Genomic DNA, 57,671 nt, shown 5'->3' on the forward strand with positions numbered 1-57,671 from the left:
CTCGAATTATTACGTTTTATACGTACTCATTTTACTGCTGAACAGATAGAAATCAGGGTAGATGCGAACGGTGCTTTTGCTTTAAATGAAGCTTTAGATAAATTAAATCAATTATCTGGTTTTAAATTACATAGTATTGAACAGCCTATCCAGAAAAACAACACTGACAGTATGGCAGAGCTGTGTAAAACAACACCTTTTCCTATTGCTTTGGATGAAGAACTGATTGGTGTCTTTTCATTCGAAGAAAAAGAAGCTCTTTTACAAAAAATCAAGCCACAATATATCATTTTGAAGCCAAGTTTTGTCGGTGGTTTCAGAGGGACTCAGGAGTGGATTGCATTAGCAGAAAAATATAATATAGGCTGGTGGATTACCTCAGCACTGGAAAGCAACATTGGTTTAAATGCAATTGCACAATGGACATTTTTGCTAAATTCTAATATGCCTCAGGGATTAGGGACCGGAGCACTTTACACGAATAATATTGATTGCCCGCTGGAAGTTTTGAATGGACAATTGTGGTACAATAATGCTAAAGACTGGGACTCCGCATTTTTAGAAAAAGCCTGATAAAATCACTTTTTTGTCTTCTTAAAATCCTAACAAACGAATCTGGGTTTAGCGCTAAATTAAGTAACTTGCATAAAATTTAATTAGCAAAACTAATGATTGAGATTGAAAGAAAGTTTCTCGTAAAATCGGATGAATTCAAAGCACAGGCTTTTGCTCAGAACAAGATTGCTCAGGGCTATTTAAGTTCGCTTCCTGAACGAACAGTACGTATCAGAATCAAAGGCGAAAAAGGATTCATCACGATAAAAGGAATTGGTCATCACGGCGGAATGTCGCGTTTTGAATGGGAGAATGAAATTCCGCTTGGCGAAGCACAGGAATTGCTTAAATTATGTGAGAAGGGAAAGATTGAAAAAACACGTTTTGAAATTCAATCCGGCAAACATGTTTTTGAAGTGGATGAATTTTACGGAGAAAATGAAGGTTTGGTTATGGCAGAAATTGAACTGGAATCTGAAACAGAACCTTTTGAAAAACCGGATTGGCTGGGTGATGAGGTAACCAATGATGAGCGCTACTACAATGCTTATTTAAGCAAAAATCCTTTTAAAGACTGGGAAAAATAACAATTTTTATGACACATTCATACGATCTCATTATTGTGGGAGGCGGTCCAATCGGGCTTGCATGCGCAATTGAAGCTCAAAAGAAAAACCTGAATTATCTGATTATCGAAAAAGGGGCAATTGTAAACAGTATTTTCAATTATCCTTTGTATATGACTTTTTTTTCTACGGCTGAAAGGCTTGAAATTGGTAATATTCCTTTTAACTGTTTAGCCCCAAAACCGGGTCGTCAGGAGGCTTTGGAATATTATCGTAATATCCATAGATATTTTAATTTCAATATTAATTTATTCGAAAAGGTCATTGAAGTTCAGAAACAGGAAAATCAGCTTTTTAAAATCACAACTGATAAAAGCCTTTATGAGGCCAAAAATGTAATCATTGCAACAGGGTTTTATGATATTCCGATAGAAATGAACGTAAAAGGCGAGGAACTGCCAAAAGTTCGTCATTATTACAAAGAAGCACATGAATATGCTTTTAGGGATATTCTGGTTGTGGGAGCCAATAATTCCTCTGTAGATGCTGCTCTGGAATGCTGGAGAAAAGGAGCGAATGTAACGATGGTAATTCGTAAAACTGAAATCAATAATCGGGTAAAATACTGGGTAAAACCGGATATTGAAAACCGAATTGCGGAAGGAAGCATAAAAGCGTATTTTGAATCGAATATTACTGAAATTCGGGAAGATGAAGTAGAAATTGAAACTCCGGATGGCAAAGTAACTATTAAAAATGATTTTGTTTTGGCTTTAACAGGATACAAACCTGATTTGTCTTTCCTTGAAAAAATGGGTATCCAGTTATCCGACGATGAATTAAAAATACCAGCTTACAATGCTGAAACGATGGAAACAAATGTTTCAGGCTTGTTTTTAGCAGGTGTAGTTTGTGGCGGCATGCAGACTCACAAATGGTTTATTGAAAACTCGCGTATTCATGCCAGTATGATTGTGGATTATATTACTTCGAAATAGATTTTAATATCATTACGATAAGCGATTTTAGCCGTCACTTCGAGTGATTTTAAAGATTAATGCAATAGCTTTAATGTTTAAAATTGTATCGAGAAGCCTTAAGGACATAAGGTTCTCGATACTTCGTTATAATTTTCTATCGCAAATTATAACTCAACTCGAACTGACGAATTTATAGCTTAATAATATTGAGCTCGATGTTATGTTTAAAATCTTTAAGAACTACAAGAAAGCATAGAACATCCTACTTTTGACCTCGCCCAGTCTGGTCGTTTTGCAAACCATTTTTCGTATTCAGGCTGCTCATCATAAGGTTTTTTAAGTAATTCATATAATTCTGTAATTAGCGAATAATCTTCTTTATCAGCAGCATCAATCGCTAATTGCGCCATATAATTTCGCAATACATATTTAGGATTGACTGAATTTTGAAGTGTAATTCTTTCGTCATCTGAAGTGTTTTTCTGATTCAAACGTTCCAGATAATCGGTAAACCACAATAGCCAGTTGTCTTTAATGGTGTTTTTGATTTCTTCCGGTTTGTAAAAAGCATCTTCAATAGCTTGTAGCGCTTTTTCGGCTGAATCGTTTTTTCTGATTTTATTCAGATTGCGATAAAAAATAGTCATATCCGTTTCAGATAATTGCAAATTTGACTCCAGATAGGCAATAAATTCATCATCGTTATCCGCTTGTGAAATGATGCCTAATTTCCCTAAAATCATTTTTTTATAATCGGAATTAAAATCAATTATAAACGATTCTAATATTTTTTCCAAAGGCTCTGCTTCATTGATTAACGGATAAAGAGCATTTGCCAGTTGAAACAAATTCCACTGTGCAATCTGGGGCTGATTCCCGAAGCGGTATCTTCTGTTTTGACTGTCAGTAGTATTAGGCGTCCAGTTTGGATCGTAATTTTCCAGCCAGCCATAAGGTCCATAATCAATTGTAATTCCGTGAATCGACATATTATCGGTATTCATTACGCCATGAACAAAACCTACACGCTGCCAATGCAAAATCATTTCTCTGGTTGTATCGGCTACGGTTTTAAAAAACTGTAAATATTGTTCTTTTGGCTCACCTTTAATTTCAGGGAAATAATGTTTGATATTGAATTCAACGAATTGTTTCAGGTTTTTAAGTTCGTTTCGGGCAGCAAGCATTTCAAAACTTCCAAACCGGATAAAAGAAGGCGCAACACGGCATACAATAGCGCCTTTTTCGTATGCAGGATTTCCATTGTATAAAATATCACGTAATACTTTATCTCCGGATAACATCAGCGAAAGCGATCTTGTAGTAGGAACTCCTAAATAATACATTGCTTCGGCACATAAATATTCACGAATGGAAGAACGCAAAACGGCTAGTCCATCTGCTGTTCTGGAGTATGGTGTTTTCCCGGCGCCTTTTAATTGTAAAGTATAAAACTGATTGTCATGTTCTGTTTCGGTTAAATTGATCGCACGTCCATCACCTAATTGTCCTGCCCAGTTGCCAAATTGATGCCCCGCATAACACATCGCATACGGACGTGTCTGCGGCAGAATTTCTTTTCCGGAAAAAATATTTAAAAATTCTTCAGTTTGAATTTCATTTGCTGAGATTCCAACCTGTTCCGTTACTTCTTCCGAAGCGTGGATTAATTTAGGATTAGATGGTTTTGTTGGATTTACATAGGAAAAAAGTGCATTTGAAACCTGACGAATTTCATTGGTTTCGTTAGGATCTGCAGGCAATTCTGTGGTAAAACGATTGTGTATTTTTAAATTTTTCATTTAAGAATTTATTCAATTAATTTATCAGCATACATTTTTTTTAATTTGTACACTTTCGGGTCAATTACCATTCGGCAATAACCCGCTTCGGGATTATCATTATAATAGTTTTGATGATCTTTTTCGGCTTCGTAAAATACCTGAAAAGGTTTTAGCTGTGTTACAATTGGACTGGCAAAAACCGGTTTTAACTCTTCAAAAACCTTTTCAGCTGTTTCTTTTTGAATATTATCATGATATAAAATAATAGAACGGTATTGAGTACCACTGTCTGCACCTTGTCGGTTTAGGGTAGTAGGATCATGGCTGGTCATAAAAATGGTAATCAGGTCATGATAAGACAGTATATCAGGATTAAAGACAACTTGTATCACCTCAGCGTGACCAGTACGTCCTGTACATACTTCTCTGTAAGCAGGATTTTTTATCTGTCCGTCTGAATAGCCTGATTTTATGGTTTCGACGCCTTTTAGACGTTGAATAACAGCTTCGATGCACCAGAAACAGCCGCCACCGAAAGTTGCAATTGCTTGATTTTTCATATTTTAAGTTTTTGGCTTCTAAAATTGGGGTGAAATAATAGTTTTATCAAATTTAAAACTATTTATACAGATTCTAATCAGTACAAACGTTAATTGAATTATAAAATAAGATGTATCGTACAGCGGAGAAACTAGATAAACTTTATCTCTATAGCAGGAAATTTTTAAGATTTTATTTTCCAGTTAGTCTACTTGTTATATAGGTAATGTTGTTAAATTGATTGTAAACTTGTTATTTTTGTAATTATAATGCTGTGTAAGTTGAAATTTGAACTTTATTTTTGATAAATTAACAATTTTAAAAAAAAGAGATATATTTGTGTGCAAAATAAAAAAAGCACAAATGGATACTAAAGTTAAAAACACCTCATTAGAAGCATATTTTGAGCGTTTTCGGGAAAATATAGTTGGTATTAATCAGGAGTTTGATTCACCTTACGGAAAAAAACAAATTATTTATACTGATTGGACAGCCAGCGGAAGATTGTATCGACCAATTGAAGAAAAGCTTTTAAACCAATTTGGTCCTTTTGTTGCTAATACTCATACGGAAACAACTGTTTCTGGTACTGCCATGACTAAGGCATATCATCATGCGCGTCACATTATCAAGCGTCATACAAACGCCAGTTCCGATGATGTTTTAATTACGGATGGTACCGGAATGACAGGCGTAATTAATAAATTTCAACGTATTTTAGGATTGAAAGTTCCTGAAAATCTGAAAGCGTTTACCACTATTCCGGCGGAGAAAAAACCGATTGTTTTTATTTCGCACATGGAGCATCATTCGAATCAGACTTCATGGCTTGAAACGATTGCTGATGTTGAAATTATTCCGTGTTCTGAAACCGAAAAAGGGCTTTTTAGTCTGGAAAATTTAAAAGAATTATTAGAAAAATATAAAGACAGAACCATAAAAATAGCTTCGATTACGGCATGTTCAAACGTAACCGGATTGAAAACTCCTTTTCATGAAGCAGCAAAATTAATGCATCAGTACAATGGTGTTTGTTTTGTAGACTTTGCCTGTTCAGGACCTTATGTGCAAATTGATATGCATCCTGAAGATCCGCAGGCATATTTGGATGCGATTTTCTTTTCACCGCATAAATTTTTAGGAGGTCCCGGAACTTCAGGAGTGTTGATTTTTAATAAAAAGTTGTACCATAATATGATTCCGGATTGTCCGGGCGGAGGAACGGTGAGCTGGACAAATCCGTGGGGTGAGCATAAATATATTGATAATATTGAAGATAGGGAAGATGGTGGAACTCCTGGCTTTTTACAAGTAATAAAAACGGCTCTTGCTATCGAACTGAAAGAAGAAATGGGGATTGAGAACATTCTGAATCGAGAGCATGAAATTGTAGATTTTGTTTTTCAACAACTAAATCCGGCATCAAACATTAATATTCTGGCTGGGCATCATCAGGAACGTTTAGGAGTGATTTCGTTTTTTATAGATGATCTGCATTTTAATTTGGGCGTAAAGTTGCTGAATGACAGATTTGGCATTCAGACCAGAGGCGGGTGCAGCTGTGCCGGGACTTACGGACATTTTTTACTGCATGTTGATCAGGAGACTTCAAGTAAACTGGTTGATGAAATTACAATTGGTGATTTGATCAAAAAACCGGGCTGGATCAGGATGTCAATTCATCCAACGACTACGAATGAAGAAATTGCCTTTGTTTGTGAAAGTATTAAAGAACTTGCTGAAAATCACGAAAGCTGGAAACTGGATTATACTTATGATAAAAATACGAATGAGTTTGTGCATAAAAATGCTAATTCGTTTGAAGATGAATTGGTGGCTGGCTGGTTTAGGCCTTAAGTCTGAAAAATAAAAATTTATACAAACCCGACAAATCTGAAAATTGTTGGGTTTTTTGTTTTAAACGATATTCGTCTATATTTGATGTCATATGTTGATTAATTAAAAGCATAAAGATTTCAATGAAATTCGAACTAAATTTTGATAAGGATATTTACAACCAGCAGATGGATTTGCTATTTGATTTGGCATGGGAAAGAAAAATTAAATATTATAAAAATTCACAATATTTAGGTTTTTTACTGATTATTCTTGGCGCTGCTTTAATTTATAATCGACCAAATATATTTGGAATAGGTTATATTTTTATTTTTTGTGGTTTAACTAATCTAATTCCCTTTGTTTATTATTATTTCAAAATAAAATCAACATATAGAAAGTTTAATGCTGCAAAAAAATCAGAAATTGAAACAAATAAAGATGTAAAAGATTTTAGCTGGGAATTTACGGAAGAAGCCTTTATAATAACTGTTGGAAATCAATTGAAAATTTTGTTATGGGAAGAATTTACAATTTATTTAATAAAAGATGATAACGTAATATTGATTACGAAAGATTATCAACCCTATATATTAGGAGAAATTGAAGTTGGTCAGGAAAATTTTAAAATGATAATTTCGTTTGTACAGAATAAAATTAGGGTGAAATGATTTAATTAATTCGAATAAAATCTTTATTTGCATTTTAAAGAGTTAGCCTCATATGCTTTAAAGTCTTATGGTTTGTTTTCAAAGGGGATATGAATTCTTAAAAACTTCTAACCTAGCCCCGATAGAAGTGAAAATCCTTTTGTGCCGGGGTTCGGCGCAAAAGATTGTAACGTATAGAGGTACTTATGGTCTTGAAAAACCTAAAAATCGCTGCTTCTGACCCATTAACTGATAATCATTTCTGTTTTAGTTGGCTGTTACAAATAAATGTATTAATTTTGCAGTCCTTTTGGCAAAGAAGAGTTTCCATTAGGTATCAACCATTTATGTAAAACAACTTCTGTTTTTTCTACTGCTTTATGAAACTCGAGGAAAACAGAATACAAATTTTTTATCAGCATGTCTGAACAATTAAAATCACAAGAAGAGTTTTTAGCAAATTTTAACTGGCATAACTTCCAAGAAGGAATCGACGCAGTAGATGAGAAAAACTTATTAGAGTTTGAAGAACTAGTATCAAAAACTTTCATCGCTACAGATCAGGAAGAAGTAGTTGAAGGTGTTGTTGTTAGAATTACAGATAGAGACGTTATCGTTGATATCAATGCTAAATCTGAAGGTGTTATTTCTTTAAATGAATTCCGTTACAACCCAGCTTTAAAAGTAGGTGACAAAGTAGAAGTATTAATCGACATCCGTGAGGACAAAACAGGTCAGTTAGTATTATCTCACAGAAAAGCACGTACTATCAAATCTTGGGATAGAGTTATTGCAGCTAATGAAACTGGAGAAATCGTTAACGGTTTTGTTAAATGTAGAACTAAAGGAGGTATGATCGTTGACGTATTCGGTATCGAGGCGTTCTTACCAGGATCTCAAATTGATGTTAAGCCAATTAGAGACTACGATGTATATGTAAACAAAATGATGGAATTCAAAGTGGTAAAAATTAACCACGAATTCAAAAACGTTGTTGTATCTCACAAAGCGCTTATCGAGGCTGATATTGAAGTACAGAAAAAAGAAATCATCGGTCAATTACAAAAAGGACAAGTATTAGAAGGTGTTGTTAAAAACATTACTTCTTATGGTGTGTTCATTGACTTAGGTGGTGTTGACGGATTAATTCACATTACTGACCTTTCTTGGAGTAGAATCAACCACCCAAGTGAAGTTCTTGAATTAGACCAAAAATTAAACGTTGTAATCCTTGATTTCGATGATGAGAAAACAAGAATTCAATTAGGATTGAAACAATTAAACGCTCACCCATGGGATGCTTTAGATGCTAATTTAACTATTGGTGATAAGGTAAAAGGTAAAGTAGTTGTAATCGCTGATTACGGTGCATTTATCGAAGTTGCTGAAGGTGTTGAAGGTTTAATCCACGTTTCTGAAATGTCATGGTCAACTCACTTACGTTCTGCACAAGATTTCGTAAAAGTTGGAGATGTTGTTGAGGCTGTTATCTTAACTTTAGATAGAGATGACCGTAAAATGTCATTAGGTATCAAACAATTGACTCAAGATCCATGGACTGATATTACTTCTAAATACCCAGTAGGTTCTAAACATACAGGTATCGTTAGAAACTTTACAAACTTTGGTATTTTCGTAGAATTAGAAGAAGGAATTGATGGATTAATCTACATTTCTGACCTTTCTTGGACTAAGAAAATCAAACACCCATCAGAATTTGTAAATGTTGGTGAGAAACTTGATGTAGTTGTATTAGAATTAGATGTTGACGGACGTAAATTATCTTTAGGTCACAAACAAACTACTGCTAATCCTTGGGATCAATACGAAGATTCTTTCGCTGTAGGAACTATCCACAATGGTGAAATTTCTGAAATCGTTGACAAAGGAGCTACTGTAGAATTCGGAGATGATATCGTTGCTTTCATTCCTACTCGTCACCTTGAAAAAGAAGACGGAAAGAAATTGAAAAAAGGTGATACTGCTGATTTCAAAGTAATCGAATTCAACAAAGAATTCAAAAGAGTAGTTGCTTCTCACACTGCTATCTTCCGTGAAGAAGAAGAGAAAAACGTGAAAGCTGCAACTGAAAATACTTCATCTAACTCTACTACTAATGCACCAGCTGCAACTTTAGGAGATAATAATGATGTATTAGCTGCATTAAAAGCTAAAATGGAAAAAACTGAGAAAAAATAATTTTTAGATTTTTTATAAATAGAAAGTCCCACAGCGATGTGGGACTTTTTTTATGTCTTTTGGTTTCAGGTTTTCTTTGTTTTAGGTTATGTTCAAATATAGCCCTCGGTTTCAACCGTAGGAATCTGGATTGGGATACGTGTTGCATGTATTGCAAACCATTGACTATGTTTATTATGCAGTTGTAGAGGCGCACCGCAGTGCGTCTAATTTTATTGGAATTTGGAATTTAATTTTTGGAATTTTAAGGAGTTATTCCTGCTGTCCGCTATATCTTTTCCTGGCTAAAGAAGCCAGAAAAAGGATGCTTCCATCAGGGCTAGGGTACTTTTTTTCAAAAGAATGAGTAAGTATAATATTGTCAGAAATGATAAAATGTAAGGCAATTTATTTCGAAGCCAATAATTTAGTCTCTTCAGGACTAAAATCATTTGCAATTACATAAGTATCAATTTTAGTAATTGCCATTTCATCCAGAATATCAACCAAGTTTCCATAATTAGATTTTTTACTTGGTTTTATAATTACAATTATGCTTCTGTCAGGATCTCCTGTGTATTCTTGAATTTGCTTAATTTTGGTTACAAGTTCTTTTCGGATACCTTCTTTATCATATTTTAAACTTTTTGGACTTTCTAAGTGATTATTTAATAAACCTAGATACGATATTATTTTATTGTCGTCATCTAATAATATGGTATAGATTCGGCCAGCATTAATACATCCACTCGGTCCACAATCTATATCATTACTTGGAAGACCTAGTTCAATTCCTTTCGGTTTAACCAATTCTCTTGTTACCATAAAAAATATAATCAGTAGAAAAGAAATGCTCACCATAGCAGTCAGATCAACTCTGGTATTTAACTTTTTGCTTCTGACTTTTTTAGGCAGGTTTTCCATAACAAATCATTTTAATTCTAAATTAATAATAAAATTGATGAAGATTATAAAAATAATCAAAAATATTTTTACAATTTATGAGCGTAGTCTTATGTTTTGCAATCTTTTAGCGATATAACTTATTGGTCTATCGCATCAGGATAAAGGGGGGGTATTTAGTTTACAGTGTTATTTATGATTCGAAATATTATAAAAAGAGTTATTTATAATATAAAAGAGCTCAAACTAGGTTAAGTTTGAGCTCTTTAAATTTATTAAAACAGGATTATTTTTTAATAATCTTTTGTAAGTGTTCTTTACCGTCTTTAAAATGGATTTTAACAAAATAAAGACCAGATGCTAAATTACTTACATTGATAGTATTGTTGTTTACGTTTCCTGATTGAACTGTTGTTCCGCTGTTAGATAGAATTCGATAATCTAAAGCAACTTCATCAGATTTTATTTGTAGTAAATCACTAACCGGATTTGGGTATAATACTATAGATGTAGTACTAGGAGCTATTTCATCCTGGATTCCGAATTTTGCAGTACTTACTCCCCAGGTATATGAATATCCGTTGGTTTTGTTTAGTAAATCAGCTGTTTGATTTGCAGTTCCGGAAGCTCCGTTGTTAAAAATCAAATTTATTGATGTAGGCCCAACTATCGTATATTTATAAAAACCATTTGCGTCAGCTGTCATAGCCATACCTGGCCAAGTGGTATTGGCAATACTTCCGGCTGGAACAGCATTCCAATAATGTACTTTTGGTACTCCCGTCCATGTTGTAGGAGGTTTGAAATAAACAGTTAAAGTTGGTACGGCAACAAAATTATAAACTTCAGTTTTTATTGAAGATAGAGTTCCCGCAGTATTTTTAACAAATGCTTTTACTGTGGTGTTGGCTGTTATAGAAATTGTTTTTGTTCCAATAGCAGATGCTGAGGCCGTAGTTGGAGTTGTACCGTCTAAGGTATAATAAATTGTTGATGTATTTACATTGGCATTCAATATGGTGTTTACCGTTGTTCCTGTAGAAAATGTCCCTCCAACTTGTGAAATTGTCAAATCAGGAGCAACTACAGGACATCTGTTTACAGGTTCAGCACCCAACCAAGCCGAATCATAATATTTAATTCCGGCAGTAGTTGTTAAATCAGCGGTTTTTAAAGTACCATCATTAAAAATAAGATTTGAAGTACTAACTGTCGATGGGAAAGTATAGCTGTACCAATCTCCACAATCCTGTGTCATGGCTACTCCCGGCCAGATCACTGTCGGTGCGGTTCCTGTAGTTCCCCAATAATACACTTTTATTGTGGAAGCCCAAGTTGATGGTTTTTTGAAATAAACTGTAAAGGTTGTTGGAGTAACAAAATTATAAACTTCAGTTTTTATTGAAGATAGAGTACCCGCAGTATTTTTAACAAATGCTTTTACTGTGGTGTTGGCTGTAATCGAAAGTGTTTTTGTTCCAACAGCAGATGCAGAAGCAGTAGTTGGAGTTGTTCCGTCTAAGGTATAATAGATTGTTGATGTATTTGCATTGGCAGTCAATATGGTGTTTACCGTTGTTCCAGTAGAAAATGTCCCTCCGACTTGTGAAATTGTCAAATCAGGAGTAACTACAGGGCATCTGTTTACAGGTTCAGTACTCAACCAGGCCGAATCATAATATTTAATTCCGGCAGTTGCTGTTAAGTCAGCGGTTTTTAAAGTACCATCATTAAAAATAAGATTTGAAGCACTAACTGTCGATGGAAAAGTATAGCTGTACCAATCTCCACAATCCTGTGTCATGGCTACTCCCGGCCAGGTCACTGCCGGAGCGGTTCCTGAAGTCCCCCAATAATACACTTTTATTGAAGAAGCCCATGTTGATGGTTTTTTGAAATAAACTGTAAAGGTTGGTGTAGCAGCAAAAGTGTAGTTTTCGGTATATATAGTCGAACTAACATTAGCAGTATTTTTGACAAATGCTTTTACTGTGGTGTTGGCTGTAATTGAAAGTGTTTTTGTTCCAATGGCTGAAGGTGAGGCTGTGGTTGGAGTTGTTCCGTCTAATGTATAATAAATAGTAGAGGAAGTATTATTGGCTGTCAATACTACATTGACTGTTGTTCCTGTAGAAAATGTTCCTCCAGCTTGTGAATTTGTCAAGCTTGGCACATCTACAACTGCTCCTTTGTCCCAAATAGCAAAATTGGTACCGGATAATTTTAAAGTCCAACCCGTTCCGGATGGAGTCCAATTATCAGAACCTAATTTCAGGGCTACTTTATTATCAATGATTGCAGCATATAAGTTATTTGTAGCGGCAACTATATTTAAGGAAGAAGTACTGCTTAATCCATTATCTTTCCTGATTTTAATCATTGAATCAATTTCATTTTTGATTCCCCAATTAAAATAATGTGGCCACCAAACCATAGGTGTGCCCGGGTGTGTTAATATATAAGCATATCCTTTTAATACCTGATCGCCAGGGAAAATCCATAAGTCTTGTCCGTAAGGTTTTGGCCCTGTATCATGATTATCTAACATCGTTACAGCATTTGAAGGCCAAACGCCTATTAATCCGGATGCTTTTCCGGAACCGTCTTTTAAATAACTCAGGTTATTATCTCTAAAAGCATTTTGTAAAGCACTTTTCGTTGAGAAATCAAAAGCTGTTGAAGATGCTGTTGAAGTTCCTGCTTTCGTATAATCCATCCATTTTACGATTCTGTTTCTATCACCTTCCAGTAATTCACCTACCGAAAAATACGGATTTGTTGCGTCATTATATTCTTTGATGTATTTGCCGTCATATCCATGTACAAAATCATAACGCCATCCATCAAAACCAATATCATTTTTCAGCCAATTCATCCAGGTTTTGATACCATCTCTAACCGCTGCATTAGAATGATCTAAATCTCTTGCTGCCGAAAATGTACCTGATTCTCCTGCAGATTTTAAGCCTGCTGCAACAGGATCGTAATCAGGGTTTCCTGTACCTTTTTGTCCACTGGCGCTTATATTGGAGTTGTTGCAGATAGACCATGTTTCAGTAGGAGTATTCCAGGAAGGTGTTGAAAAATCATACCAGCCTAATGTTCCTCCCCGGTGATTGATTACGATATCAGCAATTACTTTAATATTTTTTGAATGTAAATCGCTAATTAAAGATATCAATTGTGCCTGAGTGCCTTGAGCATTATTTAAATCGTACCATACGGTAGGAATATATCCCATTCCTCCGGTTGATTTACTTGGTGGAGGCATCCAAATTGCATCAAATCCGGCGGCTTGTAAAGTCGAAGAGTTGTTCTTGATTACTTCGTACCATTTAGTGGCAGATGCATCTGTAGTCCAATGAAATCCTTGGAGCATTACTTCTTTTCCTGTTGCTTTTGTTTGTGAAAAAGCAAATGACTGCAGGAGAAAAAACAAGAATAATAAAAAATAATTTTTCAATTTCATAAGGTTAGTTTTTAATTTAGGGCGGTTAATATTTTATGAAATTAGTAATTAATGGTGTCTTTTTTTATGTATTGTTTTTTTATTTTTTAAAATAATATGAATAATTAAAACTTTAACGTTGTAGTTTGTGTAATTGTTAATAAAAAAAACAACAATGAAGTAACTTTTTAGCTGTCAATGAATTAAAGTGTGTTAATCTGGGAGTAATAAAAAAAAGGCTCAAAACCAGATTAAGTTTTTGAGCCTTTCATTTTAAAGTGTAATTTTTTTTAAACTTCAAATACTACTTTTTTGTAAGTGATCTATTTCATGTAGTTTAAAAATATTTTGGTTCTTCGCCTAAAACAGTGGATTTTAAAAAAGACAATTTCTTAGTGAAATACAAAAAAATCTGCTAAATCTGCGGGAAGTAATTTAAAATTTATCCCGCAGATTTAGCAGATTCCGTAGCTGCCGAAAATAGATTTTCCATTGTTTATGGCGAAGAACCTAATTAATTGAAAATCCATTTATTCAATTCCACTAATTTTGGCGAAGAACCAATATATCTAAGTTTTTCAATTACAGTTTTAGTCTATATAGTAAAAACAATAATTTTTTAAACTTATATTTTCTTAACATATTGTGTAATAATTACAATTTGCTGACCATCAACTTTTCCTTCAATATATTCTGCGTTTTCATGGTCTAAACGGATATTACGAACAGCGGTACCTTGTTTAGCCACCATGCTTGATCCTTTTACTTTCAAATCTTTAATTAAAACGACAGAATCTCCGTGTTGTAAAACTACGCCATTACTGTCACGATGAATCAGTTTATTTTCGTCATCTTCACCTTCTCCGGTTGCTTGTGCCCATGCAAGAATATCTTCATCTAAGTACATCATATCCAGTAATTCCTGAGGCCAGCCGGCAGCACGCATACGGCTTAACATTCTCCAGGCAACAACCTGAACCGGAATGTTTTCATTCCACATGCTGTCATTTAGGCATCTCCAGTGATTTAAATCGACTTTGTCCGGATTTTCAATTTGGTCAATACAAGTGCTACAGGTTAATACAGCTTCATCAATACCACCTTTTTGAGTTGGTAATACCTGATATACTTTTAAGTTTTCTTCAGCGTCGCAAAGTTCACATTTAGATCCGCTGCGTTTATTTAATTCTCTTTCGATGCTCATTGTTTGATTTTTATTTGAAACGCCGAAATTACTTATAATTTGAATGGGTTACAAATTTATTGGAAGGCAGTTTATTTTAAATAATAATCTTATATTTTTTTAATCCAACTTACAATACGGTCTAATGTCTGATTGTCTATTTGATATAGATTGTTGTATTCTTTTGTCTTTTTCCAATTATCTGTGCCTTTTCTTAAAAAATGATTTTGTCCTTGTAAAATTTCGGTACTTATGTTTTTATTATTTATTTCAGTCAAGAGGCTAATAGTTTTTTCACTATCAAAAAAACTATCATTAGTACCTGAAATAAATAACAATGGAATATTTAGATTCTCAAACACAGTTTTAGCACTGGTTTTTATCTTTGGATTGCTTTTAGATAAAAATTGAAGATGATTAAACCTGCCATATTTTTCTACAGGCGTTGACATAAGCACAATAAAATCCATATTGAGACTTTTTTGATAGACATCAATTGTAGCAATTCCGCCGAGGCTATGACCTAAAACTCCAATTTGTTTTTTCGCAAGAGTATCCGTTTTTTTGATGTTATCCAACGCATAATATAAATCCTGAATAATCTGATCTACACTAAAATTAACAGTTCCGCCTGATTTGCCAACACCACGGTCATCGAATCGATAAACAGCAATGCTGTTTTTTAAAAGTTCTTCTGCGAGTACATAGTGAGAGTTGCGTGTGTCTTTTCCGCTTCCGGGAACTATAATGACTATTTTTGAATATTCAATTTTTGGAAATATTAAAGTGCCACTTAAAGTTATATTGTCTTCCAAATCAACAAAATTGATTTCACGGAAGTTATAATTTTCAGGATGTTCTATTTCTTTTTCAAAATCGTAACTTTTTTGTCCATATAAAGTACTTGCCGGAATGAGTGAAATAATTAAGATAATTATTTTGGTAATGAAATAAACTCGATTATTTTTCATTTTTGTTTTTTTACTCTCACCGCATCCGGAACCAGCATTTCATATTCACCTCCGTGGCGTAATACATCACGAACAATACTTGAACTGATAAATGAAGTGCCAGCCGCAGTTAATAAAAACACGGTTTCAATTTTAGAAAGTTTTCTGTTGGTGTGGGCAATTGCTTTTTCGAATTCGAAATCGGCAGGATTACGCAAACCTCTTAAAATAAAATTAGCTTTAAGTTTTTTTGCCAGATCAATAGTTAAACCTTCGTAAGTGATAACAGAAACTTTGGGTTCATCCTTAAAAGTTTCTTCGATAAAACGTTTTCTTTCTTCGAGGGAAAACATATATTTTTTTTCAGCATTGACTCCAATAGCTATTATGATTTCATCAAATAAAGGAATCCCCCTTTTGATAATGTCTTCGTGTCCAAGTGTAATGGGATCAAATGATCCGGGAAATATAGCTTTTTTCATTTTTTTTGAGGTGCTAAGGTTCTGAGGTGCTAAGGTACTAAGTTTTTTTTGAGGTTCAGAAACTCAAAGAAACAAAGGTTTAGAGTCTTATTTTGTTATTGGAATTTGGTATTCAGATTTTAAAAGTTGTATGGGATATTTAGAACGCTTGATTTTAATAATTTCGTCTTTTTTATAAAGCTCTAACAATTCTTTTTTTGAATACGTAGCTTTTCGGTTTGTATAATTTTCTGATTTATCTAAAGCATCAATTTCATAAGGCAAATAAGCATTAAAATCATTATGAGTTGTATAAACGCTGTCTTTTGTGACTTTGTCAATTTTCATATTAGAATAATAACCATCAGAAAATTTTAGATTATAAACATCTCCAACAATTGGGGTTTTTATTAGAATGCTGGTTTCGTCTTTTTTATCAAAATAATTCTTAATTGTAAAAATAAGGAATAATGCCAGAATAAAAGAACCGGTAAACATCCAAATTGAATTGCCTGTTTTTTCAGTTCTCAATTTTAATTGAATGCTTTCCGATAAATCTTCGTAGTTAAATGTTTCTTTACAATGACTGCATTTTATAAAAACAAGTTTACCTACAGGAAATAACGGAATTAGAGTCAGGTGTGTATATCTTCTGTAGATGCTAAAATGCAGAGTATTCTCTTCGTTACATTTTGGGCATTTTTCATTAAAAATTTCCCCGTTTTTTATATTTGAGTCCCGGGTTCCAATAAGAAAGAGCATATTGTTTGAGTTTGTGAGGTATGAAGGTTAGACTTGAAAGGACTTCGACTTCACTCGGTCAGACAAGCTTTATAAATTAATAAATAAGGTGCTAAAATCTTAGAATCTTAGCACCTCAGTATCTTAGCATCTTTAAGCCAGAGCTAGCTCAATTGCATTTGTAAATAAATCTTCAAGTGTTATTCCGGCTGCTTTGGCTTGCTGTGGAATCAGACTTTCTGTTGTTAATCCCGGAATGGTGTTCATTTCCAGCATGTGCGGTTCGTTGTTTACGATAATGAATTCGCTTCTTGAGAATCCTTTCATTTTCAATACTTGGTATGCACGTTTTGCAGTTTCACCAATTTTTTGTGTCAGTTCATCTGAAATTCTCGCAGGCGTGATTTCCTGTGATTTTCCTTCGTATTTCGCTTCGTAATCGAAGAAATCATTGTCTGATACGATTTCGGTAATTGGTAACACGATGATTTCGCCTTTATAATTGATAACCCCAACAGAAACTTCAGTTCCGTCAAGGAAGCTTTCGATGATGATTTCGTTGTCTTCTTTGTAGGCCACTTCAATGGCAATTGGCAATTCGGCTTCGTTTTTTACTTTTGAGATTCCGAAACTAGAACCCGCTTTGTTTGGTTTTACGAAACAAGGCAAACCTACTTTTTTAACGATTTCGGCTGTATTGATTTCGTCTCCTTTATTTAGGTAATAAGAGATTGCGGTCTTGATTCCGTATGGTTTTAAAACAGATAATAAATCACGTTTGTTGAATGTTACGGCTGCCTGATAATAATCGCAGGAAGTTTGCGGAATTCCTAACAATTCGAAATATGCCTGCATGAGTCCGTCTTCGCCCGGAGAACCGTGAATAGCATTAAAAACACAGTCAAATTTGATTTTCTCACCGTTTACGGTTACAGAGAAATCGTTTCTGTCAATTGGAAATTCAGCATCGTTTTCGTCTACATACACCCATTTTTCTTTGAAAATATGAATTCGGAATCCGTTGTATTTTGTTTTGTCAAGGTATTGTTTTACTACGTTTCCACTGATTAGAGAGATTTTATATTCGCTTGAATATCCGCCCATGATAATGGCTATGTTTTTCATTTTATATTTTTGTTTAAAGTTTAATTTTGTTTAAGGTTTCAGGTTTTCGTTGCTTCAACATTCGGTAGAAGTCGGTGTCAGTTTCGCAATTATTTAGTTAATTTACTCTCTCATTTTTATATTGTTTGTCATTTCGACGGAGGAGAAATCACACTAGAAACTCCGCAAAGTATGGTTCCAATCTTTGTCGAATCCCGAGTGTGATTTCTCCTTTCGTCGAAATGACAAAAAAAGAAAGAATGCTCTTATGAAACCTAAAAGCCCTAGCCCTGATGGCAGCGGCATCCTTTTGTGCCGGGGTTCGGCATAAAAGATACAGCGGACAGCAGGAAAGAGCTCCTTAAAATTGAAATTCCAAATTTTAAAATTCCAAATTCCAATAATCTTTGTTTTCAACATTAATAACATCGTGTTACTTTCTTGCTTAAAACAAAATTATCATTTTTTTTGAAACGAAATAGCTTTATCTTTGCGTTCATCTAAAAATAAATTTATGAGTTTACGTAAGTATTTAACGAGCCGTGTGTTTTTTTTGCAAGTGTTGGGTGCAGCTGCTATTATTGCAGTTATAGGCTATTTGTTTATGCATTGGCTGACGTTTACAACGGATCATGGACATGAAATTGCGGTTCCGAATTTAGCTAAACTGACTGAAGAGCAGGTTGAAGAAAAGCTGGACGAACTGGATTTGGATTATGTGCTTTTGGATAGTGTTGATTATAGAAGTGAGTTTCCAAAATTTAGTGTTGTAGAGCAGGATCCGCTGCCTGGGACGATGGTAAAAGTAGGAAGAAAGATATATATTAAAATTAATGCATCGGGATTTTCGTCTGTACGAATTCCGGATTTAATCGAAAAAACGTATCGTGAGGCGGTTCCGACACTGAAAGCTTTAGGACTTCAGGAAGGAACGATTACCTATATCCCAAACCTTGGAAAAGATATGGTTCTGGAACTCCGCTATAAAGGCAGAAACCTGAAAGCAGGAGACCGTGTACTGAAAGCATCTAAAATCGATTTGGTTTTAGGTGACGGAAAAGCAAGTTATGTAGATGAAAGCGAGGCTGTTGACAGTACTGCTGCGCCAATTGAAGAAAACCCAACTGATGAACAATAATAGTGAAGAAAATTTAGATCTGGAAGACGAATTATTCGAGCATTACAGATTTGAAGTCCCAAAAGGTCAGGCGTTTTTGCGTATTGACAAATATTTAATGAATTTGATTCAGAATGCCACGCGTAATAAAATTCAGAACGCTGCAAACGACGGAAACATTTTTGTGAATGATATTCCGGTAAAATCAAATTACAAAGTAAAACCTTTAGATGTGATAACCGTGATGTTGTCGCATCCGCCGTTTGAAAATCATATTCTGCCGGAAGATCTTCCAATTAATATTGTGTATGAAGATGAGGCCTTTTTGTTAATCAATAAAGAACCCGGAATGGTTGTGCATCCCGGTCACGGAAACTATACCGGAACTTTAGTTAATGCTTTGGCGCATCATTTTGATAATCTGCCAATGAACAGCAGTGAACGACCTGGTTTGGTGCACCGAATCGATAAGGATACGTCCGGACTTTTGGTGGTTGCCAAAACAGAAGCTGCCATGACACATTTGGCTAAGCAATTTGAAGCTAAAACTACCGAACGTGAATATATTGCCCTTGTGTGGGGGAATGTTGCTGCAGAAGCTGGAACGATTGAAGGAAACCTTGCCCGACATTTGAAAGACCGTATGCAGATGGCAGTTTTCGCAGATCCTGAAATTGGAAAGCCTGCGATAACACATTATAAAGTTCTGGAGCGTTTTGGTTATGTAACTTTGATTTCATGCAAACTGGAAACAGGAAGAACACACCAGATTCGTGCACACATGAAACACATCGGGCATCCGCTTTTTAATGACGAGCGTTACGGAGGTCATTTGATTCTAAAGGGAACGACTTTTACAAAATACAAACAGTTTATCGAAAATTGTTTTAAAGCCTTACCACGTCAGGCACTGCATGCAAAAACACTAGGATTCATTCATCCGAATACGGGTGAACTGATGCGTTTTGATACCGAATTGCCTCAGGATTTTCAGGATTGTATTGAAAAATGGCGTAATTATGTGAAATCGCATAATACTGAAGATGAAGAGGAATAATTTGATAATGAGATAATTTGTCAATTAGATAATTACTTTTTAAAAATGAAAAGCTCCTTAAAATGGAGCTTTTTCGTTTCATGAAAAGAAACTGAAATCTAAAAAGTCTAAAATCTAAGAAGTCTAACATTCTAAATTACTAAGTTTGTATTTCAGAAAATAATTATGAAAAACAATTTCAATCTCAGAACGGTAAATGTTACGCGTTACATTACGCCTTTGCGCGAGGGAGGTTCTTTGCCTGCTTTGGCGGAAGCCGATGACGATTTTAAATATGTCCTGAAATTTAAAGGTGCCGGTCATGGCGTAAAAGCTTTGATTGCCGAATTGGTAGGCGGACAGGTTGCGAAAGCCTTAAAATTACAGCTTCCTGAATTGGTTTTTGCCAATCTCGATGAAGCTTTTGGAAGAACCGAAGCCGATGAAGAGATTCAGGATTTGCTTCAGGGAAGTCAGGGATTAAATCTGGCGCTTCATTTTCTGTCGGGTGCGATTACTTTTGATCCTGTTGTTACGACTGTCGATGCCAAATTAGCTTCGCAGATTGTCTGGCTGGATGCTTATATCACGAATGTTGACCGAACTTTTAAAAACACCAATATGCTGATCTGGCACAAGGAATTATGGCTGATCGATCATGGCGCTTGCTTGTATTTTCATCATTCCTGGAACAACTGGGAGCAGCATGCCAAAAGTCCGTTTGCGTTGATAAAAGATCATGTTTTACTGCCTCAGGCTTCACTTTTAAAAGAAGTTGATGCCGAATTTAAAGCGATTTTAACTCCTGAAATTTTAGAAGAAATTGTCAATACGATTCCGCTGGACTGGCTTCAATGGGAAGACACAGACGAAACATCGGAAGGCTTACGAAATGTGTATTTGCAGTTTTTAAAGACAAGATTAGCCAATTCCGAAATATTTGTAAATCAGGCTCAAAATGCAAGATAATCACTTATACGAATATGCTGTGATTCGGGTTGTACCAAGGGTAGAGCGCGAAGAATTCCTGAATATCGGAATCATTTTGTTTTGCAAAAAAGCCAAATTTATAAAGGTTCTTTTTCACTTAAATAAAGAAAAAATACAAGCCCTTTCTGCTGATTTTGATATCGAACAGTTAGAATGTAATTTAACTTCATTAGAAAAAATTACCAACGGTGCCAAAGATGGCGGTCCAATTGCTGAGTTTGATATTCCGGAGCGTTTTAGATGGCTAACGGCTATTAGAAGTTCGGCTATACAAACCTCAAGACCACATCCGGGGTTGTGTGTAGATTTGGAGAAAACGATTCAGAGATTGTTTCAGGAACTTGTTCTTTAAAACCATATAAGTTATATAAGATAATTTAAGTTTTATTTTAATGAAATCTCGCAAAGACGCAAAATTTTTCACGCAGATTCTGCGGATTTAAGCAGATTATAAACAGATAATCTGCGTGCATCTGCTTAAATCTTTTTTAAATCTGCGTGAAAAAATTTTACGAGATAAAAAAGAAATCCTTTGTGAAGCTCAGTAACTCTTAGTGAATCTTTGTAGTTACTTTGTTTTAAATAAATAAAAACGTAGTGACCTTTTGCGTAACTCTTAGCGGTAAAACCAGATTTCTATTTATCTCAAATCAATAAAAAATCCGAATACAATTAAGAGTAGACTTGAAATTGGTCCGGAAACAATTGTCATTAAAGCAGTTTGTCCATCTCCGTGGCATGCCACATTTACACCAAGCATAATTATGTATATCACTGTGTTTAATAAAATGTATAAGGTAAAATTTAATGACATGAATTTTTGCCGAATTGTTTTTTCATTCAGTAAAAAAGAATCCAATTTTCTAAAAAATAAAAAGCTAGTTAGTAAGATAAAAAGAATAGAAAACCAAAGTACAATTGTATAGCTTATTTCGCAGTTATGGGTTATTTTTTCTATTCCCAAAGCTAAGAGTACACATGGAAAAATACTGAAAATTGGAAATATAGGAATCAAAGTCCATAAAGCATTTGTAAAAGCATATTTTGTAAATCTGAAATTCATTTTATATTATTCATTTAATTAGAATTTACTATTCAATTTTACCAAAAATAAATACTTAATAAGAAAACTTTACCCCAAGAAATCTTTCAACTCGTTGTTAGTGTGCAATGTCATTAAGTTAATCGGTTTATCCTTCACTTCGAGTGATTTATACATTAATGTGATAGCTTTTAATGCATAAAATTGTATCGAGAAGTCTTAAAACACTTTGGTTCTCGATATTTCATAATAATTTTCTATCGCAAATTATTACGCAACTCAAACTGACAAATCCTTAACTTAATGACATTGCGTTCGCAGAAGATTTGATCTAATTCATTCATTAATGTTAATTTCGCCGTTTCAGGATATGTTTATTTATAGTGCTGATAAAACTTATTATTAAAAATCGCATTCGGGTCATATTTCATTTTAAGTTCAAAAAAGGCATCGGCCTGCGGATATACTTTTCTCATTTTCTCCCTGTCAATATGTAAACGATACGGAAGATAAAAAGTTCCTTTATTATTGATGGTAATGTCAACCAAATCATTGGTTAGGACCTTCATTTGTTTTTCCTGTTCTGCTGTTTTTTTCTGGTTGAATAAAAAGACAAAACCAAACACATTTTCCTTGGCATAATTCATATAACTGTCTTTGTCCTGATAGATACCACGAATCGTAATGTTAATCAAATCAATGTCAGACTTTTCTAATATAGGTTTCATGTCTTTAATGAATTGATTGAAGTTTCGCTCCGGAATAAAATATTCCTGTAAAATGTCTGTCGAATTCGGATCTTTGTTTTCAATCAGCGAAACATGATCGTTTAGTAGCTCATTTCTGGAGAAGGTTTCATTTTTTAAAACTTTCGTCATTCCCGATTCTAAATCCCAGCGGAGTCTTTTACCATATTCACTGTTTACAGTTCCTCTAAAAACCAAACGTTTGGTTTCAGAAGCTTTCTCGTGTAAGTTTTGTAAAGGCAATGGTTTTTCATCCACTCTTTCAAAAAAGTTTAATGTTGCATCTTCTAAAAAGTGTTTCTCAGAAATTCTTAATCTTCCAAAAACCAATTCGACATTTGGATTTTGAGAAACATATTTTTTATAATTTGCCACATAATTTTCTGCACTTAATTTGACATATTTATAGCGTAAAGCCGTATTGTTTACAACCTTAAGTTTCACATCCAAAATAATTCCGAAAAGGCCATAACCGCCAATAACCGATTTAAATAATTCCTGATTTTCGGTTCTGCTGCAATTCATGATTTTGCCTTCATAATTCATCAAAGTAAAAGAAATAACACTCGACGAAACAGGAGGTGAGTCCTTCTGCCAGCCGTGACCGTTAACGCTCATAGATCCGCCGATGGAGAACGAACTAAAAGCCTGCATTACGGCAATTGATTTGCCGCGTTTGTCCAAATATTCAATAGCATCCTGCCATAATGCACCTGAACCAATCGTCAGAATGTTAGTATTAGAATCTAATTCAATATGTTTGTACGGGAGCATATTAACCTCGATTCCGTCAGGATAAATGCTATGCCCGCCCATACTGTGTTGTGCTCCGGCAACGGCTATTTTAAGTTTTTTTTCCTGAGCATATTTTAAAATGCTTTGAAGTTGTTTTATGATCTCAGTTTTATCTTCAGGAACCTTTAATATAGTATCAACCTTCGTTAAATTAAGCTGACTTGCATCATTTGTATAACCATTCGGAATTTCATTTGTAAGCTCTGCTTCGTTCCATTTGGTCATTAATACATGGAGTACAGGAACAGATATAAAGACTACAGTTATAAAAAGAAGGGTAAGATAAAATTGTTTTTTCTTCATGTATTGATTGTGATGGCAGACTGTAAATATAGAAGATTTATGTTCAAAAAATAAATACATCGATATAAATATTCGTACAAAAGCCATAAACCATAAGAACGAAATCTTACAATTTTGTGGCTTGAAATTTTTATAATAGCGATTTCTTATCGTTGCTAGTGCGAGCGTCTCGCTCGTACCTGTTCCAATTGGTTTTGAATTTCTTTGTGCTCACGAGCGGGACGCTCGCGCTAGCGGGGGAAGTTGCTGAATCGGAAATAACTTTTTTTTAAAAATATATTAAATTTTGAAGAGACCTTTTGTGGAGGTCTCTTTTTTGTTCTATTGCTAGCGCAAGCGTCTCGCTCGTGCACGTTCCAATTGGTTTTGAATTTCTTTGCGTTCACGAGCGGGACGCTCGCGCTAGCAGGGGAAACATAAGCCGTATAAGAGAGCTTAAAGATATGAAACAGGAAGCACTGGCACAGGCTTTGGGAATAAGTCAGCAGGCAGTTTCTGCTATTGAAAACAGCGAAACTGTAGACGAACAAAAACTAATTGAAGTAGCTAAAGCTCTTGAAGTTTCTGTTGAAGCAATTAAAAACTTTTCGGAAGAAGCGGTTTTAAATATTATTGGTAATACTTATCATGATAATGGTATTGTAAATGCCGGACTTAATTATAATTGTACTTTTAATCCTTTAGATAAAGTTGTTGAACTTTACGAACGTTTGGTGCAAGCTGAAAAAGAGAAAATTGAGTATTTGGAGAAATTATTGAACGGGAAATAAACGTTTTTTGAACATATATTTAATTCTGGAAAGAGGTCTTGATAAGATCTCTTTTTTTATTCTGGTTTCGCTTATAAAAATTGTAATTGATTTTTAAATTTTTCCAACAGTAAAAAATATCTTTTTTCTTTCTTATTTTTATAATTAGTTTAAAATCAAAAATCTATTAATGTCTATTTTTAAATCATGAAAAGACCACAAATATTATCTTTAAACTTAACTGAAAAAGCAAATCAATTACTGGTAGAAAAAGGATATGATGTTTATAAAGGTAGTCTAGGAAAGCTTATTGATACTCAAAATAAAAAGCAAGAAGGCAAGTATTGCTTAAATAACTTTGATTTACCTCCAAATTTTCATGAATATGATATTGTTATTGTTGACTTATCAAATGAGGAAATAATTTCTTATTCAAAAGAAGAGAATATTCGTTCAGAGAACAAAAGCAACAATAATATGTATATGCTTTGTCAATATCCTCAAACAATTTTTGACCCTCGAGGACTAGCTATAAAAAAAATGTCTAATGAAATAATTGAATTAATTAAAAAGGATTCAATGTTAATTGTTTTTCAAGAGAAAGCTTTTGAAAATCAATATCATGTGGTTGAAGAAAATGGAGATAGGCCGATTTCTAAAAGTAAGTTTTCTGTTGGTAACTATGAATTTATGCCGGTGTTTCCTTTTATAAAAAATAAACATGGTATTATTACTAAGGTTGTTCCTGAAGGGACAGAATTTGCTAAATTGTTAAGTAAATATAATTCTGATTTCTCTTATGAAAATATTTATAGTCATCCAACAATGTGGGATGGTGATGAGAGGGTTTTGAATCCTAACTTTTATCCGCTTTTAAGAAATACTAATGATGAAATAATATCATTCGTAAATTTTAAAGAAAAGTCAAGTTTGTATTTGTTTCCTAAAATGTCTGATTATTCAAATTTTTTAATTGAATTTATTCAAAATATTGCTCCTGAATATCAACCTGCGTTATTTCCAGATTCAACACTTAAAAAATGGACAAATGATACAGAATATGCTTTGCCGAATCATCTAAAGTTGTTAGAAGAAAAAGAAATAATCTTAGAAGAATTTAAAAAAAGGCATAAAGCGAAAGAATCGGAAATTGCAAAAAATATGATTGAATATGATTTTTTGCATGGTATTTTGACAGAAAGCGGAGATAATTTAGTTCATGCAGTTATTAAATTTTTGGAATGGCTTGGTTTTATAAATGTTGTTGATATGGATACGCAAGTCACTACAATAAAAGAAGAAGATATACAGATTGAAACTAGTAAAGGATTGTTGGTTATAGAAGTTAAAGGGATTGGAGGAACCTCAAAAGATTCGGAGTGTAGTCAAATTTCAAAAATTAAATATAGAAGAGCAAAACAAAGAGATGCTTTTGACGTCTTTGGTCTTTATATTGTAAATCATCAAAGATATCTACCTCCATTGAAAAGAGAAAACCCACCTTTTAACAATGAACAAATTGCTCACGCCATAAGTGATGAAAGAGGATTGTTAACGACTTGGGATTTATTTAATTTGTTTTATGATGTTGAAAAAGAAGTTATAACTAAAGAAGAAGCTAGAGAGAGATTTTATAATTATGGGTTGATTTCATTTACGCCTCAAAATCTTAAATTAATATCAAAAATTGAAGAGGTATATCTTAAAGGCTTGGTGTTTATATTGAAATTAGATAAAATAACTTTGAAAATAGGGGATATTTTATTTATTGAAAAAAATGGGAGATTTGAAAAATTAACGATTGTTGAATTAAAATTGAATGACAAAAGTGTTGATGAAGTATATGAAGGAGAAGTAGGTGTAAAGGGGGATATTTTTGTAAATAAAATGTCTAACGTTTATATTAAATTTTAATTTATTAAAACATTAAAGGCTTTAAAACAAGCCTTCAATGTTTTAGATATTAGTTAATTTATATCATTTTTTTAATGAGATTTTCAGAAAAAATTACCCCAAGAAAGCCTTCAACTCTTCATAAGTCCCAATCTTCACACTAACTTTCTCCTCATTAATAACACTCTCAATTTGAGCAGGAATAGGAAGTGTAATTCCTAAAGCAGGTTCAACAACATCTAAGAATTTAATAGGATGCGCCGTTTCTAAGAAAATACCAATGGCGTTAGGATATTTTTCAAGCTCTTTTTTCAAACCTAAATAACCAACAGCGCCGTGAGGTTCTGCGATGTAACCATCTGTGTTATAAATTTTCTTTAGAGCTTCAAGTGTTTCTTCATCAGTATAACTATAAGAAGAAAAGTCTTTTTCAAAAGCCTTCAAGTCATTATTGTACAATTCCTGAATCCTGATAAAGTTGCTTGGGTTTCCAACGTCCATTGCGTTAGAGATGGTGGCTTTAGAAGGTTTCGGATCGTATTTTCCGTTTTCTAAGAATCTTGGTACGGTATCGTTTACGTTTGTAGACGCTACAAAATGTTCAATTGGCAGACCTAATTTCTTTGCCATAATTCCGGCGCAGATATTTCCGAAGTTTCCGCTTGGGCAAGAGAAAACTAATGGTTTGTTTTGGTTTTTCAACGCTTTGTAAGCAAAGAAGAAATAAAACATTTGCGGTAACCAGCGCGAAATATTAATCGAATTCGCTGAGGTCAGGTTTTTATGCGCTAAAGTTTCATCTAAAAACGCTTTTTTCACCATATCCTGACAATCGTCAAAAACGCCGTCAACTTCAAGTGCTTTAATGTTCTGCCCTAAAGTAGTCAATTGTTTTTCCTGAATATCGCTCACTTTTCCTGACGGATATAAAATAACAACATCAACCCCGTCAACGCCTAAAAATCCACTGGCAACGGCTCCGCCTGTATCTCCTGAAGTCGCTACTAAAACGGTGTTTTTAGCGTCTTTTTTGTCTTTGTTGAAATAGCCAAGACAGCGTGACATAAATCGCGCTCCAACGTCTTTAAACGCCATTGTCGGCCCGTGGAATAATTCTAACGAATAGATTCCGTTTTCAACTTTCACCACCGGAAAATCAAAAACTAAAGTATCAGCAATGATTTCTTTTAGTTTTTCTGCCGGGATTTCATCACCAACGAATTGTTTGATCGCTTCAAAAGCAATTTCTTCGTGGCTTAAACTTTCGATTGTATCAAAAAATGAAGGATCTAAAGCGGTAATATTTTCAGGGAAATATAATCCTTTATCACTCGCTAATCCTTGTATTACAGCTTCCTGAAAAGAAACTTTTGGGGCATTATGGTTTAAACTGTAGTATTTCATTGTGTTGTTTTTATTTAACCGCAAAGAGCGCAAGGAATTGGGTTCTTTTGAAAACGCAGAGAACGCAAAGCTTTGTGGTGATATTTTTTATTTCAATAAATTATGTTTTCAATTATGTGTTAGTTCTGTCAGGCTGAGCGGAGTCGAAGCCCCGCAACGTATAGACATAATGTAAATCCTCAAAGTTTGTCATTTCGAGGAACGAGAAATCACACTCGAAACTCCGTATAGAAATTCGCCAATCTTTGTCGACAAACTAGTGTGATTTGCTTCGCCTATTCGCTATCGCTCGGGTCTCCTTTTAGTCGAAATGACAAACTAGACGTGCTATGATTTGTGTCTCACTTTGCGTGGGCTTCGACTCCGATCAGCCTGACAAACGCCTCGTATAACTCTTAATACTTAATTCTTTGTACTTAATACATTTCGCAATTCACATCTCACATTTTACAAAATCCTTACACCATCCGGATTAATCTTCGATACATGAATTTCATACGGCAAATTCATCTTTTCGTAAACCTCGCTCATGGCTTTGGCGATTTGATCTGCGGTTTCTTTCCCTCGGCTTAAAGCAAAAATCGACGGACCTGAACCTGAAATTCCGGAACCTAAAGCACCGTTTTCGTAAGCAGTTTGTTTGATTAAATCAAATCCCGGAATCAAAACACTTCGTAAAGGCTCTACGATTTCGTCATGAAGCGATCTTCCAATCAATTCGTAATCTTTGGTGTAAAGACCTGCAACCAATCCGCCCACATTTCCCCATTGCATAATGGCACTTTTTAGGGAAACGTTTTGTTTTAAAACCGAACGTGCGTCGGAAGTTTTCAATTCAATCTGTGGGTGAACCACCGTTGCGTATAATTCTTCAGGACTGTCAATTCTGATAATATCAAGCGGAGCGTAGCTTCTTACCAAAGTAAATCCGCCTAAAAGGGCAGGGGCAACGTTGTCAGCATGCGCGTTTCCGCTGGCTAATTTTTCGCCCTGCATGGCAAACTGAACCAAATCTTTACGGGAATAAGGTCTTCCTAATAATTCATTAATTCCGAAAACCGCTCCGGCAGAACTTGCAGCACTGCTTCCAATTCCGCTTCCGGCTTTGATATTTTTATAAATTTCGATTTCAAATCCAAAATCCAGTTCGTCCAAAGTTGCTAACATTGCCAAAGCAGCAACACCCGAAACGTTTTTCTCGGTTTCAAGAGGCAAATCGGCACCCACAATTTTAGTAATCCGAACACCTTTCTGATCTGATTTTCGAACAATCATTTCATCGCCCGCATTGTCTAAGCAAAGTCCAAGCACATCGAATCCGCATGAGAGGTTGGCAATTGTAGCGGGACAGAATAATTTTATTTCCATTTTTTAAAAGGTTCTGAGTTGCTAAGATGCTAAGGTTCTAAGTTTTTCTTTGCAACTGTTTATTTTTTGTTTCTAATGAACTAAGGTTCTAAATGAAAGATTTAAGGAAAAAGCCTCAGAATCTTAGCAACTTAGAACCTTAGCACCTTTATATATTACCTATTCGAATGACATCCGCAAAAATCCCTGAAGCAGTTACGGCTGCACCGGCACCTGCTCCTTTGATCAATAAAGGCTGGTCTACGTAACGATCTGTGTAGAAAAGCACGATATTGTCTTTTCCTTCCAAATTATAGAAAGGATGATCTTTTGGAATGAACAGAAGACCTACGCTTGCTTTTCCGTTTTCGAACTGTGCTACGTATTTTAGTCTTGAATCTTTAGCTAAAGCTTCTTTGTAAATGTTTTCAAAATGCTGAGAATGTTTGATTAACGATGCAAAGAAATCTTCGTTGTTTGTTGTTGCTAAGCATTCAGCTGGTAAAAACGATTCATTTGCAATAGCGTCAATATCCATTTCGTAACCGCTTTCGCGAATTAGAATCAGGATTTTACGCGCTACGTCGATTCCGCTTAAGTCGATTTTAGGATCCGGTTCTGTGAATCCCTGAACCCCGGCTTCTTTCACAACATCATGAAAAGAATTATTCTCATCAAAATTATTGAAAATAAAGTTTAGACTTCCGGATAACACGGCCTGAATTTTATGCACTTTATCACCTGAAGCGATTAAGTTTTTAACTGTATCGATAATCGGCAATCCCGCACCCACATTCGTTTCAAATAAAAACGGAGCGTTATACTGGCGAGATAAGCTTTTTAGTTTTTTATAGTTGTCGTAAGCAGATGAACAGGCAATTTTGTTACAAGTTACAACCGCAATACTTTCTTTTAGGAACTTTTCATACATTTCAGAAACGCTTGCATTTGCCGTAATGTCTACGAAAATGCTGTTTCTTAAATTCAGTTCTTTTGCACGGGCGATGAATTCTGTAGGAATTGCAGTTTCTCCTTTATCCAAAGTCGACTGCCAGTCTTTTAGAGAAATTCCGTCTTCATCAAAAAACATTTTTCTGGAGTTTGACAGAGCAATCACACGAACATTGATTTTTAGAACGTCTTTTAAGAATTTCTTCTGGCTGTGAATCTGCTCGATGAATTTCTCACCCACATTTCCAACACCCATTACGAATAAATTCAGCTGTTTGGTGTTTTCTTCAAAGAAGTTTTCGTGTAAAGTATTTAAAGCTTTCTTAACATCTCTTTCGTTGATTACTGCTGAAATATTTCTTTCAGAAGCTCCCTGAGCAATAGCACGGATATTTACGTTATTTTTTCCTAAAGTGCTGAACATTCTTCCACTCAGACCCTGATGGTTTTTCATGTTTTCGCCTACCAAAGCAATAATGCAAAGGTCTTTTTCTACAATACAAGGATCGATTTTGTTTTGTAAAATCTCCACTTCAAAAGCTTTATTGATGGCTTCTTCAGCATTTTCAGCATCCGAATTTAAGATTCCAATACAGATGGAGTGCTCAGAAGAGGCCTGAGTAATAAAAATAACATTGATTTTTTCGTGGGACAAAACCTCAAATAAACGTTTTGATGAGCCTGAAACTCCAATCATTCCCGGACCTTCAAGTGTCAGTAACGAAATATGATCAATATGGCTGATTCCTCTTACAGCTGCTCCATTTGAAGGCGCCTGATTTGTGATTAAAGTACCTTCAGCTTCCGGTTCAAATGTATTTTTGATTAAAATTGGAATGTTTTTTCTTAAAACTGGCTGAATTGTTGGCGGATATAAAACTTTTGCTCCAAAATGCGACAATTCCATAGCTTCCTGATACGAAATTGCAGCAATTGGCTGTGCCTGTTTTACAATTTTAGGGTTTGCAGTAAACATTCCGTTTACATCTGTCCAGATTTCAAGTTGTTCAGCATTCATTGCTCCTGCAATGATAGCGGCAGTGTAGTCTGAACCGCCACGGCCTAAAGTTGATGTGATGCCATCAAGAGTCTGGGCAATAAAGCCAGGCAAAATATTAATGTTCGATTGGTTTTCTGCGAAATATTCCTGAATCAAAACGTTTGAAATTTCAAAGTTTACAACCGCTTTGCTAAAGTCATTATTCGTTTTAATTAACTCACGACTGTCTTTATAAACAGCATCTTTATTAATTTGCTGATAAGCCTGAGCAATAATATAGGAAGAAAGCAATTCGCCAAAACTCAAAATAGTATCTGCAGTTCTTGGAGATAATTCACCCAAAAGGAAACAGCCGTCCAGTAAAGTTTCTAAATGATTGATGATTCTTTTTACGTGGCTCAACAGGCTACTTTGTTCGCTAACCGGAATAAGTTCTTTTAAGGTTTCAAGGTGTTTTTTCTCGATTTCAGCAACGATATCTCTAAAACTTTCGTCATTTTCTGCTGCTTTTGCCGCCGCAAGATGTAATAAATCGGTTACTTTGCTTAATGCAGAAACAACAACAACGAGTTTGTCTTTTTCAGCGTTTTGTTTAATAATTTCGAGAACGAGTTTTATATTTTGTGCATTGGCAACCGAAGTTCCGCCAAATTTTAATACTTTCATTTTGATGTTTTTTTCTTTTATGCAAATATTTTTATGTATCCAAAGTCTTTCTTCTTTCAGGAAAAAAGTATAGATAAACAGGATTATATGTAAAAATGTATACCCCTAAGGGGTTGTAGTTGTTGTAGTAGAAATAATGGTAGCAGCAATTGCAACTTCTGATTGAGTTGTCATTGTAGATTGATATTTTGTGCTGTTACGTTTCATTTTTGATTTTTCAAAAGTACAGTTTTTTATAAAAGTTAAAAAGCTAAATTGTTTTTTTGCGAATATTTTAATAAAACAAATGATAAAAAATCAATATTGAGTATTTGTTAAAATTACACGCTCTAAGTTGGGTTTTTGATATATTTAAGATTAAAATTCATTTGATCTAAGAATTTGTTTTTAACTGGATTTGCACTAAAAGCGGTATTTGTATTTCTAAGTTAGGATTGTGAAATAAATAATTTTAAAAATTACTTGATTAGAAATTTTAATTATTGTGATAAATTGTTGCTTTTTAATGTTGATTTGTTGAATTTTGACGTTTTAATTTGAAACCATCATGAGGGAAATCCATTATATAAGTACTGAAACTTTAACTTTACAAACGTTACAAGAGATTTTAGGGAACGATAAAGCATTAGAATTATCTGAAGAAGCAAAAGTAAATGTTCAGAAATGTCGTGATTATCTGGATAAAAAAATGGCTTCCCATTCTGAGCCTATTTATGGTATTAATACAGGATTTGGATCACTTTGTAATGTGAAAATTTCGAATGAAAATTTATCTAAACTACAAGAAAATCTGGTAAAATCTCATGCTTGCGGAACAGGAGAAGAAGTGCCGGCTGAGATTGTAAAATTGATGCTGTTGCTTAAAATCCAGTCTTTGAGCTATGGTCATTCCGGAATTCAGTTACAGACTTTAAATCGTTTGGTTGATTTTTATAATAATGATGTTTTACCTGTTATATATACTCAGGGTTCTCTTGGTGCTTCCGGAGATTTAGCGCCATTAGCGCATTTGTCTCTGCCTTTGTTAGGAGAAGGAGAGGTGTTTTTTGAAGGTAGAAGAATGGCTTCAGCAGAAGTTTTAAAACATTTTAACTGGGAACCGATTATTTTACAGTCAAAAGAAGGTTTGGCATTGTTAAACGGTACGCAGTTTATGGCTGCTTATGGGGTATATATTTTGATAAAAGCGTATAAATATTCTTATTTGGCTGATTTGATCGGAACAATTTCATTAGAAGCTTTTGATGGAAGAATTGAGCCTTTTAATGAGCTGATACATTTTATACGTCCTCACAAAGGTCAGATTGTGACGGCTCAGCGTATAAATGAGTTTTTAGATGGTAGCGAAATTATCGCTCAGGAAAAAAAACACGTTCAGGATCCGTATTCTTTCCGTTGTATGCCTCAGGTTCACGGTGCTTCAAAAGATGCAATTGATTATGTTCGAAAAGTATTCAAAACAGAAATTAACTCGGTTACTGATAATCCAAATATATTTATTGAATCCGACCAGATTATTTCAGGTGGAAATTTCCACGGACAGCCATTAGCTTTAGCGTTGGATTTTATGGCAATTGCTTTGGCCGAATTAGGAAGTATTTCTGAAAGAAGAACGTATCAGTTAATTTCAGGTTTGCGAAATCTTCCGGCATTTTTGGTGGATAACCCGGGACTGAATTCAGGATTTATGATTCCGCAATACACAGCGGCAAGTATTGCCAGTCAGAATAAACAATTGGCAACACCATCAAGTGTAGATAGTATTGTTTCGAGCAACGGGCAGGAAGATCATGTAAGTATGGGGGCAAACGGGGCAACAAAGGCCTTAAAGGTTATGGATAATTTAGAGCGTATTTTGGCAATTGAATTATTGAATGCTTCGCAGGCAATTGCATACAGAGCGCCTTTGAAATCAAGTGATTTTATTGAAATGTTTTTAAGCAGTTATAGAGAAATAGTGCCTTTGGTGAAAGAAGACAGAATTTTGCATTATGATATTGAGAAAACCGTTTCATTCTTAAATAGTTTCCAAATAGAAAACGATTTGTTAACAATGGCTTAACATAGAAAAATAATATTGAAGTAATTTTGCACTATCAAAAATATAAAAATGTCTATAAACAGTATTTTCCAATTTTTAGTGCCGAAAGACAAGAAATTCTTTCCACTTTTTGAAGAAGCTTCAAGCAATTTAATTGAATTAGCTTCTAACTTACACGAAGCTGTAAACCTTCCATTAAAAGAAAGAGAAGTTCTTTTTCAAAAAATTGATGAATTAGAGCAAAAAGGAGAAGACATTACTCGCCAGACCAATCTTGAGTTGAGCAGAAACTTCATTACTCCGTTTGACAGAGAGGATATTCATACTTTAATTACTTCTATTGACAACGTTGCAGATTATCTACACGGTGCAGCAAGCAGAATGAAATTATATCAGGTAGATAAAATTACCAAATCTATCAGAAAAATGACTGAAATCAATCTTGAGGCTTGTCAAAACATTGACAGTGCAGTAAAAGAGTTGAGAAATTTAAAGAATTTCAAGGTCATTAAAGATGCTTGTGCCAGAATTAATAAATTGGAAAACAAGTCTGATAATGTTTACAATAAAGCCGTTTTTGAAATTTTTGAAAACGAAACAGATGCTAAGAATATCATCAAATACAAAGAGGTGTTATCAGTCTTAGAATCAGCGACAGATAAATGTAAGAGTGTGGCGAACATACTGGAATCTATTTCTGTAAAACATTCTTAAATTCAATTTATTTCATTCTGAAGTTATAATTTTATGACTATACTTATAATTATTATAGTATTAGCTTTAATTTTTGATTACATCAATGGTTTTCATGATGCGGCAAATGCTATTGCTACTGTTGTTGCGACAAAGGTACTGACGCCTTTTCAGGCCGTTCTTTGGGCAGCATTTTTTAACTTTCTGGCTTATTGGGTTTTTGGGTTTGGTGTTGCCGATACTGTTGCTAAAACAGCGCACACTATGGAAATTAACCTCGTAGTAATTTTAGCCGGTGTTATTGCAGCAATCTGTTGGAATTTATTGACCTGGTGGTTAGGAATTCCTTCAAGTTCATCGCATACTTTGATTGGAGGTTTCGCAGGAGCGGCTATTGCCCATGCGATTGCAGTTCACGGTTTTTCAGGTTATGTAGGTGAAGATGGAACAACACATTACTGGTATGAAATTGTAAGCTGGTACAAAGCAGGAAAAGATGGTGGAATGCCTTCGGGGGTACTTATTATTATTGCTTTTATTGTGTTAGCGCCTTTATTAGGAGCATTAGCTTCTTATTTAATATCAATTTGGTTATTGAATGCCTCACGAAAAAGCGTTTGGCCTAAAGTATTTACTGTAGGTTTGATGATTGCAACGGTTTGGTTTGTTTACAATCAAATGGTTCCTTTTTCAGAGATTGAAAAACCACGATTTGAATCACATTTTTGGAGTGTAATTTTTGAGAAAGAAAATATTAAATGGTGTTTAGTAGCTTTTATTATACTAACTGTTAGTGTTTTTTGCTTGATATTTAGTAGTTTAAGTTTACATCAGGCTGATGGAGCTTTGAAAAAAATGCAATTACTTTCTTCAGCGGCATTCAGTTTAGGACATGGAGGGAATGATTCTCAAAAAGTAATGGGTATTATTGCGGCTGCTGTGGCAGTTTATATCAATACAAGCGGCGTTGATTTTAATTCGTTGCCTACAGGCTGGTGGGGATTAGATGTTATTTTACCACAAGAGGACGGAAGTTCACATATGCCACCCTGGATTCCTTTAGCATGTTATTCTGCAATTGCTGCGGGAACTTTGAGTGGAGGCTGGAAAATTGTAAAAACAATGGGTTCTAAAATTACAAAAGTAAGTTCGTTTGAAGGCGTTGCCGCTGAAACTGCCGGTGCTTTGACACTTTACTTTACAGAACATTTAAAAATTCCGGTAAGTACAACACATACGATTACAGGGTCTATCATCGGGGTTGGATTAACAAAACGTGTATCTGCTGTAAGATGGGGTGTAACTGTAAGTCTAATCTGGGCTTGGGTATTAACGATACCTATTTCGGCTCTTTTAGCAGGATTGATTTACTTCGTATTGAGTGTTTTTATCTAAATGAGTAAAATGATTTTTGTGAAATGTGAGATGTAAATCACGTTTTAAGATATATAGAAAAAGCTGGTTTCTTAATTGAAATCAGCTTTTTGTTTTTTTGTATGGATTATAAAAGGATTATTTTTTCCAGTTTAGTTGTAAGGCATAACAGGTTTTTTCTCCTTTTGTAATGCTGAAAGTAGTAGCTGAGTGATCTTCAATGTCACTTTCGTGGATTATTACAGTGTCTTTTAAGGATAGTTCCTTCATGAAATTCATTTCAAAGCTTTTTACTTCCTGTTTCAGAATTCGTTTTGGATTAACATGGTCCAGACACCATTCGAGATATTTTACGTTATTTACATGGTTTACAATATCCAGATCCGATAAATAAACTGTTTTTTCAAAAACCGCTTCTTTTTCGTGATTGATATTGATTTTTGATAAGCCTTCTGTTGTGGCTCTTTTGTCGGGAAATAACTCAAAATGCTCATAAGGTAATGCCAAAGCTTCCGGACGGCGTAATTGTGTGTTAAAAACTGCCCAATAGGTTTCGCAGCCCACAATCTTTTTTCCGTTGACATGCATTTCCAGCGCACGTACAGAACGTGAATTTTCAAGGCTGTTAATCCAGGTGGTTATGGTTACAATATCTCCGGATTTTGGCAAATCTGTAATTTCAACACGCATTCGGCTTAAAACCCATGCCTGATGAAACGCCTGCATATCATAAAAACTGATACCGCCAACTTCAGAATGTGCCGCCGCTGTCAATTGTAAAATATTACAGAGATCTGTATATTTTAAAGAACCGTTTGGCGTACATTGTGTGAAATTGATTTCCCAGTCTTTGCTTAGAATGGATGTGAAGTTTGGTGATATTGGCATTTAATTTAGACTTCTTAGATTATTAGAATTTTAGATCTTTTTGAAAGTAGAATAAAGAGTAAAGAAAAAAGATTTTATTTTACAATTTCGTTAATATAATGTATAATTTCTTTTCTCTCTGTAGCATAATCAAACCATTTGGTCTGTTCGTTTCGTTTGAACCACGTTAACTGCCTTTTCGAAAATCGTCTCGTATTTTTTTTGATTTCCTCAATGGCAAATGGCAACGTGAATTCTCCGTCAAAATAACTGAATAATTCTCTATAACCGACCGTTTGAAGCGCATTTAACGCTTTATTAGGATATAATGCTTTTGCTTCTTCAAATAAACCTTCGTTCATCATAATATCCACACGCTGGTTGATTCGGTTATAAATTATTTCTCTGTCGGCTTCTAAACCAATTAAGATGGGAGAGAAGTTTCTGTTGTTTTTCTTTTGATTAAGAAACGATGAATACGGTTTTCCTGTTCCGATGCAGACTTCTGTAAATCGCATCATTCGCTGTGGATTTTGTAAAGTCTGAGGGTTTTCTAAATTAATTTTCTGAAAGTATTCCGGGTCTAAAGTTTTTAATTGTTCCTGAAGATATTCGATTCCGATTTTTTCATAGTTTGAATTGACTTCTAAACGTACTTCGGGATTGATTTCGGGAAATTCGTCAAAACCTTTTAATACAGCATCGACATACAATCCGGAACCTCCTATCAGAATCACGAAATCATTATTTTGAAATAATTCTTCGATTTTTGCTAAAGCTTCTTTTTCGTAATCACCAACGGTATAGTTTTCGAAAATCGATTTGTTCTGAATAAAATGATGCGTTGCGGATTGTAATTCTTCCTGATTTGGAACGGCTGTACCGATGGTCATTTCTTTAAAAAACTGACGACTATCGCAGGATATTATTTCGCAATTAAAATGTTTTGCCAATGCAATGCTTAAAGCTGTTTTGCCTATGGCTGTTGGTCCGACAATGGTAATTAGGTGTTTCATATATTTTTTAGCCCGGATGGAAATGGAAACCCCGGACTTATATTTGTTAGTTTTTTTGGCGTAAAAGAAGCGACTTTAGAAGCTGCTTTTATGACTTAAAAAACAACAAAGATAAGGAGGAGTTGCAATGTACAGCCGGAATAGCTTCATAAATTAATGATGTAATTCGGTTCCGCACTCGTGACAGAATTTAGCATTGTCAAAATGAAGCTGTGAACCGCAGATCTGACAGGTGGTTTTTGTAGAAACGGTATTGTTTCGGAGACTTTTTTTAGCAAATTCGGCTGTTACGATTCCGGTTGGAACGGCTATGATTCCGTAACCCAAAATCATGACCAGCGCCGCTATAAACTGTCCTAATGGAGTTTGAGGAGAAATATCTCCGTAACCCACGGTTGTCAGTGTTACAATTGTCCAGTAGATCCCCATTGGGATACTCGTAAATCCGGAATCTTTTCCTTCGACAAGATACATTATGGTACCAATTATTACTGTGCTGATAAGGACAAAATAGATAAAAACCAGAATCTTTTCCTTGCTGGCGTCAATCGCTTCTTTCAACTGAAATGACTGATGTGAAATTTGAGGGAGCTGGAGAATTTTGAATAATCGTAGGAAGCGCAGAGCTCTTACGATTGATAAAATGCTTGCACCGGGGAAAAATATCGATAAGTACATGGGTAAAACGGCGAGTAAATCGATGATTCCGTAAAAACTGAAAATATATTTTATAGGTTTTTGAATGGAAATAATCCTTAAGGCATATTCAATTGTAAAAAATGCGGTGATTATCCATTCGCATATCCATAACTGATAATGATATTTGGAACTGATGCCCTGAACAGTGTCGAGCATTATCAATAAAACGCTTAATAAAATCAAACCTAAAAGAACCAAATCGAACATTCGGCCTAAAATGGTATTGGTGCCATAAAGAACGATTTTGACTTTTTCCCTGAAGATTTCGTATTGTGATTTTTTGTTTTTCATATCCTTAAAGATAATGAAAGTTTTGTTTTACTAAAAATGAAGTGTTTTTAATGATTTGCTTTTTCGGATGTAATTCTGAATGATGTTTTTTACGTCACGATTGTGCTGCATCGGAATCAGGATTTTCTTCAGGATTTCGATATTGGTAATCTGATAATTTAAATCATAATAGGCATAGCCTTTGTAGATGCCGTTTTCGATTAAAATAGCACTTCTTTCGCTTACGTTTCGGCCTCTGTCGAGCAAAATCATACTTTTGTTTTCGAAACTGTTTTCAGAAATAAACTGCTGTACCCTTAAATTGTAAATTTCAGGCGTTACTTCGCCAAGACAAGCCCCGTCGCATTCTTTGATTTTGTACTGAAAACACTCTTTTTTGGTCTGATATAAACCATTTAATTTTTGGCACAAATGATACTTTGCCGTGAATTTGAAAAGTGCATTTTTGCCTTCCTGTAAAGTAGCAAACGAAGTGATTTCTTTTTTGCGCCCGTCTGCTTTTTCAAGTTTTAGGTTGATGTAACCATTAGTGTCTTTCTCTGCATATAAGGCATATTGAAAAATCGTTTTGCGTTGTGAACGGTTATATCTTGGGCGGTTTATTTTAATTTCTTCACTTTCTTTTAATAGTGCAATCAACTCGCTTCCGGTTTCTTCATAGGTGATGGTAAAAACTTCTGCCTGTATTTTTTTGCTTTTGGTCGTAATTCCTGTAAAATGCTGATTGACTCTTTTTTTGATGTTCTGGCTTTTGCCAATGTAAATTAAAGTTCCTCCTTCGTTATGAATGTAATAAACTCCGGTTTTAGAAGGCATTTGACTTACAATATCCTGAAGTTTTGGAGAAATTCCCTTTTCAATTTCGAATTTTACAAAATCTTTGACGATGGTTTTTTCCAGGTCTTTTTCGAGTAATATTTTGAATAACTTGGTTGTGGCAATAGCATCTCCGCTTGCACGATGTCTGTCGGCTATTGGAATCCCGAGTGAACGGACTAATTTTCCTAAACTGTAAGAAGGCTGTTCCGGAATTAATCTTTTGGCAAGTTCGACGGTACAAAGTGTTTTAGATTCGAAGTTATAACCTAAACGTCTGAATTCGGTACGCAGGATTCTATAGTCAAAAGAGGCATTGTGTGCTACAATAATACAATCAGAAGTGATTTCGATAATTCGTTTGGCAACTTCAAAAAACTTAGGAGCAGACTCCAGCATAGCATTGTTGATTCCGGTTAATTTAGCCACAAAAGGCTGAATCGGAATCTCGGGATTGACAAGGCTGATGAATTGATCAACGACTTCGTGTCCATCAAATTTATAGATGGCGATTTCGGTAATTCCTTCTTCATTGAATTGTCCTCCGGTGGTTTCTATGTCTAGTATTGCGTACATTTTCAAATGTCAAAAATCAATGGCAATATCAAAAATCAATATCAATTGCAATGTCAAAAATCAATGTCTTAAAATTGAAATTCTTTATTGAAATTGTCATTGCCATTGTTATTGTTATTGAAAAAATTACTTTTTATTTATTATCATTTTTGATGAAATTGCAATAAGTTGTTCTACTTCTGTTAGAAGTTTATTTCTTTTGTCGTTATCACCTTCTTTTATATAATCTAATATTTTTAAAGAATTTCTGGATTCTTTTAACTCTTTTACAACTAAGGAAACTTTAAAAATAAAATCTTTATCTGTTATGGTTCCCTGGGCTTCTCCAAAATTTAAAGAAGCACTTCCGGATGATCTGATTAACTGGTTTTTATAATATTCATTTTCAAATAGTTTTTCAAGCTGTCTCGTAAAGAAAATACATTCTCCGGCAAAACGAACTAGTCTATCTTCAAAATTGAATATTTTTTCCATTTAAAATTTAAAATTGCATTGCCATTGACTTTTGATATTGCCATTGTCATTGATTTTTGATATTGCCATTGTCATTGATTTTTGATATTGCAATTGATATTGAAAAATCATCTTCCTCCAAAAATACTGCTTCCAATCCTGACCATTGTGCTTCCGCATTCAATGGCAAGTTGGTAATCGCCGGACATTCCCATTGAAATCGTTGAAAAATGCGCTGCTGTAGAAATACATTGCTGTGTATCCCGGCATTGTGCATCTTTGTTTTGAAGCGAATCAAAAATTGATTTTAAATGCAGAAATTCTTTTTTGATTTGATTTTGGTTTTCTGTAAAAGTTGCCATTCCCATCAATCCTAAGATACGAATATTTTTCATTTCTTTAAATTCAGAAGAAGACAATAAGGCGGTCAGTTCTTTTTTGTCCAGACCAAATTTTGTTTCTTCTTCGGCAATATATATCTGAAGCAGGCAATCAATAACCCGATTGTTTTTTAACGCCTGTTTGTTGATTTCCTGTAATAATTTCAAACTGTCAACCCCATGAATCAAACTGACAAACGGCGCCATAAATTTCACCTTATTTGACTGAACATGACCAATCATGTGCCATTGAATGTCTTTTGGCATTTGTTCATATTTATCTGCCATTTCCTGAATTTTGTTTTCTCCAAAAATGCGCTGGCCGGCTTCGTAAGCCTGCATCAAATCTGAAACAGGTTTGGTTTTAGAAACAGCAACCAGGGTTACGTGCTCAGGTAAACTTTCTTTGATTGTATTTAAATTTGATGCTATTGACATGATAATTCTTTTTTATGAAAGAATAAACTGCTTCGAGATCTTCTCAGCCTTTTTACTTTCGCTGTAATCATAAAAACCTTCTCCGGATTTTACACCCAGTTTCCCGGCTCTAACCATATTCACTAATAATGGGCAAGGAGCGTATTTCGGGTTTTTAAATCCGTCGTACATAACATTTAAAATGGCAAGACAAACGTCAAGACCAATAAAATCAGCTAATTGAAGTGGTCCCATTGGATGTCCCATTCCTAATTTCATTACAGTATCGATTTCATAAACTCCGGCTACTTTGTTGTATAACGTTTCAATTGCCTCGTTTAGCATAGGCATTAAAATTCTATTGGCTACAAAACCCGGATAATCGTTTACTTCAACCGGAACTTTACCCAGTTTTTCAGATAAATTCATGATGATTTTGGTGACTTCATCGCTGGTATTGTACCCGCGAATGATTTCGACCAGTTTCATAATCGGTACCGGATTCATAAAATGCATTCCGATAACACGTTCCGGATGTGCAACGACAGCACCGATTTGCGTGATTGAAATAGAAGAAGTGTTCGTTGCTAGAATTGTATTATGGGAACAATATTCGTTTAACTGTTTGAAAATATTCAGTTTCAACTCTACATTTTCTGTTGCTGCTTCGACTACCAAATCAACTCCAACAACGCCGTCTTTTAGATCTGTATAGGTAATGATATTGGTAATAGTTCTGGCAACATCTTCCTGTGAAATGGTACCTTTAGCTAACATTCGTTCCAGATTAGCAGCAATAGTTGCTATTCCTTTATCTAATGATTTTTCAGAAACATCAATTAGTTTTACGGTAAAACCGCTTTGCGCAAAAGTATGAGCAATTCCGTTACCCATTGTTCCTGCACCAATTACAGCTATCGTTTTCATTTATATATTAGGATTAAAATTGAAGTATTTATCTAAATCATCTTTAATTATTTCATATTCATTGTCATTGATATAGTCATTGGTATAAAGCCAAATATATCTTTCATATTGAATGTTATAAGGTAATACAGGGTCAACTAAAAAATATTTTTTTCTGTAAAACTGTGTTTGTTTCTGATAAATGGCTTCAATAAAATGATCGACTTCCAAAGCATTTTTTTTAGTATAAATGAAATACAAATGTTTGGTTGCCTCTAAATGTACTTCGTCATGTCCCTCAGAAATATTTTTTATCATTATCACAAAAGGAGTAATTAGGCATAGGTATAAAACGGGCAATGATAATGGCGGAGCATTATTGGTTACAATTATTAGACTTAAAGCTAATAAGACATTTAGAAAAATCGAAAGATATAAACCGATTGCGAATTTGTCGTCTCTGTTTTTTTGGGTGTATTTTGATTTTTTTATGTCTTCTAATGGAATATTATAACTTAATTTATGCTTTGCAGTATTTAAATTTACAAAAAGAACTTCGTCTAATATCTCAAAAGATTGTTTAGAATATTTAAATTTGATTTCTAGTTTATTGTTCATTTTATTTTTTAAAACAATCAATAATCTGATAGGCAACTCTTAGTGCATCTGTAGCCTGTTCAAGCGTTACAACCGGAATTGTGTCGTTATTGATGGCATCTGCAAATGAATTTAATTCGTCTAAAATGGCGTTGTTTTGTTCAACATCCGGATTTGTAAAATAAATTTGTTTTTTTACACCTTCAGCATTTTGAAGAATCATGTCAAAATCTCCCGGAACTTCAGGAGCATCTTTCATACGAACCACTTCGCATTTTTTCTCCAGAAAATCAACCGAAATGTAGGCGTCTTTTTGAAAAAAACGAGTTTTACGCATGTTTTTCATCGAAATTCGGCTGGCAGTTAAATTAGCAACACAGCCATTTTCGAATTCAATTCGGGCATTGGCAATATCTGGGGTTTCACTGATTACTGAAACTCCGCTGGCATTGATATTTTTAACTTTTGAATTAACCACGCTTAAAATCGCATCAATATCATGAATCATTAAATCCAAAACTACAGGCACATCAGTTCCGCGAGGATTGAACTCAGCCAAACGATGTGTTTCGATGAACATCGGATTTTCGATCATGTTTTTGGTGGCAATAAACGCAGGGTTAAAGCGTTCTACGTGACCAACCTGACCTTTTACGCTGTATTCATTAGCCAAAGCGATAATTTCTTCGGCTTCTTCAACAGTGTTGGCAATAGGTTTTTCTATGAAAATATGTTTTCCTGATTTGATGGCTACTTTGGCGCATTTGTAGTGCGAAAGGGTTGGGGTTACAATATCGATTACATCCACGGCGTGGATTAATTTTGCAATTGTGTTGAAGTTTTTATAGCCGAACTCTTTTGAAATTCTTTCGGCATTTTCCTGATTTTCGTCGTAAAATCCAACTAATTCGTATTGGTCAGATTGTTGTAATAAGCGTAAATGTATTTTACCTAAGTGACCAGCACCTAAAACTCCTACTTTTAACATGAGAAATGTATTTTAAACAAAAATAGAATTTATTTGTTGAAAGTGAAAGTTTAGTTAAGACAAAGTAAAAATATTTTGTAATAGTTTTAAAGACTTAATTTCTCTTTAAAGTTATTGGTTTGTCTTCGGGATATTTCGACTTTGATCTCTTTTGGAAGATGCACTAAGAGATTACCGCTAAACCAAGGATCTATTTTGGCAATATATTCTACATTTATAATCTGATTTCGATTGGCTCTGAAAAAAAAATCTTCGGGTAATTTTTCTTCGATCTGATTTAACGATTTATTGATTATGGCTTTTTGATCCTGAAAAAATATCTTGGTGTAATTGCCGTCAACTTCAAATAAAAAGATATCGAAAATTTTTACGAGCCAGCATTTTTCGCCGTCACGAATAAAAATTTGATTGCTTAAAGTTAGTTTTTTACTGTTTTTTTCTTCTTTTTCGATTAAATTCTGACTAACTTTTTCAATTGCCTGAGCAAATCTTTTTGGATTTATTGGTTTTAATAAATAATCCAAAGCATTATACTCAAAAGATTTAATAGCGTATTCGTCAAAAGCAGTTGTGAAAACTGTAATGGGTATTTTGTCGAGCATTTCCAACAATTCAAAACCATCTTTTTCAGGCATGTTGATGTCTAAAAAAAGCAAATCGGGCTGTGTTTCCTGTATTAATTTAAAACCTGAGTCTACATTTTCTGCTTCTCCTATAATTTCAATTTCAGGATGATTTTTGATTAATTCTTTTAATTCGTTTCTCGCCAAACGAGAATCTTCAACAATGACCGCTTTTATTTTTTTCATACCTAATATATTGGAATAATTATTTTGGCAACTACTTCATTTTCTATTTCCTGCAATTTAAAACTGGCTTGTTCTCCATAAATTAAATGCAGTCTTTTTTCGATGTTTTTAATTCCTAATTCAGTAGAATCTTTTTCGATAGTGAGTATTCCTGTATTCGAAACTAAAATAATCAGATTATTGTTTTCTTTTTTGGTTTTTAATGCAATTTGCCCACCATCTTTTAATTTAGCAATTCCATGTTTGACAGCATTTTCTATCAACATTTGAATTATCATTGGCGGAATTTGTAGTTTTAATGTATCTTTTTCAATTTCAGAAATAAAATGTAAGCGTTCTTCGAGTTGAATTTTCGAAATTTCGATAAAGTTTTCTACCATTTCAATTTCTTCTTCCAAAGCAATTTTAGTTACATCGTTTTTTGTTAGCGAATAACGAAGCATTTCAGACAATCTTGTTATCATTTCTCTGGATTTCTCTGGATTTTCTAAAATTAATCCTCGAATATTATTCAGGCTATTAAACATAAAATGAGGATTGATCTGGCCTTTTAAAGCATTCAGTTGTGAATCTTTTAAGGTGTTTTCAATTTCCATTCGGTCCATCTTGTTGTTCCTGATCTGCGACGTTGTTTGGTAAATGGTGTAAACAACTATCCAAAGAAAGAAAACAGATGCCATTATAAAAATAAAGATTACGTGTGCTTTTGCTGATTGCGATGGATGATCTAAAACCTCAGGTCTGTGATATATATAATGAAGCATTAAATAATTGTAAGCGATCAATGCTACATAATGAAGAATTGCAGACGTAAAAATTAAAATGAGCATTTTAATGATTTCCCAAAACTTAAAGTCATCCAGTTTAATATATCGGTCATAAACATATTTTAAAGCCATTGAAACCGCTGTAAGCAAACAGATACCAAAAAAGTAATCTAATAACAGATGCCATTTTTTATATCCTAAAAAGTTTAACTCCGGAACGATAATTTGAGGAATAATGAGTACTCCTAAATAGATAGTCCAAATAATGATTTGCACTAAAATGAAAACGTAATTCTTTTTTTGAAACATTGCTTTATTTATTTAGGATCCAAAGGGATTAATAACCAAGATTTTGAATATTATTTAACCCGTTGTCTGTAATTATTAAAAAACGTCAGTTCGAGTGTTTTTTGTGCAGAGAAACGGAACAAAACTTCTCGATACGCTCCGCACTCGAAGTGACGTGTATCGAGAACCGTTTTTAATGATAATTTTTCTGTTCTCGATACAATCCCGATGAAAAATCGGGATCACTCGAACTGACGAAAAATTATTATCAAAAACTAATTATACCTAACAGGTTATTTTAATATAAATTTAGAAAAACCATTTTGCTATGAAAATAGTCAAAGCTATAACTAATTTGATCATAATTTTAAGTTTAAAAAACTTTGGCAATTTTTAAATTGCCAAAGTTACATTTTTACTTATTACTTTTTAATTTGAAAATCAGGATGTCCAACTTGCCATAGAGCAAAGCTTAAAACATCTGCAACCTCTTCATAAGATTTTAATTTTGAGGCTCCTCCAAAATGACCTGCTTCATAATCTACTTTAAAAAGAGTTGGTTTTTTAGAAGTGTTTACTTCTAGCAATCGAGCAGCAAATTTTGCAGGTGACCAAACAATGATTCTTGGGTCATTAAATCCGGCAGTTGTTAAGGTTGCAGGATATTTTACACCTTCTTTTAGTTGTAAATACGAGTCCATTTCGATAAGAGCTTTTGCTTCATTTTCAATCTTCATAGTTCCAAATTCAGGTGTGTTTGCCGGTCCGTTTGGAGCATTTTCTCCTCTTACTGTATTCATGCTTCCAACTCCCGGAATGGCTACTGCATATAAATCAGGTCTTTCTGTGATGGCTCTTCCTACGAAAATTCCTCCTGCGCTTCGGCTATATATTGCGGTTTTTGTTGGGTTTGTGTACCCTTCATTAATCATATATTCGGTACAGGCTATAACGTCTTTCCATGTATTTTGTTTTTTACTTTTTTGTCCTTCCAAATGCCATTTTTCGCCTAATTCTCCACCTCCTCTTACGTGAGCTACAGCAAGTATGCCTCCTCTTTCTACCCATAAAAGTAAACTTGGATTAAAACTTGGTGCTATTGACATTCCGTAAGCACCATAACCGTAGAATAAAACGGGTGTGTTTTTATCTTTTGGAGTTCCTTTTTTATAGATTATCGATAATGGAACTTCAACACCATCATACGATTTTACCATTAATTCCTCAATTTCAAAGTTTTCAAATTCTGGATAATCTATAATTGTAGAAAGTTGTTCTCTTGTAAAAATATTTTTTTTAACATCATATCTATAGCGTTCTCCTTTGGTTGTCCAACCCGTGGTGGTAACCCAAAGATCTGAAAATTTATTCCCTCGTGCACTTAGAGATATAGTAGCTGATTTTTTTGGGGTTTTAATTTCTTGATGTTTTTTTCCTTCAAAATCAGTAAAATGTAATTTGCTTTCTATTCCGTTTTTTGTTCTTGTATAGAAAATTCCGTCTTTGGTAATCGTAATCGGATTTAAGTTAGCTTCTTTGTCTTCTGGAATCACAAGTGTTGCTGTAGCAAGATTTGGGTTGGTAATACTTGTTTTTAAAACTTTAGATTTTGGAGCATTTAGAGTGGTATGAAGATAAATATCCTTCGCACTAAAAGCAAAACTTTTGATTTCATCTTTTCTGTCAGTCAATAATTTCCAGCTAATTTTTGTTTTATTCAAATCAGCGCCTTTGGCAATAAAAACTTTTTGGTTTGGATTTACAGAGTATGGTGAAAAGAAAAGCATATCACTATCAACATCGTATCCAACAATTGGAATTTCTTCATCGGCAATATTAAGCTCTGGATAATTAGCTTTAGCAAAAATCAATTTGTCTGTAGCAATTTCGGTTCCTACAACGTGTAATTTTGTAATAATATTCATTTGTGCTTTAGCATCGTGAATATCGGTTGTTGGAGATTGTATGTACAAAAAGGATTTGTCGTCTTTTAACCAATTAGCATTTCCAAATCTTAGTTTGTCAATTCTTTCAGATAAAATTTTATTGTCGCTTACATTTATTAGTAGCATTTTGCTCATTTCGCCACCATTTTTAGCAACGTTTACAGCAATTAGTTTTCCACTTTTGTTAGGAGAAAAAGAGCTTATGACATAAGTATCTTTTCCTTCTCCTTTCAGCTTTTCCGGATCAAAAATTAACGATTCAACACCTTTTAGGCCGTTTCTTTTGTACAATTTTGCAACTTGATCTTTTGGAGTCGTTTTTTGATAAAAATAGGTTCCGTTGTCCATAATTTGCAATCCGTTGATAGCTTCGGTTTGTCTGTTATCAATAGAAACTAATTCGTCAATAATTTTTTGTTTTCCCGGAATTGAATTTAGAATAGTATTGGTATAATCGGCCTGAGCCTTCATCCAGGAAAGAGTTTGTTCGTTTTTTAAATCTTCGAGATTTCGGTATCGATCTTCAATTTTTATTCCGAAATAAGTGTCGGTAACAGGAACAGATGGTGCTTTTTCTTGCTTGTTTTGTGCAAAAGAATTTCCTGTAAAAGCGATACCGATACTAAGAAAAGCTATTTTTTTGAATGTATTTGTTTTCATAAATGACTGTTTTTTTGATTGATGATTAATTTTAATTAAAAAATGACAACTGTGATGAATTTATAAAGTGCAAATCCTATGATAAATCCTACTACAAATGATTTTGCAATTTTATAAGCGTTTATTTCTTTTTTAGTTTCCATGCTGATTGATTTTTTTGAGATGATTGATTTGAATTAATTATAGGATTACTGTAATGAATTTGTAAAGTGCAAATCCGATTATAACTCCTATTGTGAATGATTTAACAATTTTAAAAATGTTGATTGTTTTGCTGGTTTCCATGATGAATGTTTTTTTAGATTATTTTGATTGATGATTTGATTGATGATTTGATTGATGATTTGATTGATGATTTGATTGGTGATTTGATTGGTGATTTTTTACAAGTGAATTAAAAAACTAATGAGATTAGTAGCAAGTCCAATAGCGAAACCAATCGTTAATGGTTTTAAAATTTCGGTAGCGGTTGTGATTTTTGAAGTGTTCATTTTTAAAATATTGTTTTTTAGTTATTATTTCCTTTTTGATGATTCAAAAGTAGGAACACATTAGATTAATTTTTTTTAAAAAATGATGAACGGTCAATATAAGTATATGAATGGTAAATGAATTACATTTTTATTAATTTGAAGGAAGTTTCTGAGTTGAAAACATTCTTTAGGAAAGTATTTAAAATTGATTTACTTTCTTATTTTTGCGAAAATAAAACCTACCCATTTTGAAAGATACTGCCAAACATCAAGGACTTCGCAATCAATTAGTAAGCACTTTAGAACAAAAAGGGATTACTGACAGAGCAGTTTTAGAAGTGATAAAAAAGATCCCAAGACACCTTTTTTTAAATTCAAGTTTTGAAGATTACGCTTATCAGGATAAGGCTTTTCCTATAGGAGCGGGGCAAACTATTTCGCAGCCTTATACTGTTGCTTTTCAATCGCAGCTGCTGGAAGTAAAAAAAGATCATAAAATTCTCGAAATCGGTACAGGGTCAGGCTATCAGACTGCTGTTTTGTTTATGCTGGGGGCAAAAGTGTATAGTGTCGAAAGACAGAAAGAGCTGTTTAAAACGACTTCTAATTTATTTCCAAAATTGAATATCAGACCCAAACATCTGTCGTTTGGAGATGGTTATAAAGGTCTTCCGAATTATGCTCCGTTTGACAGTATTATTGTTACGGCAGGAGCTCCGTTTATTCCGCAGCCTTTGATGGCACAGTTAAAAATAGGAGGAAGACTGGTTATTCCGCTTGGAGAAGATGTTCAGATTATGACCTTATTAATTCGAAAAAACGAAACACAATTTGAAAAACATGAATTTGGAGAGTTTCGTTTTGTTCCTTTATTAGAAGATAAAAACTAAAAAAATGCCCCATAAATATTAAATTTATTTTGGGGCATTTTTTATGATTTAATTAGTTAGATATAACTGAAATCAGGTCTCAGGCTGAGTCCATTCGTCTTCGCTCAGGATAAACTTAGTCGAAGTCCTTTCATGGTAAAAAGCCTTCGACTTCGCTCAGGATGACATTTCGTTTCTAAGTAGGATAAAGCTACTTATTTAATTCTCCCAACCGATCCCGTAGCTGAAGGCAAAAGCTCAAAAATTGAAGTAGGAGCCAGACCGGATTCTATTCTGTGAGAAACATACAAAATGGCTACGTTTGTTTCCTGCCTGATGGTATTAATTAACTGAATCACTAAATCTACATTTTCATCGTCAAGACCTTCAACAGGTTCGTCCAGAATTAATAAAGGCGGGTGTTTTAAAACGGCACGAACAATTAGCGCTACTCTTTGCTGTCCGATTGAAAGATCTATGAAACGTTTCTTTTTTAGATGACTCATTTCAATTACTTCCAGCCATTGTGCGACGATTTGTTTTTGCAAAGTAGTTGGCTCAATATACAATCCGATCGAGTCAAAGAAGCCTGACAGAATCATTTGTTCCAGTGTATGGCTTTTCTGAAATAAATCCATCATAGCAGTCGTATAAATGCCGATTTGCTTTTTGATTTCCCAAACGCTTTCGCCGCTTCCTTTTTTTCTTCCGAATAAAAATAAATTCTGACCGTAGCCTTTCGGGTTATCCCCCGTAATTAAGGATAAAATAGTGCTTTTACCTGAACCGTTCGGGCCAATTAACTGCCAGAATTCGCCTTGTTTGATGGTCCATGAAATGTTGTTCAGAATTTTTCTGTCTTCATAACTTACAGAAACATTATCCATTTTTATTAATTCACTTTCGTGAAAAGTACCCGGTTCATGAGCCTTTGGAATTGCAGCTGTATTTAAGGTTTTAAAATGGCTTTCGTTTTTTGAAATAGGGTATAAAGTAAATGAATTGTCTTTGATTTGGACTTTATTCAATACAAAATCCATTAAATCAACCGTACGATTTACAAGCTGAATAATAGATATTGTATCCGTAAGTTTCTCTAAAGAAAGAGCCAAGGCCAAACGTGAAGCCTGATCTAAATGATCGAAAGGATTATCAAAAATAATAAAATCCGGATTTTGACTGATACAGTATTTTAAGAACTCTTTTTTGCGTTCGCCGGAAGAAAAGGTTCGCAATTGCCTGTGTGACTCAGGAGAAGCTTCAACAGATTCGTATTGATATTCTCTTTCTATAAATTTTTCAATTGAAATATCTGAAAATAAAATTCCTTTTTGGGTGTTAAAAACGGCTAATTCTTCTTTTGCTTCGCCGGAAAGCAAGGTGTCGATGAACTTTTTTTTATTTACCTGATTGGTTAAAAGAATGTCCCAATGTTGTTTTTGATGCATTATGTATTTCTTGAAAGGATATTATTGTTTGGTTGCCATTGGCAGATTATTTCGCGACCATTCGCTCCAGGAGCCCACATAAAGTTGTGGAATCGGAATCCCGGCATAATCCATAGCTAACAGTGTGTGGCAGGCTGTAACCCCTGAACCGCAATGAATGATTACATTCTCGGGTTTTACATTTCCTAAAATTTGAGTATATTTTTTAGCCAGTTTTTCGGCAGAAATATAAAAACCGTTTTCATCTAAATTTTCGCTAAACGGAACATTAACTGCACCCGGAATATGACCTGCAATTAAATCAAGTGGTTCTGTAAGGCCGTCAAACCGGTTTTTATCTCTTACGTCAATGACTATATTTTCAGGATTGTTTCGGGCTTGATCTACTTCTTTACTATTTGCTAAAGGGAGCTGCCAGTCTGTAACAGGATATTTTTCAGCAATATCAAAACTTTCAGTTTCAGAACTTACAGGAAAACCGGTTTTTATGGCTGTCTGAAAACCGCCATTTAAAACCTGTACTTTTTCATGACCAACTGCTTTTAGCATCCACCAAAATCTTGATGCAGCGTTCGAACCGTTTTTGTCATCATAAATAATAACATGATTTTTTGGGGTAATGCCTAGTTTAGACAGCACTTCAGAAAATTTTTCTAATGAAGGCAAAGGGTGTCTTCCACCGTTTGCAGGGTTGCAGTCCGGAGTAGCTAAATCGCGGTTTAAATCGACATAGCGTGCATCTTTTAAATGTTCATTTTTATAATTTTGTTCGACATTGAGTCCGGCTCTGGCATCAACTAAAATAACTTCAGCTGAATTTTTTAGCTGAAGCAATTCTTCGGAACTGATTATTGGCGACCAATTTTGCGACATCTGAATTTGTTCTAAAGATTAACCCGGAATTTTTTCGATTACAATTTCAGCACCTGATTTGTCAAAATAGGTACAGGTCATTTCAATAATGTCAACACGCCATTTCGCGATTCCGCATTGTCCGGAATGATTGCAAAATGTAATATAATTGGTCTGACCATCCTGATGTGCTAACAGAAATTCTATAAAACGCTCTTTGTTGGCTGTATCTTCGACTTTTATTTCAGGATATTTTTCCTCTGAAATAACAGAATAATTATTGACGCCATAATATTCAACATGCCCGTCATTTACAAAGGTATCGTAGCCTTTTACACCTAAAATGATTAAATCCTGTATATAATTTGGAAAATCTGCACCGCTTTTGACTTTGGCATGCGCTTCTTTTATTTGTTCGATTGTAAACATAAAATTTGATTTAAGGTTCTACTTTTATTGCTTCAAAAATACGATTAATGATTTTATAAATAGATCAAAAGATTCGATATGTGGCAAATGTTCTGTTTTTGTAATTTCTATGAGTTTGGCATTCAGAATGGCTTTTTGTCTTTTTTTTACCTAGTTTGGCATAATTTTTCATTGTTCTTCTGATTTATTGAGAGACAAACGGTTTTTCCTAAAATAGTTCTATGTCTGGTTGATGATTAGCAGTGTTGGTCTTTCAGAATTTTTAAATTCGTATAAAACAGGCTGTGTAAATAATGTTGCTTTTAGGGATGAGGCTGATTTTGATCTGTTTTTATCGTAACCACTCTTTGTGGATAGGGAATGTCGATTTCAGTTTCATCAAAACGTTTTTTGATACTCTGTAATAGATCGCAGTACATAACAAAACCATCTGTGGAATTTTTTGCCCATGCCCACGCTTTTAAAGTTACACTTGAATCTGCCAAAGCCACAACTCTTGCGATAACCAGAGGTTCTTTTTGTTTTTTACTTTCAGAAGTTCTGGTATCAACAAAAAGCGGATGTTTTGCAACTTCTTCTTTCATAATTTCTAATGCTTTTTCGACGTCAGACTCATAACCAATTCCGATTTCAATTATTTTGCAGCATTTGGTATCATGCATATTAGTGTTTACAATAATTTGATTACTGATTACTGAATTTGGAATAATAATTCGGTTATTTTCAGCATCTTTTAAAACCACTTGTCTCAGGTTTATATCTTCAACGGTACCAACGAAATCATTGATTGTAATTTTATCATTGATTCTAAACGGCTTAAAAATTACCAGAAAAATTCCGCTGACAATATTACTCAAAGCTTGTTGAGATGCAAGACCTGCGACTAAAGAAATAACTCCGGCTCCGGCCAAAAAGGAGTGACCTATAATTTTGAATTCGGGAATTTGAATTAAGGCAAAAGCGAATCCCAGAATATAAATTATGGTAATAATTAAATGTTTAAGAAATTTAAAACCGGTTGCATCATATTCTTTATTATTGAGTTTGCGATATAATAAATAACGAAGGGCTTTGTCTGCAACAGCACCTAAAATAAATGTTGTTATAGCAATAATGGCAATAAAAAAAACAATTCTGAAATCTTTTGAGAAGTCGATCATAAGTTTTGATTCTGATGAAAAATTCTAAAGTTGAAGAGCTAATTTACGAAGTTTTGCTTTTGTGGAGGTTAATAATAACAATAGTTGTGTAAAAAAGAATTGAAAAATATTCAAGTATATAATCAAAACCGTTTATAAGGTTTTATTGCAAGCAGGATGGAACAGGACGGTGCCTCAAAAGCTTATAGTTAAATTGGTTACGACTATTTAACCAATTTAACCAAATTATGACCAAAAAAATTACTTTAACATTTAAGCATGCGCTTAAAGTTTTTATGATTTGCGGGTTAATCACTTTCTACAGTGATTTAAATGCCCAGACATTAGCATTTCCGGAAGCTACCGGTTTTGGACGATTTACCACAGGAGCGAGAGGAGCTGCAAATCCTCAGATTTATTTAGTAACCAATTTAAATGACAGTGGACCGGGATCCTTTCGTGATGCGGTTAGTCAGCAAGGAAGATTTGTAATATTTAAAGTAGGAGGTATCATAAATTTATCCTCAGCCATTGCAGTCGCAGCCAACACTACAATTGCCGGACATACAGCTCCCGGTGAAGGGGTAGTGATTCTTGGTAAAGTATCCTTTTCCGGATCCAGTAACACGATAGGACGCTATCTTCGTGTTCGTTATGGGGATAACACTCAAGGTCAAGATGCATCAGGTATATCAAATGGTGCAAATATTATTTTGGATCACATGACTTTTACCTGGGGGACAGATGAAGTATTTTCTATCAATTGGGACAATAAAGGGATTAGTCCTGATAATATAACTCTTCAGAATTGTATTATAGGTCATGGTCTGCACCGTCACAACCACTCTGCCGGGGGATTAATGCAGCCGTCAAATGGAGGTAAGATAAGTTTAATTGGAAATTTATATATCGGTAATAAAACACGAAACAATAAAATAAAAGGGATTAATGAGTTTGTAAACAATGTGGTTTACAATTGGGGTAATTATGGAAATACTTACGGACATACTGAATCTGGAGATGCCTACATTATGGGTGGAGATTCTGCAGGAGGCTCAGATGTTAACATTATCAATAATTATTTTATAGGAGGACCAAATACAAGTGCTACAGTTTCGTCACCTTTTAATCGCGGGAACGATAATTTCTCTTTATATGGTGCGGGCAATTATTTTGATAATAATAAAGATGGTGTGTTAAACGGGACACTAGTTCCTTACGACTTAACAGGGTACCCTACCGGAGATGTCGCAACTCTTTTGCCAACACCTTATGATTATCCAATGAAAACCCCAACGTTGACAGCTCAGGATGCTTATGATAAAATCGTGGCAAGCGTGGGAGCTTCATATCCAAGACGTGATCAGGTTGATAATTTGATGATTTCTGACTTGATATCAAAAGGAACAGTAGCTACTTATATGTATGACAGAGCCAGTTTTGCAAAACAATTTAGTTTTATCAATAATGGTGCAGGACATGTTTATGGTGCTCCTGCTTCTTTGGATACTGATAACGATGGTATGCCGGATGCATGGGAAGACGCCAACGGATTAGATAAAAATACTGCTGATGCGTTATTGGTAAGCACAACAAATGCCCCTTACCTGAATATCGAAGTTTATATTAACGGATTAATAAATACAACTCCAACCGATTTTGTTATTCCGCCATCAAACGTGAATTTTACTAATGTGGTTTCTACTGAAGTTCCGCCATCGAGTTCTTTGACTGTTAACTGGATTGACGGTGCGACTAATGAGGATAATTATATCGTAGAACGTTCAGATAACGGTACTGATTTTAATGTAATCGCTACCCTTGGAGCAAATGCGACAAGTTATAATGACACTGGTTTGGTTCCAAATACGCAATATTATTATCGAGTTAAAGCAAAAAACAGCACAGAATCATCAGTATATGAAACAGCATCTGTAACTACACCGCCAATTCCGTCAGCTCCAGTTAAAGCATCTGCACCTAATCCGGCTACAGGACTTACTAACATTCAGTTAACAAGTGGGAATTTAACGCTGAAATGGAGTGGAAGTACAAACACAACAACTTATGCTGTTTATTTTGGTACTGATCCTTTAAATTTAGCAAAATTGGGCGATGTAGCTTATGTTGCTGCTCCAGTATATCAACTCACAGGATTAAGTCCGGCAATAACGTACTATTGGAGAATTGATGCTTCTAATGCTAAAGGAACAATAACAGGCGATGTATGGAATTTCCGTGCGCTGACACCGGAACTTGTTGGTCATTGGCCGTTTAAGGAAACAGCTGGAGATGGTCAGCAAATTGAAGATATTTCAGGATATGCAAACAATGGACAATTAGATGCGGCTTTCGACAATAGTAATGTCAGAGTAGCCGGAAAAGAGAACAAAGCCATAGATTTTACAACATTAACGCCTAATAAACTCATGGTAAGCGTTCCTAATCAGGATAATATTTTATTTGATAAAAATTCTTTTACTGTTTCATTTTGGATGAAAGCTGATGCCAGTTTAATACCGACAGGTTCGACATTGAGCTCCTATATATTATGCAAAGGGTCGATGACAAAAAATACGACGACAGGCGCAACAGGAAGAAGATTTAATGTAGAAATTAAAAGTAATCAATTGCGTTTTGCGATAGATGATGATAAAACAAAAACCGAACTTGCATCATCATTAGCAGCGACCAGTTATTTTACAGGAAATTGGGTGAATGTGATTATCATGAGAGATGTTACGGCATCTAAATTAAGAATATATACGAATGGGGTTTTTACCAATGAAAAGGCTGATGCAACAGGAACAGCTGTGGGTATTGGAGAGCCAACAGATTTAGTGATTGGAAATATCGGGGCTCTTGAGCTGTTTGCCAATACTACTCCGGCACCTTACAAAGGTTTATTTGACGAACTTAAAATATTTAATTATGCATTAAATGCAACAGAGATAACACAGTTGTACAATCAGGCATTATTAAATAATGATAAATTTACCCAAAATAAAGTTAGTGGTACTGTATATCCTAATCCAGTAAAAGAACAGATTTTTATCAGTATTCCAAATTATAAAGAATCATACGTTACAGCAACATTAAGCGATGTAACAGGGAAAATTATTGTTAAGGAAAAAATTTCATCTGACGGAAATGGAGTTTTTAAATTAAACATTGCAAATAAAAAAGTATCAGGACTTTATATCTTAAATGTTTCCGGAGAAAATTTAAACAGCAATTATAAAATTGTAGCAGAATAATACAAGCCAAGTTTACCGAAAAAAAACCGTTACATTGATTTGTAACGGTTTTTGTATTTATGGTGAATAAGATTTTATTTAAAGCCCTACGAAGTCATCGCTTTTTGGGAAAATACTCAGTGCTTCAACAGCAATCTCAGGCGTTGGAGAAGCCAGTTTGCGCAGTTTGGTATCCATCCAGGCACCATCTACTGTAATGGTGGCACAAAGTGTATCATCTTCTCTTCTAAATTCGTGAATGATAGACCAGCGCGAAGCATCTGCTTTCATTTTGGAGGTTTTGGTGTGAATGAAAATTTTATCCGAAAGTTTTAATTCTTTTCTAAAAACACATTCTTCCCTAAACAAAACCGGTCCAAAACCCTGTGTTTGCATTACTCTTAAAGTCAGACCAAGTTCTTCAAGAATTTCGATACGATGCTGTGCACCAAAATCATAATAAGCGCTGTGACGAACATGAAAATTTGGATCGAGATCTGACCAGCGAAAAGATATTTCTTTAATAAATGAAGCCATTTTGTAATTGTAATTTAAATAATTTTAAAAGCCGAAATTACGAATAAAAACAGGAGGAAAATAAAAATGTATATATAGCTTTTATAAGCTTTCTTTTTTTAGAAGATAAGGTATAAACTTTGTTTTTATATGAATTTTTCCAACTATTTCATCCCAAAAATTAACGTTTCCAATCCAGAAATTAGA

At 34.4% G+C, this 57,671-nt stretch carries 50 protein-coding genes (2 of these 50 cut by a window edge); 18 read left to right on the forward strand and 32 right to left on the reverse strand.

The genetic code is table 11. The features are described 5' to 3' along the window. The 3 genes from FLV_RS17280 to FLV_RS17290 all read left to right on the forward strand — a co-directional run. Positions 1-573 carry the 3' portion of an o-succinylbenzoate synthase gene (locus FLV_RS17280; RefSeq protein ID WP_243235772.1) on the forward strand. 474 nt of this gene lie to the left of the window's left edge, so only the last 573 of its 1,047 coding nucleotides appear in the window; its start codon lies beyond the left edge, outside the window; its stop codon occupies positions 571-573. A gap of 95 nt (positions 574-668) precedes the next feature. After that, positions 669-1,142: a CYTH domain-containing protein gene (locus tag FLV_RS17285; RefSeq protein ID WP_243235774.1), complete on the forward strand. Its 474-nt coding sequence runs from the start codon at positions 669-671 to the stop codon at positions 1,140-1,142. An 8-nt stretch (positions 1,143-1,150) separates the two neighbouring features. Then, positions 1,151-2,119 carry a YpdA family putative bacillithiol disulfide reductase gene (locus tag FLV_RS17290; RefSeq protein WP_243235782.1) on the forward strand — a complete coding sequence of 323 codons (969 nt, stop codon included), beginning with the start codon at positions 1,151-1,153 and terminating at the stop codon, positions 2,117-2,119. A 215-nt stretch (positions 2,120-2,334) separates the two neighbouring features. Here FLV_RS17290 and FLV_RS17295 read toward each other — a convergent pair whose 3' ends face one another. Both FLV_RS17295 and msrA read right to left on the reverse strand, forming a co-directional pair. Then, complete coding sequence (locus tag FLV_RS17295) at positions 2,335-3,903, reverse strand: protein adenylyltransferase SelO (protein ID WP_243235784.1); 1,569 nt, start codon at positions 3,901-3,903, stop codon at positions 2,335-2,337. Positions 3,904-3,911: 8 nt separating this feature from the next. Next, positions 3,912-4,445, reverse strand: coding sequence for a peptide-methionine (S)-S-oxide reductase MsrA (msrA, locus tag FLV_RS17300; protein ID WP_243235790.1), 534 nt, complete (start codon positions 4,443-4,445; stop codon positions 3,912-3,914). 343 nt (positions 4,446-4,788) lie between these two features. On the opposite strand from msrA, the gene FLV_RS17305 reads away from it, so the two are divergent. From FLV_RS17305 to rpsA, 3 genes are all read left to right on the forward strand, one after another. After that, entirely contained in the window at positions 4,789-6,282 is a 1,494-nt protein-coding gene (locus FLV_RS17305; RefSeq protein WP_243235793.1) for an aminotransferase class V-fold PLP-dependent enzyme, read from the forward strand. Positions 6,283-6,404: 122 nt separating this feature from the next. Further along, the gene (locus FLV_RS17310; RefSeq protein WP_243235795.1) at positions 6,405-6,932 is read left to right on the forward strand and encodes a hypothetical protein; all 528 of its coding nucleotides are present in this window, start codon (positions 6,405-6,407) and stop codon (positions 6,930-6,932) included. 399 nt (positions 6,933-7,331) lie between these two features. Further along, on the forward strand, positions 7,332-9,110 hold the full coding sequence (gene rpsA / locus FLV_RS17315) for a 30S ribosomal protein S1 (protein ID WP_243235796.1): 1,779 nt from the start codon (positions 7,332-7,334) through the stop codon (positions 9,108-9,110). Between the two features lie 387 nt (positions 9,111-9,497). Here rpsA and FLV_RS17320 read toward each other — a convergent pair whose 3' ends face one another. The 7 genes from FLV_RS17320 to FLV_RS17350 all read right to left on the reverse strand — a co-directional run bounded on the left by FLV_RS17320 (position 9,498) and on the right by FLV_RS17350 (position 17,900). After that, positions 9,498-10,013 (reverse strand): ExbD/TolR family protein, encoded by a 516-nt coding sequence (locus tag FLV_RS17320; protein WP_243235805.1) that lies wholly within the window; start codon positions 10,011-10,013, stop codon positions 9,498-9,500. A 265-nt stretch (positions 10,014-10,278) separates the two neighbouring features. Next, on the reverse strand, positions 10,279-13,461 hold the full coding sequence (locus FLV_RS17325; protein WP_243235806.1) for a starch-binding protein: 3,183 nt from the start codon (positions 13,459-13,461) through the stop codon (positions 10,279-10,281). A gap of 604 nt (positions 13,462-14,065) precedes the next feature. Further along, positions 14,066-14,644 (reverse strand): PhnA domain-containing protein, encoded by a 579-nt coding sequence (locus FLV_RS17330; protein WP_243235808.1) that lies wholly within the window; start codon positions 14,642-14,644, stop codon positions 14,066-14,068. Positions 14,645-14,733: 89 nt separating this feature from the next. Continuing rightward, positions 14,734-15,594, reverse strand: a complete 861-nt coding sequence (locus FLV_RS17335) for an alpha/beta hydrolase (protein WP_243235809.1) — start codon at positions 15,592-15,594, stop codon at positions 14,734-14,736. Continuing rightward, positions 15,591-16,055, reverse strand: a complete 465-nt coding sequence (gene coaD, locus FLV_RS17340; protein WP_243235816.1) for a pantetheine-phosphate adenylyltransferase — start codon at positions 16,053-16,055, stop codon at positions 15,591-15,593. The genes FLV_RS17335 and coaD overlap by 4 nt, the downstream gene beginning before the upstream one ends. A gap of 87 nt (positions 16,056-16,142) precedes the next feature. Further along, positions 16,143-16,796 (reverse strand): zinc ribbon domain-containing protein, encoded by a 654-nt coding sequence (locus tag FLV_RS17345; RefSeq protein WP_243235819.1) that lies wholly within the window; start codon positions 16,794-16,796, stop codon positions 16,143-16,145. A gap of 132 nt (positions 16,797-16,928) precedes the next feature. Next, on the reverse strand, positions 16,929-17,900 hold the full coding sequence (locus tag FLV_RS17350; protein WP_243235821.1) for a D-alanine--D-alanine ligase: 972 nt from the start codon (positions 17,898-17,900) through the stop codon (positions 16,929-16,931). A gap of 493 nt (positions 17,901-18,393) precedes the next feature. On the opposite strand from FLV_RS17350, the gene FLV_RS17355 reads away from it, so the two are divergent. From FLV_RS17355 to FLV_RS17370, 4 genes are all read left to right on the forward strand, one after another. After that, on the forward strand, positions 18,394-19,017 hold the full coding sequence (locus FLV_RS17355) for a PASTA domain-containing protein (protein WP_243235827.1): 624 nt from the start codon (positions 18,394-18,396) through the stop codon (positions 19,015-19,017). Beyond that, positions 19,007-20,053, forward strand: a complete 1,047-nt coding sequence (locus tag FLV_RS17360) for an RluA family pseudouridine synthase (RefSeq protein ID WP_243235828.1) — start codon at positions 19,007-19,009, stop codon at positions 20,051-20,053. The genes FLV_RS17355 and FLV_RS17360 overlap by 11 nt, the downstream gene beginning before the upstream one ends. A 165-nt stretch (positions 20,054-20,218) precedes the next feature. Next, positions 20,219-21,001: a HipA family kinase gene (locus FLV_RS17365; protein ID WP_243235829.1), complete on the forward strand. Its 783-nt coding sequence runs from the start codon at positions 20,219-20,221 to the stop codon at positions 20,999-21,001. Further along, positions 20,991-21,374: a DUF3037 domain-containing protein gene (locus FLV_RS17370; RefSeq protein ID WP_243235830.1), complete on the forward strand. Its 384-nt coding sequence runs from the start codon at positions 20,991-20,993 to the stop codon at positions 21,372-21,374. The genes FLV_RS17365 and FLV_RS17370 overlap by 11 nt, the downstream gene beginning before the upstream one ends. Positions 21,375-21,662: 288 nt before the next feature. On the opposite strand, the gene FLV_RS17375 is transcribed toward FLV_RS17370, so the two are convergent. Both FLV_RS17375 and FLV_RS17380 read right to left on the reverse strand, forming a co-directional pair. After that, on the reverse strand, positions 21,663-22,085 hold the full coding sequence (locus FLV_RS17375) for a hypothetical protein (protein WP_243235831.1): 423 nt from the start codon (positions 22,083-22,085) through the stop codon (positions 21,663-21,665). 353 nt (positions 22,086-22,438) lie between these two features. After that, complete coding sequence (locus tag FLV_RS17380; RefSeq protein WP_243235832.1) at positions 22,439-23,908, reverse strand: FAD-binding oxidoreductase; 1,470 nt, start codon at positions 23,906-23,908, stop codon at positions 22,439-22,441. Positions 23,909-24,351: 443 nt separating this feature from the next. On the opposite strand from FLV_RS17380, the gene FLV_RS17385 reads away from it, so the two are divergent. Then, positions 24,352-24,678 carry a helix-turn-helix domain-containing protein gene (locus FLV_RS17385; RefSeq protein ID WP_243235837.1) on the forward strand — a complete coding sequence of 109 codons (327 nt, stop codon included), beginning with the start codon at positions 24,352-24,354 and terminating at the stop codon, positions 24,676-24,678. Between the two features lie 186 nt (positions 24,679-24,864). Further along, positions 24,865-26,571: a hypothetical protein gene (locus tag FLV_RS17390; protein WP_243235846.1), complete on the forward strand. Its 1,707-nt coding sequence runs from the start codon at positions 24,865-24,867 to the stop codon at positions 26,569-26,571. A 93-nt stretch (positions 26,572-26,664) separates the two neighbouring features. Here the strand turns inward: FLV_RS17390 and thrC are convergent, their stop codons facing one another. The 3 genes from thrC to thrA form a co-directional block, all read right to left on the reverse strand. Further along, the gene (gene thrC, locus FLV_RS17395) at positions 26,665-27,954 is read right to left on the reverse strand and encodes a threonine synthase (protein WP_243235857.1); all 1,290 of its coding nucleotides are present in this window, start codon (positions 27,952-27,954) and stop codon (positions 26,665-26,667) included. 447 nt (positions 27,955-28,401) lie between these two features. Then, on the reverse strand, positions 28,402-29,322 hold the full coding sequence (locus tag FLV_RS17400; protein ID WP_243235859.1) for a homoserine kinase: 921 nt from the start codon (positions 29,320-29,322) through the stop codon (positions 28,402-28,404). A gap of 148 nt (positions 29,323-29,470) precedes the next feature. Then, positions 29,471-31,918, reverse strand: a complete 2,448-nt coding sequence (thrA, locus tag FLV_RS17405) for a bifunctional aspartate kinase/homoserine dehydrogenase I (RefSeq protein WP_243235860.1) — start codon at positions 31,916-31,918, stop codon at positions 29,471-29,473. Between the two features lie 547 nt (positions 31,919-32,465). Here thrA and hutH point away from each other — a divergent pair. From hutH to FLV_RS17420, 3 genes are read left to right on the forward strand one after another with little or no spacing between them, the layout of a single operon-like run. Then, positions 32,466-33,980, forward strand: a complete 1,515-nt coding sequence (hutH, locus tag FLV_RS17410; protein ID WP_243235861.1) for a histidine ammonia-lyase — start codon at positions 32,466-32,468, stop codon at positions 33,978-33,980. 48 nt (positions 33,981-34,028) lie between these two features. Continuing rightward, a complete protein-coding gene (locus FLV_RS17415) occupies positions 34,029-34,673 on the forward strand; it encodes a DUF47 domain-containing protein (RefSeq protein WP_035627329.1) in 645 nt (214 codons plus the stop codon). Between the two features lie 33 nt (positions 34,674-34,706). Continuing rightward, on the forward strand, positions 34,707-36,047 hold the full coding sequence (locus FLV_RS17420; protein WP_243235862.1) for an inorganic phosphate transporter: 1,341 nt from the start codon (positions 34,707-34,709) through the stop codon (positions 36,045-36,047). 117 nt (positions 36,048-36,164) lie between these two features. On the opposite strand, the gene FLV_RS17425 is transcribed toward FLV_RS17420, so the two are convergent. The 12 genes from FLV_RS17425 to FLV_RS17480 form a co-directional block, all read right to left on the reverse strand. Continuing rightward, on the reverse strand, positions 36,165-36,914 hold the full coding sequence (locus FLV_RS17425) for an acyl-[acyl-carrier-protein] thioesterase (RefSeq protein ID WP_243235863.1): 750 nt from the start codon (positions 36,912-36,914) through the stop codon (positions 36,165-36,167). A gap of 74 nt (positions 36,915-36,988) precedes the next feature. After that, positions 36,989-37,909, reverse strand: a complete 921-nt coding sequence (gene miaA / locus FLV_RS17430; protein WP_243235864.1) for a tRNA (adenosine(37)-N6)-dimethylallyltransferase MiaA — start codon at positions 37,907-37,909, stop codon at positions 36,989-36,991. Between the two features lie 153 nt (positions 37,910-38,062). Continuing rightward, positions 38,063-38,899, reverse strand: coding sequence for an ion transporter (locus FLV_RS17435; RefSeq protein ID WP_243235865.1), 837 nt, complete (start codon positions 38,897-38,899; stop codon positions 38,063-38,065). 30 nt (positions 38,900-38,929) lie between these two features. After that, positions 38,930-40,291 (reverse strand): exonuclease domain-containing protein, encoded by a 1,362-nt coding sequence (locus FLV_RS17440; RefSeq protein WP_243235866.1) that lies wholly within the window; start codon positions 40,289-40,291, stop codon positions 38,930-38,932. 126 nt (positions 40,292-40,417) lie between these two features. Then, the gene (locus FLV_RS17445) at positions 40,418-40,765 is read right to left on the reverse strand and encodes a four helix bundle protein (protein ID WP_243235867.1); all 348 of its coding nucleotides are present in this window, start codon (positions 40,763-40,765) and stop codon (positions 40,418-40,420) included. 107 nt (positions 40,766-40,872) lie between these two features. Beyond that, complete coding sequence (locus FLV_RS17450; RefSeq protein WP_243235868.1) at positions 40,873-41,562, reverse strand: YggS family pyridoxal phosphate-dependent enzyme; 690 nt, start codon at positions 41,560-41,562, stop codon at positions 40,873-40,875. Between the two features lie 12 nt (positions 41,563-41,574). Then, complete coding sequence (locus tag FLV_RS17455) at positions 41,575-42,468, reverse strand: 3-hydroxyacyl-CoA dehydrogenase family protein (RefSeq protein ID WP_243235869.1); 894 nt, start codon at positions 42,466-42,468, stop codon at positions 41,575-41,577. Then, entirely contained in the window at positions 42,469-43,065 is a 597-nt protein-coding gene (locus tag FLV_RS17460) for a hypothetical protein (RefSeq protein ID WP_243235870.1), read from the reverse strand. A 1-nt stretch (position 43,066) separates the two neighbouring features. Beyond that, positions 43,067-44,032, reverse strand: coding sequence for a Gfo/Idh/MocA family protein (locus tag FLV_RS17465; RefSeq protein WP_243235871.1), 966 nt, complete (start codon positions 44,030-44,032; stop codon positions 43,067-43,069). A gap of 86 nt (positions 44,033-44,118) precedes the next feature. Next, positions 44,119-44,841 carry a LytR/AlgR family response regulator transcription factor gene (locus tag FLV_RS17470; RefSeq protein ID WP_243235872.1) on the reverse strand — a complete coding sequence of 241 codons (723 nt, stop codon included), beginning with the start codon at positions 44,839-44,841 and terminating at the stop codon, positions 44,119-44,121. Positions 44,842-44,843: 2 nt separating this feature from the next. Further along, the gene (locus tag FLV_RS17475; protein ID WP_243235873.1) at positions 44,844-45,917 is read right to left on the reverse strand and encodes a sensor histidine kinase; all 1,074 of its coding nucleotides are present in this window, start codon (positions 45,915-45,917) and stop codon (positions 44,844-44,846) included. A gap of 401 nt (positions 45,918-46,318) precedes the next feature. After that, positions 46,319-48,502, reverse strand: a complete 2,184-nt coding sequence (locus tag FLV_RS17480; RefSeq protein WP_243235874.1) for a prolyl oligopeptidase family serine peptidase — start codon at positions 48,500-48,502, stop codon at positions 46,319-46,321. A 405-nt stretch (positions 48,503-48,907) separates the two neighbouring features. Between FLV_RS17480 and FLV_RS17485 the strand changes: the two genes are divergently transcribed. Then, positions 48,908-49,057, forward strand: a complete 150-nt coding sequence (locus FLV_RS17485) for a hypothetical protein (protein WP_243235875.1) — start codon at positions 48,908-48,910, stop codon at positions 49,055-49,057. 166 nt (positions 49,058-49,223) lie between these two features. Beyond that, on the forward strand, positions 49,224-49,865 hold the full coding sequence (locus FLV_RS17490) for a protein-L-isoaspartate(D-aspartate) O-methyltransferase (protein ID WP_243235876.1): 642 nt from the start codon (positions 49,224-49,226) through the stop codon (positions 49,863-49,865). 194 nt (positions 49,866-50,059) lie between these two features. On the opposite strand, the gene FLV_RS17495 is transcribed toward FLV_RS17490, so the two are convergent. The 4 genes from FLV_RS17495 to FLV_RS17510 form a co-directional block, all read right to left on the reverse strand. After that, positions 50,060-51,292, reverse strand: a complete 1,233-nt coding sequence (locus FLV_RS17495; RefSeq protein ID WP_243235877.1) for an ATP-binding cassette domain-containing protein — start codon at positions 51,290-51,292, stop codon at positions 50,060-50,062. Between the two features lie 21 nt (positions 51,293-51,313). Next, positions 51,314-52,165, reverse strand: a complete 852-nt coding sequence (locus FLV_RS17500; RefSeq protein WP_243235878.1) for a sulfurtransferase — start codon at positions 52,163-52,165, stop codon at positions 51,314-51,316. 18 nt (positions 52,166-52,183) lie between these two features. Continuing rightward, positions 52,184-52,573: a DUF1398 domain-containing protein gene (locus FLV_RS17505; protein ID WP_243235879.1), complete on the reverse strand. Its 390-nt coding sequence runs from the start codon at positions 52,571-52,573 to the stop codon at positions 52,184-52,186. A gap of 302 nt (positions 52,574-52,875) precedes the next feature. Beyond that, entirely contained in the window at positions 52,876-53,733 is an 858-nt protein-coding gene (locus FLV_RS17510) for a mechanosensitive ion channel family protein (protein WP_243235880.1), read from the reverse strand. Positions 53,734-53,960: 227 nt separating this feature from the next. Between FLV_RS17510 and FLV_RS17515 the strand changes: the two genes are divergently transcribed. Next, complete coding sequence (locus FLV_RS17515; RefSeq protein WP_243235881.1) at positions 53,961-56,969, forward strand: LamG-like jellyroll fold domain-containing protein; 3,009 nt, start codon at positions 53,961-53,963, stop codon at positions 56,967-56,969. Positions 56,970-57,047: 78 nt separating this feature from the next. Here FLV_RS17515 and FLV_RS17520 read toward each other — a convergent pair whose 3' ends face one another. Beyond that, complete coding sequence (locus tag FLV_RS17520; protein ID WP_243235882.1) at positions 57,048-57,485, reverse strand: acyl-CoA thioesterase; 438 nt, start codon at positions 57,483-57,485, stop codon at positions 57,048-57,050. A gap of 81 nt (positions 57,486-57,566) precedes the next feature. Beyond that, on the reverse strand, positions 57,567-57,671 hold the final stretch of the coding sequence (locus FLV_RS17525) for a DUF1796 family putative cysteine peptidase (RefSeq protein ID WP_243235883.1). Its footprint extends 663 nt past the window's final position; 105 of the gene's 768 nt are visible here — the last part of the coding sequence; its start codon lies beyond the right edge, outside the window; it ends in the stop codon at positions 57,567-57,569.

It is taken from the genome of Flavobacterium pectinovorum, from assembly GCF_022802975.1.
GTDB lineage: Bacteria > Bacteroidota > Bacteroidia > Flavobacteriales > Flavobacteriaceae > Flavobacterium > Flavobacterium pectinovorum_B.

Coding starts and splice junctions, on each gene's coding strand:
- FLV_RS17475 (WP_243235873.1), bottom strand. CDS start 45,917: ATGTTTCAAAAAAAGAATTACGTTTTCATTTTAGTGCAAATCATTATT.
- FLV_RS17325 (WP_243235806.1), bottom strand. CDS start 13,461: ATGAAATTGAAAAATTATTTTTTATTATTCTTGTTTTTTCTCCTGCAG.
- FLV_RS17385 (WP_243235837.1), top strand. CDS start 24,352: ATGAAACAGGAAGCACTGGCACAGGCTTTGGGAATAAGTCAGCAGGCA.
- thrA (WP_243235860.1), bottom strand. CDS start 31,918: ATGAAAGTATTAAAATTTGGCGGAACTTCGGTTGCCAATGCACAAAAT.
- FLV_RS17510 (WP_243235880.1), bottom strand. CDS start 53,733: ATGATCGACTTCTCAAAAGATTTCAGAATTGTTTTTTTTATTGCCATT.
- FLV_RS17420 (WP_243235862.1), top strand. CDS start 34,707: ATGACTATACTTATAATTATTATAGTATTAGCTTTAATTTTTGATTAC.
- msrA (WP_243235790.1), bottom strand. CDS start 4,445: ATGAAAAATCAAGCAATTGCAACTTTCGGTGGCGGCTGTTTCTGGTGC.
- FLV_RS17450 (WP_243235868.1), bottom strand. CDS start 41,562: ATGTCAATAGCATCAAATTTAAATACAATCAAAGAAAGTTTACCTGAG.
- FLV_RS17295 (WP_243235784.1), bottom strand. CDS start 3,903: ATGAAAAATTTAAAAATACACAATCGTTTTACCACAGAATTGCCTGCA.
- coaD (WP_243235816.1), bottom strand. CDS start 16,055: ATGAAAAAAGCTATATTTCCCGGATCATTTGATCCCATTACACTTGGA.
- FLV_RS17290 (WP_243235782.1), top strand. CDS start 1,151: ATGACACATTCATACGATCTCATTATTGTGGGAGGCGGTCCAATCGGG.
- FLV_RS17480 (WP_243235874.1), bottom strand. CDS start 48,502: ATGAAAACAAATACATTCAAAAAAATAGCTTTTCTTAGTATCGGTATC.
- FLV_RS17355 (WP_243235827.1), top strand. CDS start 18,394: ATGAGTTTACGTAAGTATTTAACGAGCCGTGTGTTTTTTTTGCAAGTG.
- FLV_RS17515 (WP_243235881.1), top strand. CDS start 53,961: ATGACCAAAAAAATTACTTTAACATTTAAGCATGCGCTTAAAGTTTTT.
- FLV_RS17425 (WP_243235863.1), bottom strand. CDS start 36,914: ATGCCAATATCACCAAACTTCACATCCATTCTAAGCAAAGACTGGGAA.
- FLV_RS17500 (WP_243235878.1), bottom strand. CDS start 52,165: ATGTCGCAAAATTGGTCGCCAATAATCAGTTCCGAAGAATTGCTTCAG.
- FLV_RS17440 (WP_243235866.1), bottom strand. CDS start 40,291: ATGTACGCAATACTAGACATAGAAACCACCGGAGGACAATTCAATGAA.
- FLV_RS17435 (WP_243235865.1), bottom strand. CDS start 38,899: ATGAAAAACAAAAAATCACAATACGAAATCTTCAGGGAAAAAGTCAAA.
- FLV_RS17320 (WP_243235805.1), bottom strand. CDS start 10,013: ATGGAAAACCTGCCTAAAAAAGTCAGAAGCAAAAAGTTAAATACCAGA.
- FLV_RS17310 (WP_243235795.1), top strand. CDS start 6,405: ATGAAATTCGAACTAAATTTTGATAAGGATATTTACAACCAGCAGATG.
- FLV_RS17505 (WP_243235879.1), bottom strand. CDS start 52,573: ATGTTTACAATCGAACAAATAAAAGAAGCGCATGCCAAAGTCAAAAGC.
- FLV_RS17350 (WP_243235821.1), bottom strand. CDS start 17,900: ATGAAAAACATAGCCATTATCATGGGCGGATATTCAAGCGAATATAAA.
- rpsA (WP_243235796.1), top strand. CDS start 7,332: ATGTCTGAACAATTAAAATCACAAGAAGAGTTTTTAGCAAATTTTAAC.
- FLV_RS17375 (WP_243235831.1), bottom strand. CDS start 22,085: ATGAATTTCAGATTTACAAAATATGCTTTTACAAATGCTTTATGGACT.
- hutH (WP_243235861.1), top strand. CDS start 32,466: ATGAGGGAAATCCATTATATAAGTACTGAAACTTTAACTTTACAAACG.
- FLV_RS17285 (WP_243235774.1), top strand. CDS start 669: ATGATTGAGATTGAAAGAAAGTTTCTCGTAAAATCGGATGAATTCAAA.
- FLV_RS17470 (WP_243235872.1), bottom strand. CDS start 44,841: ATGAAAAAAATAAAAGCGGTCATTGTTGAAGATTCTCGTTTGGCGAGA.
- FLV_RS17495 (WP_243235877.1), bottom strand. CDS start 51,292: ATGCATCAAAAACAACATTGGGACATTCTTTTAACCAATCAGGTAAAT.
- thrC (WP_243235857.1), bottom strand. CDS start 27,954: ATGAAATACTACAGTTTAAACCATAATGCCCCAAAAGTTTCTTTTCAG.
- FLV_RS17335 (WP_243235809.1), bottom strand. CDS start 15,594: ATGAAAAATAATCGAGTTTATTTCATTACCAAAATAATTATCTTAATT.
- FLV_RS17365 (WP_243235829.1), top strand. CDS start 20,219: ATGAAAAACAATTTCAATCTCAGAACGGTAAATGTTACGCGTTACATT.
- FLV_RS17305 (WP_243235793.1), top strand. CDS start 4,789: ATGGATACTAAAGTTAAAAACACCTCATTAGAAGCATATTTTGAGCGT.
- FLV_RS17485 (WP_243235875.1), top strand. CDS start 48,908: ATGAGATTAGTAGCAAGTCCAATAGCGAAACCAATCGTTAATGGTTTT.
- FLV_RS17390 (WP_243235846.1), top strand. CDS start 24,865: ATGAAAAGACCACAAATATTATCTTTAAACTTAACTGAAAAAGCAAAT.
- FLV_RS17455 (WP_243235869.1), bottom strand. CDS start 42,468: ATGAAAACGATAGCTGTAATTGGTGCAGGAACAATGGGTAACGGAATT.
- FLV_RS17400 (WP_243235859.1), bottom strand. CDS start 29,322: ATGGAAATAAAATTATTCTGTCCCGCTACAATTGCCAACCTCTCATGC.
- FLV_RS17330 (WP_243235808.1), bottom strand. CDS start 14,644: ATGAGCATCGAAAGAGAATTAAATAAACGCAGCGGATCTAAATGTGAA.
- FLV_RS17380 (WP_243235832.1), bottom strand. CDS start 23,908: ATGAAGAAAAAACAATTTTATCTTACCCTTCTTTTTATAACTGTAGTC.
- miaA (WP_243235864.1), bottom strand. CDS start 37,909: ATGAAACACCTAATTACCATTGTCGGACCAACAGCCATAGGCAAAACA.
- FLV_RS17345 (WP_243235819.1), bottom strand. CDS start 16,796: ATGCTCTTTCTTATTGGAACCCGGGACTCAAATATAAAAAACGGGGAA.
- FLV_RS17460 (WP_243235870.1), bottom strand. CDS start 43,065: ATGAACAATAAACTAGAAATCAAATTTAAATATTCTAAACAATCTTTT.
- FLV_RS17520 (WP_243235882.1), bottom strand. CDS start 57,485: ATGGCTTCATTTATTAAAGAAATATCTTTTCGCTGGTCAGATCTCGAT.
- FLV_RS17465 (WP_243235871.1), bottom strand. CDS start 44,032: ATGTTAAAAGTAGGAGTTTTAGGTGCTGGTCACTTAGGTAAAATACAT.
- FLV_RS17445 (WP_243235867.1), bottom strand. CDS start 40,765: ATGGAAAAAATATTCAATTTTGAAGATAGACTAGTTCGTTTTGCCGGA.
- FLV_RS17360 (WP_243235828.1), top strand. CDS start 19,007: ATGAACAATAATAGTGAAGAAAATTTAGATCTGGAAGACGAATTATTC.
- FLV_RS17415 (WP_035627329.1), top strand. CDS start 34,029: ATGTCTATAAACAGTATTTTCCAATTTTTAGTGCCGAAAGACAAGAAA.
- FLV_RS17370 (WP_243235830.1), top strand. CDS start 20,991: ATGCAAGATAATCACTTATACGAATATGCTGTGATTCGGGTTGTACCA.